48 protein-coding genes (1 of these 48 running past the window's edge) are annotated in these 57,671 nt (G+C 70.4%); 27 read left to right on the forward strand and 21 right to left on the reverse strand.

Annotated elements, in window-relative coordinates:
* Positions 1-111 precede the first annotated feature (111 nt).
* Entirely contained in the window at positions 112-1,947 is a 1,836-nt protein-coding gene (locus ACWCSV_RS20790; RefSeq protein WP_451144257.1) for a glycoside hydrolase family 3 N-terminal domain-containing protein, read from the reverse strand.
* A gap of 569 nt (positions 1,948-2,516) precedes the next feature.
* Between ACWCSV_RS20790 and ACWCSV_RS20795 the strand changes: the two genes are divergently transcribed.
* Together ACWCSV_RS20795 and ACWCSV_RS20800 are read left to right on the forward strand one after the other, a co-directional pair.
* Positions 2,517-3,674, forward strand: coding sequence for a glycosyltransferase family 2 protein (locus ACWCSV_RS20795; RefSeq protein WP_451144259.1), 1,158 nt, complete (start codon positions 2,517-2,519; stop codon positions 3,672-3,674).
* Between the two features lie 83 nt (positions 3,675-3,757).
* Complete coding sequence (locus ACWCSV_RS20800; protein ID WP_451144261.1) at positions 3,758-4,840, forward strand: SIS domain-containing protein; 1,083 nt, start codon at positions 3,758-3,760, stop codon at positions 4,838-4,840.
* 111 nt (positions 4,841-4,951) lie between these two features.
* On the opposite strand, the gene ACWCSV_RS20805 is transcribed toward ACWCSV_RS20800, so the two are convergent.
* The 3 genes from ACWCSV_RS20805 to ACWCSV_RS20815 form a co-directional block, all read right to left on the reverse strand.
* Positions 4,952-6,166 (reverse strand): cytochrome P450, encoded by a 1,215-nt coding sequence (locus ACWCSV_RS20805; RefSeq protein ID WP_451144263.1) that lies wholly within the window; start codon positions 6,164-6,166, stop codon positions 4,952-4,954.
* A 537-nt stretch (positions 6,167-6,703) separates the two neighbouring features.
* Positions 6,704-7,471 carry a class I SAM-dependent DNA methyltransferase gene (locus ACWCSV_RS20810; RefSeq protein WP_451144265.1) on the reverse strand — a complete coding sequence of 256 codons (768 nt, stop codon included), beginning with the start codon at positions 7,469-7,471 and terminating at the stop codon, positions 6,704-6,706.
* A 70-nt stretch (positions 7,472-7,541) separates the two neighbouring features.
* A complete protein-coding gene (locus ACWCSV_RS20815) occupies positions 7,542-8,483 on the reverse strand; it encodes an LLM class flavin-dependent oxidoreductase (protein ID WP_451144441.1) in 942 nt (313 codons plus the stop codon).
* Between the two features lie 321 nt (positions 8,484-8,804).
* On the opposite strand from ACWCSV_RS20815, the gene ACWCSV_RS20820 reads away from it, so the two are divergent.
* From ACWCSV_RS20820 to ACWCSV_RS20835, 4 genes are all read left to right on the forward strand, one after another.
* A complete protein-coding gene (locus ACWCSV_RS20820; protein ID WP_451144443.1) occupies positions 8,805-9,812 on the forward strand; it encodes an aldose epimerase family protein in 1,008 nt (335 codons plus the stop codon).
* Positions 9,813-9,907: 95 nt separating this feature from the next.
* Positions 9,908-10,426 carry a hypothetical protein gene (locus ACWCSV_RS20825; RefSeq protein ID WP_451144267.1) on the forward strand — a complete coding sequence of 173 codons (519 nt, stop codon included), beginning with the start codon at positions 9,908-9,910 and terminating at the stop codon, positions 10,424-10,426.
* Positions 10,423-11,634, forward strand: coding sequence for a 4Fe-4S cluster-binding domain-containing protein (locus ACWCSV_RS20830; protein WP_451144269.1), 1,212 nt, complete (start codon positions 10,423-10,425; stop codon positions 11,632-11,634). Before ACWCSV_RS20825 ends, ACWCSV_RS20830 begins: the two co-directional genes overlap by 4 nt.
* Positions 11,635-11,669: 35 nt before the next feature.
* The gene (locus ACWCSV_RS20835; RefSeq protein WP_451144271.1) at positions 11,670-12,962 is read left to right on the forward strand and encodes a nucleotide disphospho-sugar-binding domain-containing protein; all 1,293 of its coding nucleotides are present in this window, start codon (positions 11,670-11,672) and stop codon (positions 12,960-12,962) included.
* Between the two features lie 86 nt (positions 12,963-13,048).
* Here ACWCSV_RS20835 and ACWCSV_RS20840 read toward each other — a convergent pair whose 3' ends face one another.
* From ACWCSV_RS20840 to ACWCSV_RS20865, 6 genes are all read right to left on the reverse strand, one after another.
* On the reverse strand, positions 13,049-14,440 hold the full coding sequence (locus tag ACWCSV_RS20840) for an aldehyde dehydrogenase family protein (protein ID WP_451144273.1): 1,392 nt from the start codon (positions 14,438-14,440) through the stop codon (positions 13,049-13,051).
* Between the two features lie 7 nt (positions 14,441-14,447).
* On the reverse strand, positions 14,448-16,079 hold the full coding sequence (locus ACWCSV_RS20845) for a class I adenylate-forming enzyme family protein (protein ID WP_451144275.1): 1,632 nt from the start codon (positions 16,077-16,079) through the stop codon (positions 14,448-14,450).
* Positions 16,072-16,776, reverse strand: a complete 705-nt coding sequence (locus tag ACWCSV_RS20850) for a cupin domain-containing protein (RefSeq protein ID WP_451144277.1) — start codon at positions 16,774-16,776, stop codon at positions 16,072-16,074. The genes ACWCSV_RS20845 and ACWCSV_RS20850 overlap by 8 nt, the downstream gene beginning before the upstream one ends.
* A gap of 151 nt (positions 16,777-16,927) precedes the next feature.
* Positions 16,928-17,737 carry a BtpA/SgcQ family protein gene (locus ACWCSV_RS20855; RefSeq protein WP_451144279.1) on the reverse strand — a complete coding sequence of 270 codons (810 nt, stop codon included), beginning with the start codon at positions 17,735-17,737 and terminating at the stop codon, positions 16,928-16,930.
* Positions 17,730-19,304 carry a pyridoxal phosphate-dependent aminotransferase gene (locus ACWCSV_RS20860; protein ID WP_451144281.1) on the reverse strand — a complete coding sequence of 525 codons (1,575 nt, stop codon included), beginning with the start codon at positions 19,302-19,304 and terminating at the stop codon, positions 17,730-17,732. The genes ACWCSV_RS20855 and ACWCSV_RS20860 overlap by 8 nt, the downstream gene beginning before the upstream one ends.
* A 77-nt stretch (positions 19,305-19,381) precedes the next feature.
* Positions 19,382-20,251, reverse strand: a complete 870-nt coding sequence (locus ACWCSV_RS20865; RefSeq protein WP_451144283.1) for a TauD/TfdA family dioxygenase — start codon at positions 20,249-20,251, stop codon at positions 19,382-19,384.
* Positions 20,252-21,386: 1,135 nt separating this feature from the next.
* Between ACWCSV_RS20865 and ACWCSV_RS20870 the strand changes: the two genes are divergently transcribed.
* The 6 genes from ACWCSV_RS20870 to ACWCSV_RS20895 all read left to right on the forward strand — a co-directional run bounded on the left by ACWCSV_RS20870 (position 21,387) and on the right by ACWCSV_RS20895 (position 27,665).
* Positions 21,387-22,580, forward strand: coding sequence for a glycosyltransferase (locus ACWCSV_RS20870; RefSeq protein ID WP_451144285.1), 1,194 nt, complete (start codon positions 21,387-21,389; stop codon positions 22,578-22,580).
* A gap of 233 nt (positions 22,581-22,813) precedes the next feature.
* The gene (gene lysS, locus ACWCSV_RS20875) at positions 22,814-24,238 is read left to right on the forward strand and encodes a lysine--tRNA ligase (protein ID WP_451144287.1); all 1,425 of its coding nucleotides are present in this window, start codon (positions 22,814-22,816) and stop codon (positions 24,236-24,238) included.
* A 157-nt stretch (positions 24,239-24,395) separates the two neighbouring features.
* On the forward strand, positions 24,396-24,944 hold the full coding sequence (locus tag ACWCSV_RS20880) for an N-acetyltransferase family protein (RefSeq protein ID WP_451144289.1): 549 nt from the start codon (positions 24,396-24,398) through the stop codon (positions 24,942-24,944).
* Positions 24,945-24,981: 37 nt separating this feature from the next.
* The gene (locus ACWCSV_RS20885) at positions 24,982-26,034 is read left to right on the forward strand and encodes an ABC transporter ATP-binding protein (protein WP_451144291.1); all 1,053 of its coding nucleotides are present in this window, start codon (positions 24,982-24,984) and stop codon (positions 26,032-26,034) included.
* Positions 26,035-26,037: 3 nt separating this feature from the next.
* Positions 26,038-26,856, forward strand: a complete 819-nt coding sequence (locus tag ACWCSV_RS20890; protein WP_451144293.1) for an ABC transporter permease — start codon at positions 26,038-26,040, stop codon at positions 26,854-26,856.
* A 2-nt stretch (positions 26,857-26,858) separates the two neighbouring features.
* A complete protein-coding gene (locus ACWCSV_RS20895) occupies positions 26,859-27,665 on the forward strand; it encodes an ABC transporter permease (protein ID WP_451144295.1) in 807 nt (268 codons plus the stop codon).
* Between the two features lie 155 nt (positions 27,666-27,820).
* Here ACWCSV_RS20895 and ACWCSV_RS20900 read toward each other — a convergent pair whose 3' ends face one another.
* Positions 27,821-28,729, reverse strand: coding sequence for a LysR family transcriptional regulator (locus ACWCSV_RS20900; RefSeq protein WP_451144297.1), 909 nt, complete (start codon positions 28,727-28,729; stop codon positions 27,821-27,823).
* A 116-nt stretch (positions 28,730-28,845) separates the two neighbouring features.
* Here ACWCSV_RS20900 and ACWCSV_RS20905 point away from each other — a divergent pair, with 116 nt between their 5' ends.
* Positions 28,846-29,772, forward strand: coding sequence for an EamA family transporter (locus ACWCSV_RS20905; RefSeq protein ID WP_451144299.1), 927 nt, complete (start codon positions 28,846-28,848; stop codon positions 29,770-29,772).
* Positions 29,773-29,858: 86 nt separating this feature from the next.
* Here the strand turns inward: ACWCSV_RS20905 and ACWCSV_RS20910 are convergent, their stop codons facing one another.
* Entirely contained in the window at positions 29,859-30,647 is a 789-nt protein-coding gene (locus tag ACWCSV_RS20910; RefSeq protein ID WP_451144301.1) for a sugar phosphate isomerase/epimerase family protein, read from the reverse strand.
* Positions 30,648-30,804: 157 nt separating this feature from the next.
* Entirely contained in the window at positions 30,805-31,893 is a 1,089-nt protein-coding gene (locus tag ACWCSV_RS20915; protein WP_451144302.1) for a LacI family DNA-binding transcriptional regulator, read from the reverse strand.
* A 116-nt stretch (positions 31,894-32,009) separates the two neighbouring features.
* On the opposite strand from ACWCSV_RS20915, the gene ACWCSV_RS20920 reads away from it, so the two are divergent.
* The 5 genes from ACWCSV_RS20920 (at position 32,010) to ACWCSV_RS20940 (ending at position 37,778) form a co-directional block, all read left to right on the forward strand.
* On the forward strand, positions 32,010-33,161 hold the full coding sequence (locus ACWCSV_RS20920; protein WP_451144303.1) for a Gfo/Idh/MocA family protein: 1,152 nt from the start codon (positions 32,010-32,012) through the stop codon (positions 33,159-33,161).
* Positions 33,158-34,300 carry a dihydrodipicolinate synthase family protein gene (locus ACWCSV_RS20925; RefSeq protein WP_451144305.1) on the forward strand — a complete coding sequence of 381 codons (1,143 nt, stop codon included), beginning with the start codon at positions 33,158-33,160 and terminating at the stop codon, positions 34,298-34,300. Before ACWCSV_RS20920 ends, ACWCSV_RS20925 begins: the two co-directional genes overlap by 4 nt.
* Positions 34,297-35,136 carry a sugar phosphate isomerase/epimerase family protein gene (locus tag ACWCSV_RS20930; protein WP_451144307.1) on the forward strand — a complete coding sequence of 280 codons (840 nt, stop codon included), beginning with the start codon at positions 34,297-34,299 and terminating at the stop codon, positions 35,134-35,136. Before ACWCSV_RS20925 ends, ACWCSV_RS20930 begins: the two co-directional genes overlap by 4 nt.
* A 450-nt stretch (positions 35,137-35,586) precedes the next feature.
* Entirely contained in the window at positions 35,587-37,023 is a 1,437-nt protein-coding gene (locus tag ACWCSV_RS20935) for an AAA family ATPase (protein ID WP_451144309.1), read from the forward strand.
* Between the two features lie 5 nt (positions 37,024-37,028).
* Positions 37,029-37,778 carry an HNH endonuclease gene (locus ACWCSV_RS20940; protein ID WP_450771445.1) on the forward strand — a complete coding sequence of 250 codons (750 nt, stop codon included), beginning with the start codon at positions 37,029-37,031 and terminating at the stop codon, positions 37,776-37,778.
* A gap of 22 nt (positions 37,779-37,800) precedes the next feature.
* Here the strand turns inward: ACWCSV_RS20940 and ACWCSV_RS20945 are convergent, their stop codons facing one another.
* Positions 37,801-38,031 (reverse strand): DUF397 domain-containing protein, encoded by a 231-nt coding sequence (locus ACWCSV_RS20945; RefSeq protein ID WP_451144311.1) that lies wholly within the window; start codon positions 38,029-38,031, stop codon positions 37,801-37,803.
* Positions 38,003-38,842, reverse strand: coding sequence for a helix-turn-helix domain-containing protein (locus ACWCSV_RS20950; protein WP_451144313.1), 840 nt, complete (start codon positions 38,840-38,842; stop codon positions 38,003-38,005). Before ACWCSV_RS20950 ends, ACWCSV_RS20945 begins: the two co-directional genes overlap by 29 nt.
* A 146-nt stretch (positions 38,843-38,988) precedes the next feature.
* Here ACWCSV_RS20950 and ACWCSV_RS20955 point away from each other — a divergent pair, with 146 nt between their 5' ends.
* The gene (locus tag ACWCSV_RS20955; protein ID WP_451144315.1) at positions 38,989-39,234 is read left to right on the forward strand and encodes a hypothetical protein; all 246 of its coding nucleotides are present in this window, start codon (positions 38,989-38,991) and stop codon (positions 39,232-39,234) included.
* Positions 39,231-39,623: a hypothetical protein gene (locus ACWCSV_RS20960; RefSeq protein WP_451144317.1), complete on the forward strand. Its 393-nt coding sequence runs from the start codon at positions 39,231-39,233 to the stop codon at positions 39,621-39,623. The genes ACWCSV_RS20955 and ACWCSV_RS20960 overlap by 4 nt, the downstream gene beginning before the upstream one ends.
* 83 nt (positions 39,624-39,706) lie before the next feature.
* Here ACWCSV_RS20960 and ACWCSV_RS20965 read toward each other — a convergent pair whose 3' ends face one another.
* Together ACWCSV_RS20965 and ACWCSV_RS20970 are read right to left on the reverse strand one after the other, a co-directional pair.
* The gene (locus tag ACWCSV_RS20965) at positions 39,707-40,384 is read right to left on the reverse strand and encodes a hypothetical protein (protein ID WP_451144319.1); all 678 of its coding nucleotides are present in this window, start codon (positions 40,382-40,384) and stop codon (positions 39,707-39,709) included.
* Positions 40,385-40,593: 209 nt separating this feature from the next.
* Positions 40,594-40,986: a DUF6281 family protein gene (locus tag ACWCSV_RS20970; protein ID WP_451144321.1), complete on the reverse strand. Its 393-nt coding sequence runs from the start codon at positions 40,984-40,986 to the stop codon at positions 40,594-40,596.
* 322 nt (positions 40,987-41,308) lie between these two features.
* Here ACWCSV_RS20970 and ACWCSV_RS20975 point away from each other — a divergent pair, with 322 nt between their 5' ends.
* On the forward strand, positions 41,309-41,641 hold the full coding sequence (locus ACWCSV_RS20975) for a hypothetical protein (protein WP_451144323.1): 333 nt from the start codon (positions 41,309-41,311) through the stop codon (positions 41,639-41,641).
* A 142-nt stretch (positions 41,642-41,783) separates the two neighbouring features.
* Here ACWCSV_RS20975 and ACWCSV_RS20980 read toward each other — a convergent pair whose 3' ends face one another.
* The 3 genes from ACWCSV_RS20980 to ACWCSV_RS20990 form a co-directional block, all read right to left on the reverse strand.
* Positions 41,784-42,137 (reverse strand): hypothetical protein, encoded by a 354-nt coding sequence (locus tag ACWCSV_RS20980; RefSeq protein ID WP_451144324.1) that lies wholly within the window; start codon positions 42,135-42,137, stop codon positions 41,784-41,786.
* 477 nt (positions 42,138-42,614) lie between these two features.
* Positions 42,615-43,265 (reverse strand): response regulator, encoded by a 651-nt coding sequence (locus ACWCSV_RS20985; RefSeq protein ID WP_451144326.1) that lies wholly within the window; start codon positions 43,263-43,265, stop codon positions 42,615-42,617.
* Complete coding sequence (locus tag ACWCSV_RS20990; RefSeq protein ID WP_451144328.1) at positions 43,262-44,407, reverse strand: sensor histidine kinase; 1,146 nt, start codon at positions 44,405-44,407, stop codon at positions 43,262-43,264. Before ACWCSV_RS20990 ends, ACWCSV_RS20985 begins: the two co-directional genes overlap by 4 nt.
* A 132-nt stretch (positions 44,408-44,539) precedes the next feature.
* Between ACWCSV_RS20990 and ACWCSV_RS20995 the strand changes: the two genes are divergently transcribed.
* The 6 genes from ACWCSV_RS20995 to ACWCSV_RS21020 all read left to right on the forward strand — a co-directional run bounded on the left by ACWCSV_RS20995 (position 44,540) and on the right by ACWCSV_RS21020 (position 54,753).
* Complete coding sequence (locus ACWCSV_RS20995; protein WP_451144330.1) at positions 44,540-45,268, forward strand: class I SAM-dependent methyltransferase; 729 nt, start codon at positions 44,540-44,542, stop codon at positions 45,266-45,268.
* Positions 45,265-45,909 (forward strand): DedA family protein, encoded by a 645-nt coding sequence (locus ACWCSV_RS21000; RefSeq protein WP_451144332.1) that lies wholly within the window; start codon positions 45,265-45,267, stop codon positions 45,907-45,909. Before ACWCSV_RS20995 ends, ACWCSV_RS21000 begins: the two co-directional genes overlap by 4 nt.
* 403 nt (positions 45,910-46,312) lie before the next feature.
* On the forward strand, positions 46,313-47,401 hold the full coding sequence (locus ACWCSV_RS21005; RefSeq protein WP_451144334.1) for a PP2C family protein-serine/threonine phosphatase: 1,089 nt from the start codon (positions 46,313-46,315) through the stop codon (positions 47,399-47,401).
* A gap of 991 nt (positions 47,402-48,392) precedes the next feature.
* Positions 48,393-50,870, forward strand: a complete 2,478-nt coding sequence (locus tag ACWCSV_RS21010) for a hypothetical protein (RefSeq protein WP_451144336.1) — start codon at positions 48,393-48,395, stop codon at positions 50,868-50,870.
* A gap of 116 nt (positions 50,871-50,986) precedes the next feature.
* The gene (recD2, locus tag ACWCSV_RS21015; RefSeq protein WP_451144338.1) at positions 50,987-53,230 is read left to right on the forward strand and encodes an SF1B family DNA helicase RecD2; all 2,244 of its coding nucleotides are present in this window, start codon (positions 50,987-50,989) and stop codon (positions 53,228-53,230) included.
* Between the two features lie 224 nt (positions 53,231-53,454).
* Positions 53,455-54,753, forward strand: coding sequence for a citrate synthase (locus ACWCSV_RS21020; protein WP_328721589.1), 1,299 nt, complete (start codon positions 53,455-53,457; stop codon positions 54,751-54,753).
* Positions 54,754-55,384: 631 nt separating this feature from the next.
* Here the strand turns inward: ACWCSV_RS21020 and ACWCSV_RS21025 are convergent.
* Positions 55,385-57,671, reverse strand: partial view of a heavy metal translocating P-type ATPase gene (locus ACWCSV_RS21025; RefSeq protein ID WP_451144341.1) — the 3' portion only. 50 nt of this gene lie beyond the right edge of the window; only the last 2,287 of its 2,337 coding nucleotides appear in the window; the start codon falls outside the window, past its right edge; its stop codon occupies positions 55,385-55,387.

A 57,671-nucleotide genomic window follows, 5' to 3' on the forward strand; every position in this document is an offset into this window, starting at 1 on the left:
ACCACCCCCCACCCCCGCCGCCCCCCCCCGCGCCCCCCGCCGCTTCCACAGCGGGCGCGCGCCGGGCGCGTTTCCGGGACGGGGCCCGGCCGGTGCCCAGTGCTCCGGTGCTCAGTACTCCAGGCCGTAGCCCACCGGGTACAGCACCTGCGACGGGTCGTCCGCGCGCGGCACCGGGACGGGCAACCGGCCGCCCGGTTCGGCGTGACCCGCGATCACCCGGGCGGCGGCGCGCAGTTCGACGTCGGTCCAGGAGTACGCCGCGAGGCTCGCTGCGTACCCCGTACCCGCCAACTGCGCGATGTCGTACGGGTTGCGGATCGCCACCGTGACGACCGGAACCCCGGTCGCGGCGAGGGCGCTCACCAGGGTGCGCTGGGAACTGGTCGCCGTCACGTTGTACGTACCGACCACCACCGCGTCCTTGCCCGCCGCTGCCGCCACCGCCTCGGCGATCTTCGCCGCGGCCGGCGCCGTACCGGTGGACAGAGCCGTCGCCGTGTGGCCGAGCGCGGTGAACTCCGCGGCCAGCGTGGTCGTCGGCGGGCCGGTCGTACCGGACGGGGAGGCCGGGTCCGCGCCCACCACCAGGATGCTGCGGTGGGTGCGCCGGGAGAGCGGCAGCAGGCCGGTGGGGTTGGCGAGGAGCGTGGTGGTGTGCTCGGCGATCCGGTCGGCGGCGGCCAGGTGAGCCCGGGTGCCGACGACCTTGTCCACCTGCGAGTCCTCGACGAACGGGTCCTGGAAGAGGCCGAGTTTCGCCTTCAGCCGCAGAATCCGCAGAACCGATTCGTCAATGCGGTCCTCGGTGAGTTCACCGTTCCGTACGGCGGTCAGTACCGCGTTCCACGCGACGTCCAGGGTAGGCGGGTTGAGCAGCTGGTCGACGCCCGCCTTCAGCGCGAGCACCGGGACGCGGTCGTCGCCGTACTTGGTGCGCACTCCCTCCATGCCGAGGGCGTCCGTCACCACCACCCCGTCGTAGCCGAGTTCCTCGCGCAGGATGCCCGTCAGGATGGGCCGGGACAGGGTCGCCGGGTCCTCGGACGGGTCGAGCGCGGGGACCACGATGTGCGCGCTCATGATCGAGTCGATGCCCGCCGCCACGGCCGCCCGGAACGGCGGGGCGTCCAGCTCCGCCCACTGCTCGCGGGTGTGGGTGATGACCGGCAGCCCGGTGTGGCTGTCGGTACTGGTGTCGCCGTGGCCCGGGAAGTGCTTGGCCGTCGAGGCGATCCCGGCGCCCTGGTACCCCTTCACCTGCGCGGCGACCAGCCCCGCCACGGAGTCCGGGTCGGAGCCGAAGGAGCGTACGCCGATGACCGGGTTGGCCGGATTGACGTTGACGTCGGCGTCGGGCGCGTAGTTCTGGTTGATGCCGAGGGCGGCCAGCTCGGTGCCCGCGATCCGGGCCGCCCGGCGGGCGTCGGCGCGCGAACCGCCCGCGCCCAGCGCCATCGCGCCCGGCAGCAGGGTGGCCGGTTCGCCGACCCGGCAGACGATCCCGTGCTCCTGGTCGGTGGAGACCAGCAGCGGCACCCTCGACGGACCGGCGAGCCCGGCCCGCTGGATGCCGTTGGAGAGCGCGGCGATCTGGTGCGGGTCACGGGTGTTGTGCGCCCAGGTGAAGTAGATGATCCCGCCCACGTGGTACTTGGCGATCATCTCGGCGGCCGTACGGACTCCGATCTCGGCCAGGTTGGCGTCGATGTCCGCCTGGTCCGGCTCGGTGGCGGAGTGGCCGTACACCCGCATCACGAAGAGCTGGCCGACCTTCTCCTCTAGGGACATCCCGGCGACGATCCGCCGGAGCCGGTCCGCGGGGACGTGGCGGGAGTCCGTCCGGTCCGTCGCGGCGGCCGGAATCGCGACGGTGCCGGTGGCCGCTGCCGCCGCGCCTGCCGCCGCCGCGGCGAGCAGGGTGCGTCTGGAGGTGCGGTGGTGCACGTGAGCCCCTTCCGGTACTGAAAGAAACTTCCAAGAAGGTACGGATATATGGAAAGTAACTTCCGGTCAAGGGTCCTCGCCCGGCCGCGCTGCCACCGCCTCCGGAGAATTACGGGCAAACCCGCCCAGTGGGTGGGCCGAACGGTGAGTCGGCCGGCCGCTTTCCCGCTGCCGGACTTCCGCCGCCGGGGCGACCGTGGCCGGGGGCCACCGAAGGGTGAGGCGGGCGCCCGCACGGTCGGCCGGGAGCGGCCCGAGGAGGGTGCCGCCGCCTTTCCGGGCAGACCAGGGATTACGGGGCGGTCCTCAGGGCGGTGAATTCCCGGGGCGGGCATATCGTGTTCTCGGGGTGCGGAATGCGGCCGGAACGTCCCCATGCATCCGGACTTGCGGTGCGGGAGATGTCCGGACTGTGCGTGTCGTCGGAGCCGTACCAGGCGCGGGCCGATTTCCCCGCTCCGGTGACAGACCGCACATCCGCATGTACGCTGACCGGCTGAGGCGTGCCACGCTATCGAATGTACAACTTTCCGCATGACGGGGTGAGTCACGTGCATGTCAGTGTTGTTATGCCGTCCTACAACTCTCGAAATGCTCTGAGGGTGTGCCTGAATTCCCTCGACCGCCAAGTACTCCCTCCTGGCCATTCCTTCGACGTGATCGTCGTCGACGACGGGTCCACCGACGGCACCGGTGCGATGGTGGAAGAACTCGACCCCTCTTTCCAGCTGCACTACCACTATCTTCCGCGAACCGACCGGTCGGGGCGTTCGGCGGCTCGGAACCATGGCATCCAGAGGGCGACCGGCGAGATCATCGCGTTCATCGACGCTGATCAGATCGTCGCGCCCACCTGCGTCGCCGAGCACCTCCGCTACCACGAACTGCGCGATGACCTGGTTGTCCTGGGTCCGCGCGGCGATCTCGGGGGTCTTCCGGACCGTGCGGGTGAGCCGGACGCAGAGCTCGACTTCGAGGCGCTTCCGGTAGTGGAGGAGGATTCCCGGCAGATTCTGCTGGACGAGCTGTCGGACAATCTCAACAACCTCGCCACGTGCTGGCACTACTTCTTCAGCTGCAATGCCTCCGTACGCCGCGAGCACGTGCTGGCGGTCGGCGGGTTCGACGAGAACTTCAAGGGCTGGGGGCTTGAGGATTCGGAGTTGGGTTACCGTCTCCGTCAGCGGGGCCTGGCCTTCGCCTACAACAGGGACGCCGTACTCCATCATCAGCGCGGCCGAGCCATCGAGCAGGAGATGTACGACGATTGGCGTCGTAATCTCGCCTATTTCGCGGCCCGTCACGAAAGCTCCGAAGTGTCGGCCCAGTGGGTTCTCGACCGTTCGTTCAACCCGGAATTGAAGGACGCCGGAATTCCCAGAGCGGAAGAACTGGGATGGCTGGAATGTGCTCTGCGTTTCGAGTACGCGGTCCGCGCGCTGCACGGGCGTCTCCCGCGGGTCCCGGACTATCGTCTGGTCGAAGTCGACAGGAGCAATGTGGACACCGTCCGCGCCTCGCTGGAGGAGTGGGCCTCGGACACCGATCTGCTCGTCATCGACCACACGGGAGACAGTGAGCTCGTCGCCACGGCCCAATGCGTCCGCACGTCGCGCGAGTTCCTCTACTTCCGGCAGCCCTCGGCACGGGCTCGGGAACGGATTCTGGCCCGGCACGCGACCGACGTCCATGCGGATCTCCCTTCGTCGAAGGGACCGGCGGCCTGATCCGCCCCGGGCGGGCCGGCAACCCCTCGCCCCGCGGCAACGCACAGCTCCAGCCCGGAACACACCGAGGAGACCTGATCGACATGACCGCACTCGACCCCGAGGTGATGACCGGACAGGTCGGCCGTCTCGCCGCCGATCTGCGAGCAGGGGTGGAGTCTCTGGGGCGCCAGGCGGACTCGGTGGTCGGGGCGGGCGGCCTTGCGCGGACCTCGCCCACCGTCCACCTCGTGGGAGACGGGGACTCGTACCACGCGGCCTGCGCGATGGCTCCGGCCTTCCGGTCGTTCGCCCATGTCACCGCCACCGCGGCGATGGCTCTGGACTTCACCGAGTACCAGGTGCCCTGGCTCGCAGCGGACGGCCGTGACCGGCCGGTGGTCGTCGGCATCTCGGCGTCGGGAGCGACGCCGAGGGTCGTTCAGGCACTCATCGGGGCCCGCGAGAAGAGCGCGCTGACGGTGGCACTCACCTGTGCCCCGGACAGCCCGCTGGCCCGTGCCGCCCATCACGCGCTGATCCCGGAACTCCGCGACAACGAGAGGTCGCCCGGCATACGCACCTTCCAGGCCAGCTTGCTGGGCCTTCTGCAACTGGCCCTGCGTATCGCGGAGGCCCGGGGCCACCAGACCCACGGCGGCACCGGGACACTCGACGCGGAACTCGTCGCACTCGCCGACGGAGTGGACGCCACGGCCGCCGCCCTGGACCCGTTGTGCCGCGAGATCGCGCCGGTCGTGGCCGGATCTCCGGTGATCCTGATGACGGGCAGCGGGCCGTCCTACGGCACCGCGCAGTTCTGCGCGGCCAAATTCATCGAGGCGTCCGGTGTCTTCGCCCGCGGACAGGACCTGGAGGAGTGGTTCCACGTCGAGCGGTTCGCCCGTCCCCACGACATGCCGGTCTTCGTCGTCGCACCGCCGGGGCGCTCGTCCTGGCGGGCGGCGGAGGTGGCGGAGCGGGCTCGGCGGATCGGCCGCCGGGTGTTCGTGGTGACGCACCCGGACGACACCGCCCGCGTCTTCAAGGATGACGGCGTCCTCCTGCCGGTGCCGGTGCGGGTCAGGGAGGAGTTCAGCCCCCTGCTCTACCACCTTTTCGCGGACCTTCTCGCCTGCCGGACCGCGCAGCTGCTCGACCGGACCCCGTTCACCCAGGGCGGCTGAGAGGACGGGACCGGGCCCGGCAGGGGGAGCGGCGGCGGGCGCCGCCCCGGCGCACCCGTGCCGACGGCACCGGAGCGCCGGGATTTCGGTGGGCCCGGGTTTCGGTGGGCCTCAGTTGCCGCTCAGGCTCACCCGCAGCGACTTCAGGCCGCGCAGCGAGGGATTGGGACGGTATTCGAGCGGGTCGCCGGTCAGCTCCATCTCAGGAAACTTCCACAGCAGGTTCTCGAACGCCACCTCTCCTTGAATGAGGGCGAGTTGTGCCGCGATGCAACTGTGCGGCCCCCGGCCGAAGGACAAATGGGGTCGCTCCTTCCGCGCGATGTCCAGGCGCCGGGGCTCCGAGAAGACCTCGGCGTCGCGATTGGCCGCGCCGATCATCAGCATCACGACGTCGCCCGTGTCGATCAGGACGTCGCCGCAGCGGGTCGGTGCCGCAGCCGTACGCGCCTCGATCTGCAACGGACTGTCGTAACGCAGGAACTCCCTGATGGCGCTCCCCAGAAGCGATGGGTCCTCCTTCAGCCGGCGCGCCTCGCCGGGATGCTGGAGGAGCGCCAGCAAGCCGTTGCCGATCATATTCGTCGTGGTCTCCCGTCCGGTGCGGATCAGCATCACGCAGGTGGCGACGATCTCGGCCGTGCTCATGAAGTCGCCGTCCTTCTGGGCCGACGTCATCTCGCTCATGAAGTCGCCTGTGGGCCGGGCCCGTCGTTCCTCCGCCATCGCGCCCACGTAGTCGCAGAGAGCGTCGAGGCCGGACACGTCGCGGGCGGGCCGTGCGACGTGCGTCGACCAGTCCGGGCCCTTGTTGTAGGCCTCCTCGACCCCGGCGGTCCAGGCGAGGAAGGCCTTCCGGTCGGACTGTGGCACGCCCATCAGCTCCGCCATCACCAAAGTGGGCAGTTGGTAGGCGAGTTGGGTGATGACGTCCACTTCGGACGCGTCGCGGACGGGGTCGAGCAGCTCGGAGACGATCGTCTCCACGCGGGGGCGCATGGCGACCGTGCGTTCGGCGGAGAACGCCTGGCGGGTGAGGCGCCTCAGCCGGGTGTGTTCCGGGTGGTCCATCCGCAGGAACCAGTTCTCCGCGTGCTCGCGAAGCCGGCGTTCGGCCGCCCGCTCCGACTCCCGTACCAACTCCAGGTCTATCTCGGGTCGCTTCGACGAGAGAGCGGGATCGTGCAGCAGAGCGGTGACGTCGTGGTATTTGGTGAAACACCATCCCAGACGTGTGTGCGCCGGTGGAAGCCTCTGTAGCGCTTCGTATGTCGGATACGGATTGGCGACGGTCAGAGGATCATGAAAGTCAACGCTGGAAAGCATTAGTCCGTCTTCCCTGTTCGTCGGTGTCCGGCCGGTGTGCCCGGAATTCCGAGATTCGTGTGCCGGTGCGTCCCGTCCGGTCGTCCTCCGTTGTCGCGGACGGCGCCCCCACTGCGCCACGCACCATCTTGACCTGCGGAAACAGTCTGATCGGGTGGAGTGCCGATGCGTGGCGCGGTGGTGCGGTGGTTCTCCACGGACATCCACGAACCACGTGAATGTGACCGGTCGGAGGTAGATGTCTTCCGCATTCGTGCCGCGGCGCATTCGCGGCCAATTCGCGGCGGCATGGGAAAGGCGCGGAAGACGTCACTGTCGCTCTGCGGTGGCCCCGCTCACGTTACCCATGGGGTGTGCGCGTGCTCAAGGTGTCCGCACCGGGGAGATCGGGTTGCGGCCGTTCCTTTCCGCGACCGCCTCTCCGTCGTGGGCTGGTCCGGGGCACGCCCGGCGTGCGGCCCCGCCGACTACGTGTTGTGGGGCGGTCGTTGCCCCAGGGTTGTCCCGGACGGGACCCGGCCCGGCTCCACCCGCACGTCAGACCTTGACCGCCCGGTAGATCGTCCGGCAGGGGACGGAGGAGCGGGAGCAGGATCCGGACTCGCACTTGGTGTACGAGGGCTCGATGTCGTGGTCCGCGAGCTCCAGGCCGGACGCCGTCAGCGCGGCAGCGATCTCGTCCCGGTCGTAGTGGCGGCTGCGCAGCGTCTGGTCGATCCTGAGAAGGGTTCCGCCCTGGTCGATCACGCCGGATATGCGGAGCATGCCGTACCTGTTCTCCGTGTCCCAGACGCCGCGCTTGGCGATCATGGCCTCGGGCTCGTCGGTCAGTGTCACGTTGTTCCAGTGCCGCAGGTGCGGGGTCTCGAAGACGTCGAAGACGAACTGCCCGCCGTCCACGAGGCAGGCGCTCACGCGGGAGAAGCACGCCTCCAGCTCGGCGGTCGAGTCGAGGTGGTTCAGGGCCCCGTCCAGGCAGATCGCGGCGTCCACCGCGCCCGGGAGCGAGAAGTCGCGCGCGTCGGCCGTGATCAGGGTGAGGGCTCCGCTGTCGATGTAACTACCCAGCTTCTGCCGGGAGATGGCCAGCATGCCCTCCGAACGATCGACCCCGACGACGTCCCAGCCGGCCTTGCAGAACACCTCCGCAGTGATCCCCGTGCCGCAACAGAGATCGAGCACGGTGCCGGCGCCGCTGTCCGTCGTGCCGCCCAGGCAGTCGGCGAGCCGAGGGGAGTAGGTGCGGACCCAGCCCGTGAAGTAGCGCTCGAAGAAGGCTGCGAACTCGTCCGTGTAGTACGTCATGACTGGCCTTTCGGTCGACTGCGGGCAAGGACCGGGTGGACCCGGCATCGGATGGTGCGGAGGGCCGCGGTCATGCCCTGGACGGGGAGTCCGCGGCGGCGCGCAGTGCGGGGACGACCTCGGCTGCGAAGAGCCGCATGGTCTCCCAGTCCAGCGGGGGACGGCAGCCGAGCAGAAAGTCCCGCACTCCGAGGCGCACATAGGGGAGCAGGGTGGCGACGCATCGCTCCGGTGTGCCGAACACGAGGTACTCCTCCAGGTCGCTCGACCCGGAGGGCAGTAGGGCGAGCCGTTCGGCCCTGCGCCGCTCGACCTGCCGCTCGTCGGCCGCGAGCACGCATCGGAAGGTGATCGAGAAGCGGATGTCGCCGATGTCGCGGCCGGCCTCCGAGCAGTGCCGGGCCAGCGCGCCGAGCTTGCGTTCGTACGTGGGGAGATCGCAGGCCGAGGTGTTCCAGACGTCGGCATGGCGGGCGACGACGCCCAGTGTGCGCTTCTCGCCTCCGCCGCCGATCACGAGGGGCAGATGCCGTTGGACCGGCTTGGGTTCGAGGCAGGCGTCCCGGAGCTGGAAGTGCTTGCCCTCGAAGTTCGTGCGCTCGCGCGTCCACAGGCTGCGCATGATCCGGCAGGACTCCTCCAGCATGTCCAGCCGGGCGCGGGTGTCCGGTAAGCCGATCCCGTACTGCTCGTGGCCGAGGTCGGGGCCGCCCGCTCCGACTCCGAACTCCAGTCGGCCTCCCGAGACACGGTCGATGGTCGCGGCGATCGACGCGGCCAGTGCGGGATGCCGCCAGGTCATCGACGAGACCAGCATGGCGCACCGGACCCGAGTGGTCCTGGCAGCCAGCGCCGAAAGCAGCGTGGGTCCGTCCATGCACGGTCCGTCGGGGCCGCCCAGAGGGGGGCGGTAGTGGTCGAAGAGGGAAACCCAGTCAAAACCCCAGCTTTCCGCTCGCTGCCACAGCTCAAGGCACTCGTCAAAGTCGCGGTACTGCTGTCCCGAATGCACGCCAAACCTGATCAAAAATTACTCCTCATGCTCGAACTGCACCATGACGGACGAAAGTTCGGGCAATCCGGCCCGCGTTCGGACGCACTCTTGCGTCATCGTAGACGAAGGTGCTCCAATGAGAAATCGGTTGAGCTGGGCAATGGCTTAACCCGCCCCAGTAATTCCTGGTGGGTGTGCGACGACGACCACGGCACCCCGCCACGTCGTCTTCACGTCCGCACGCATCGCTACACGGAAGCTCCGCTGCCTTGCGACGCACCGATCCGATGCCGCACACTGATCCACCATCAATGGTGGGACTCCTTTGGGGGGCCGCTTTTGGGTATCTCTCGTCATTCGGTCGGCGTCACTTCTGGGCATGCCGGACAGAAACCCGCCGAAGTTCACGCCTACACCCTGGAATCTGGCGATGTGGCCCTCACCGCCTGGACCTACGGAGCCTCACTGGTAGAAGTCCTGGTTCCGGACCGCAGAGGGAACAAGGAGAACGTCATCCTGCGACTTCCTTCGCTGTCGGCCTACGAGGACCCGACGGCGAAGGCCTATGTGGGTGCCACGGTGGGTCGGTACTGCCGATGCATATCGCAGGGGCGTTTCGAGATGGACGGCGTCGAGCACGAACTGGACCGCAATGACGGCGACCATCATCTGCACGGAGGCTCCCTGGGATTCGACACCTACGTGTGGGAGGCCGATGCCGAAACGACGTCGACGGGGCCCGTCCTCTCGATGCGGCTGGAGAGTCCCGACGGGGACCAGGGCTATCCCGGTGCGCTGACGGCACGGGTCCGCTACGAAGTGGACACGGAAGGGAGAATCACCTTCGACTTCTCCGCCCGTACGACGGCCGCCACCGTGGTCGGTCTCACCAACCACGCGTTCTGGAATCTCGGCGGGAGGGGGGCCAGGGTGGACGATCACCGTCTGTGCGTCAATTCCCACCGGCTCGTGGCGTTCGACGCGGGGCTCATGCCGCTCCCCGGCCCGCCCCGCGACATCCGGGGCACCGCCCTCGACTACCGGCGGTCCAGGCCGATCGGCGCCGGGCGGATCGACAACTGCTTCGTGCTCGACGATGCGGACTGGGCGGCCGAACTCACCCACGAGGGCAGCGGCCGCAGGATGCGGGTGAGTACCGACCAGCCGGCCGTCGGCGTGTACTCCGCCGACCACTACCGCTCGCCCCGTGCGGGACTGTGCCTGGAGACGGGCCCGCTGCCCGACGCGCCCAACCGGCCCGACTTCCCCTCCGCGCGCCTCGATCCGGGGGAGACCTACCACCACCGGACCACCCACGAGTTCTCCCTTCTACGAGATCGGGGCTGATCAGTCATGAGGCTGCGTCCTTCGACCGCCGGTGGCGCGCCCGCCGCCGCTGCCCGGAACGCCCACCCGACCCCTGCCGTTCGCTGAGCGCGCGGATGAGCGACGTATGGGAGACCGCGACGGACCCCGCGGAGGTGCACGCGCTGCTCACGGCCTGCGACGCGGCCGAGGCCCGCCGGTCCGGCACCGCCGCCCCCGCCCGGCGCGAGCTGACGACCGAGCGGCTGGTGCGGGAAGGCGCGGTACACCTGCTGCGCGGGGAGACCGGAGCGGCCGGCGCGATGTTCACCCTCACCTCCGCCCCGAGATTCCAGGAACCCACGGACTACCCCCACGCCTCCCGGCCCACGTACCTGAGCAGGCTCGCCGTCGCGCCGGCCCTGTCGGCGACGGGCACCCTGGTCGGCGTCCGCGCCGTCAGGAAGGCGGTGGAACTGGCCACGGCTCTCGGTGCCGACGCTCTGCGGTCGGAGGCGAACCCCGATCTCGTCCGCACCAGGGCGCTGCTGGACCAGCTCGGTTTCGTGCAACACGGCCCGGTGCACCGAGCGGAGACCGGCCGGCGCTATGTCCATCTACAGAAGACGCTGCGGTCAGGAGAGCCATCCCGATGAATTCCTACACCCCCCCCACTTTTCTCGGTTCCGTGCGCAGCGCCGGAACCCCCGTCGTACTCTTCGGTGCCGGTGACATCGGTATCGCGGCCCAGTACGTCCTGGGAGAACTCGGAATACGGGTGACCTGTTTCGCGGACGGTCGGCACAGTAAACAGGGGAGTGTCGTCGGAGGTCTGGAAGTACGGTCCCCAGAACAGTTGGGAGATCTTCCGCAGGACACGGTGATCTTTCTCTGCGGAAACTACCTGACGTCGATGTCCGCTCGGGTGCGTGAACTCGGTTTCCGGGACATCCACGACTGCGTCGGGTTGCTCGATGGGTTCGACTTCTCGGACGCGGACCTCGGCATGGATCCTCTGTTCGTCCGGCGGGAGATCGACCTGCACAAGCGGGAGACGTTGAAGACCCGGGACCGGGCCGAGGACACCCTGATCCTGAAATACCTCGACGTCGTGGTGACCGAGGCCTGCTCCATGAAATGCCAGGACTGCTCCAACCTGATGCAGTACTACTCCAAGCCGAAACACAGCGATCTGGATCTGCTGGAACGCGCCGTGGACCAGATCATGGCGAGCATCGACGGGCTCTACGAGTTCCGCGTTCTCGGCGGCGAACCCTTCGTCAACCCCAAGGTCCACCGTGTCATCGACAAGCTCGACACGTACGGGCAGGTCGAGAAGATCATCATCTACACCAACGCGACCATAGTGCCGCGAGGGGCGAACCTGGAAAGTCTGAAGAACAGCAAGGTCGTCGTGTACGTCACCAACTACGGCGTCCATTCGAAGAAGTTCGACGAACTCATCCGGACCTTCGACGAGCACGGAATAAGCTATTTGACCAAAATACCGGTCTGGACCGACTCCGGTCGGATAGTCCATGTCGAGCGCAGCGTGGAAGAACTCGACGACTTGTTCCGCAACTGCTCGGTGAACGACATCCTCACTCTCCTCAACGGCAAGCTCTACCGGTGCCCCTTTTCGGCGAACGGAACCAATCTCGGCGCGATCCCGGAAGACCCCGCCGACGTCGTGGACCTCACGTCGGACGAGCCGGTGCCACGACTGCGCGAGCAGCTGCGTCGGCTCTACGGCCGCTCGACCCATCTGGCCGCCTGCGCGTTCTGCAACGGCCGCGACTACCGGACGCCGAGGATCGAAGCGGCTCTTCAGACCCGTCGGCCGCTTCCCCTCACCGTCATATGAGGGTCGCGGTCTTTCCGATCGACGCGGTCGGACACGTGAACCCCCTGCTGGCCGTCGTCGAGAAGCTGGTGGCCCACACCGGTGTCGAGGAGGTCGGGAGCTTCGGCCCGCCGTCCCTCGCCGCGCTGTTCACCGCCGCGGGGGCCCGGTACACGACCATCGTGGGCGACCCCGCGCGAGAGACACCGCCCGGGCTGTCCGATCTCGCGTACAAGAGCTTCGTACGGCCGATGTCGTCCACCTCCGCGTACATGACCGAGGCGGCGGACTTCGGCCCCGACGTGGTGCTGTACGACGTCTTCTCCCTGCACGGGGCCCTCGCGGGCAGGGTCCTGGGCGTCCCCTCCGTCTCGTTGGTCACCTGCCCCGGATACGGCTCCCTCGGCGAGGACTTCGTCGTCGCTCACGGCCGTGGGCATCCGGCGCTCGACGTGGCCAACGCGCACTACCGCGCCGCGTACGGGGTCGATCTGCTCGGTGAGGGTTCACTTCCGGTGCTGTTCCCTTCCGACGACCTCTCGGTCGTCACCATGATCAGGCCGCTGTCCCGCCCGCCGGACCCGACCGCCCCCAGGCTGAACGCCCTGCTGTCCGGGTACGAGTCGACGTGCCGGTACGTCGGCCCCTGCGTGGGGGCCAACCGGTACGAGCCCGGGTCCTCCCCACCGCGGGGCGGGGAGGAGGGAGACACCCGGGACTTCCCGTTCGAGGTGCTGGCGGAGGCACGGCGGGCCGGCCGCCCCGTCCTGCTGTTCTCGTTGGGCACCGTGCTGACGGACTTCCGGTTCCGTTCTCCGGTGGGCGGTGCCCCGACGGGACGCGAGTTCCTCCTCACGATGCTCGGACACCTGGTCCGAGGCTTCGCGGACGGCGGCCAACTCGTGGTGGTGGCGACCGGGTCGGAGCTGCCCAACGGGGAACAGCCCGACTGGCCGGACAACTTCATCGTCAGAGACTTCCTGCCGCAGAGAGAGATTCTCGGGGGGTACGCCGACGTCTTCCTCACGCACCACGGCATGAACTCGCTGACCGAGAGCGTGCTGGCGGGCGTCCCCATGGTCGCGCTGCCCGGTGTGGGCGACCAGATCGCCGCAGCGCAGATGGCGACCGCTCGGCAGGCATCGGTGGCGCCCTGGGACCTCCGCGACCCCTACACCACGGTCACCACCGGACTCCTGGTGCAGGCGGTGAAACAGGCTCTGAACGATCCGGTGCACCGTGCCGCATGCGCCGGGCTGCGCGAGCGGATGCTGTCCGCGGGCGGGGCGGAGCTGGCGGCGCGCCTGGTGGCAGGGGTCGGGAACGGCGGTGCGGGGACCGTCGGCTGAGGGGCGGCCGGCCCCTCGCCGGACCGGCCGGCACGTGGTCCGGCCGGCGCCGGCCCGGGGCAGGCCCCGGGCCCGGACTCCGGGGTTCAGGGCTGCTCCACACGGACCGTCACACACTTCGGCCGCTGGTACTCGGCCAGTGCCAGGGTGCTCAGGTCGGTACCGTTGCCCGAACCCCGGCGCCCGCCGTGCGGCAGCTCGGGGGTCTGGTCCAGATGGCAGTTGACCCACACCTCGCCACAGTCCAGCTCGCCCGCCAGCCTCAGCGCGAGTCCCGCGTCCGTGCTCCAGACACTGCCGGCGAGAGCTTCCGGCCGGCTGTTGGCCAAGCGGACGGCGTGGTCGAGGTCGCGGGCGCGCTGGACGGTGAGCACAGGGCCGAAGACCTCGTCCACCACGGCCGGGGCGTCGTCCTCCAGGTCGGCCAACACCTCGGTGGGCCGCCAGTACCCGCCCTCCTCGCCCGCACGGGGCTTCAGCGGGCCGGTGTGCCGGACCCCCGCGTCCGTGGCGGCCAGGATGCGGTCGTACCGCGCCGTCTGGTCCGGATTGTTCAGTGGACCCAACCCCTCTCCCGCCACGTGTTCCCCCATCGCCTGCGCGAGACGTTCCACGGTTTCAGCATGGTTCTCCGCCAGTGTGATCACCCGGGCGGGTGCGGCGCAGCTCTGTCCGGCGTTGAACACAGACGCCTCGGCGAGCGCGGTGAAGGTGTGGGCCGGAGCGTCCGGAAGCACCAGGGCCGGGCAGTTGCCCCCCAGCTCCAGGCTGACGCGCCGGAGCCCCGCCCGTCGGACCACGTCCTCACCCCCGGCCCGGCTGCCGGTGAAGGCGATGCCGTCCACCGGGCTGTCCACGAGCAGCCGTCCCGTCTCCCTGTCCCCGGTGAGCACACCCACCACGTGCTCCCCCAGCAGCTCGGCTGCGTCGGCCGCCAGCAGGACGACCGTGTCCGGGGTGGTCTCGGCCGGTTTGAGGACCACTGAGTTGCCGCCCGCCAGTGCGGGGGCCATCCGCCACATGGCCATCATCAACGGGTAGTTCCACGGGACGACGGCGGCGACGACGCCGAGCGGTTCCCAGCGCACCCAGCTCTCCCGGCCCGCCATCCGGCGGCCGGCGGCCGGCGAGGACTCCGTGCGGGCGGCACCGGCGTAGAAGCGCAGGACGTCCGCGCTCCCGACGGTCTCGCCCAGGGCCTCCGCCCAGGGTTTCCCCGTGCCGGCGCGCAGGGAGTGGGCGTACTCCTCCCTGCGGTCCTCGATGCGGTCCGCCAGTCGCAGCAGGGACCGGGACCGTTCGGCCGGCGTGCGCGCCGCCCAGCCCCGGTACGCCGCGCGGGCGGCAGCGACCACCTCGGCGACTTCCGGCTCGCGGGCGACGGCGACGTGTGTGCGGAACAGGCCAGTGCGGGGGTCGGACAGGGTACTGCGCTCGCCCGAAGTGGGCTTTTCACCGGATGCGTTCGGCAGGTACACGGTGGTTTCACTCCTGCGGTGAGGACGAGGGGGCGGTACGTGCGGAAGGGGTGAGCAGCTCTCCGAGAGCGGGCCGCAGGATCTTCCCGGTGGCCGTTCTCGGTACCTGGTCGACCCGGACGACACGGCTGGGGAGGACGGCCTCGGCGAAGTGGCGGCGCAGGTGGGCCAGTACCTCGGAGTCGGACAGATCCGGCGGGGCGGAGACGGCCGCCGCGACGGTCTCGCCCAGGAGGCGGTCCGGCAGCGCGGCGCAGGCCGCGTCCCGTACGCCCGGAAGGGCGCGCAGGGCCCGTTCCATCTCCTCCAGGGAGACGGTCTCGCCGCGTATCTTGGCGGTGTTCTTGATCCGGCCCGTGAGGACGTACAGCGGCTGACCGGTCGACTCGTCCGTCGTCGCGCGGCCGAGGTCCTGCGAGTGGAACCAGCCGCCGCGGAAGGCATCGGCGGTCGCGGCCGCGTTGTTGGCGTATCGGGACATGACGTTGTGGCCGCGCACACAGAGCTCGCCCACCTGGCCCGCGGCCGCCCGGCTTCCGTCCGGTAGCAGTACCGCGACTTCGTTGCCGTGCACCGCGGTACCGATCGAGGGAATGTCGGTGTCCAGCATCAGCCGCCGATAGGCGGCGTCGGACAGTCCGGTCGGCAGGGTCGTGGAGAAGTTCGTCGTCTCGGTGAGGCCGTATCCCTGAAGCACCCGCGCTCCGAGCCTGTCGTGCACAGCCCGTGCCGTCTCTGTCGACAAGGGGGCGGCGGCGGACACGAAGTAGGCGAACTCCCGAGGGAGTTCGGGACGACGCCAGGACGCGGCAAGTGCGTCCAGGACGCTGGGTACGACACTCGCCACCCGCGGCCGGAAACGAGTCAGCAGGGACGGGTAGCCGAAGGGACTGAACCGTTCGGCGAGGATGCCGTGCGCGCCGGCGGCCAGTGTGGCGAAGAGCGTGAGGTGAACGCCGTTGACGTGGTGGATCGGCAGGCAGCCCAGGAAGCGGTTGCCGGGACCCAGGCGGTGATGGCGCACCATGGCCTCCGCGTTGGCGACGCAGTTGGCGTGGGTCTGGGCGACGAGCTTGGAGGCGGCGGTCGAACCGCTCGTCCCGAAGTACAGGGCGTCGGCGTCTGCCGGTACGGGTGCCGGGACGGGCGGCGCCCCCCGCGGCGGGTCCGGCAGCGTCCGGGGGTCGGGCAGGGCGGTGCCGACGGGCAGGGCGGCGTCCGCCACGGCCGGTCCCCGCAGCACCACCTCGACGCCCAGCGCTTCCGTCTGTTCGCGCAGACGGGCCACGGGATCGGCGGGGTTGAGGAACAGCACCGGGTGGCGCGCCCTCATCGCCCCGTAGATCGCGACCACCGACGGGATGTCGTTGACCGGCAACAGGCCGACCGGGGCGCCGTCCGGGAGGCCGAGTCCGGTGAGCCACTCGGCGATGCGCCGGCTGTCGCGGTCCAGGGCGCGGTAGTCGAGGGTTTCGGGCGGCCCCTCGCCCACGACGGTGAGGTACGGGGCGTCCCCCCTTGCCGCGGCCTGGCGGTCGACATGGTCGAGCATGGAGCTGATGGCCGGGGTGCCCGGGAGGAAGGGTGCCCCCAGGTAGCGGTGGGCGGGGACGGAATCCACCGCTGACCGGTCAGCCATGGGGCCGCTTCAGGGTGCGTACCGTCGCGGCGATGGTCCGGGCGGTGCGGAAGGTGTCCGGCGTGATCAGGTCGGCCGGGAGCTCGATCCCCAGGGCCGCTTCGAGGTGGACGAGCAGTTCCACGCTGCGCAGCGAGTCGAAGCCGAGTTCGATGAGCGGCACATCGGCCTCGGCGGGACCGCACGCGGTGTGCGGATCGGCCAGCCTGCCCCGTACGAGACCGAGGACGAGGAGAAGTTCGTCGTCCCCGGGCGCACCGGCGGCCCGTGGCACCGGTTCCTCGACCAACGTCATGCGCTCGGCGGACTCCAGGGGCATGTGGGGAACGCCGAAGGCGAGTATCTCCAGCGATTCGTGCACCTGCGGGTCGGTCCGGACGCCGTGCGCGTAGTCGGCCGGAACGAAGACGGTGTCGCCCCGCCCCATCTCGTAGTCCACGCCGTCGATGTGGATGAAGCCGCGGGAGCGGAGCACGTACAGGATGTGGGCACCGGGGTGCGTGTGGAGTTCGAAGCGGGATCCGGACTCCATGATGAGACGGTCCACGCCTATCGGGGTGTCGTCGGCGATCAGCTCGCCCGCCCCGACCGTGCCGAGGATTCCGGGGAGGATCTGGTGCCGTGAGTCCACCAGTTTCACCTCGGGGGAGGTGAGGACGTTGCGGATGTGCTTGCCGGCATCGAAGGCGATGTCCATCGTTGCTGTCCCTTCGTCGAGTACGGACGGGGGCGGAACGGTCGGGGCGTACTCCTCGGGTGGTGCCGAGGCGGGCGGAGCGGTCCGCCGTCGAGGGGGGTGGTGGCCGCGGTGGGGCGGTCGGCGCGTGGCGCGGTCCGGTGGGCGTGGATCATTCGAGGGAGCGGGCGATGCCGACGTAGTCCCGCACCAGGTCCACGTCGATACGGCCGCCCCAGCCACCCCGCTCCAAGCAGGTGCCGACGAACGCCCCGTCCGCCGCCGCGAGCAGCCGACGGGCGTTCTCGTGGTGGGTGTGACCGGCCAGCACGACCGGCAGGCCGGGGGCGGCGGACCGCACCGAGGCGATCATCTCCAGGGTCAGCGATTCCTCGGGGTCTCCGAGGCAGACCGCGTCGGCGCCCACACCCCGGGCGACCCTCGCGACCTCTCCGGTGGTCTTTCCGCCGCCGAACCAGCGGAAGTGTGTCGAGTCCACATCGGCGACGATCCCGATGTCCTGCGCGGAGATCCGCCGCCGGTACTCGGCTGTGCGCAGCGGATCGGCGGTCACCATCCCGTGGGGCGTCAGGGTCATGCCGACCAGGGCGCCCGCGCGGACGAAGGAGCCGCCGCCGATCTTCGCCACGGCCAAGGAGGCGCTCAGGGCGTTCCGCATGATCTGTACCCCGATCCGGAAGTCCGGGCTGCGGCCGGTCGCCCGCGCGATGGCATCGGTGATCAGCCCGATGGCCACGGCCCTGGCCGGATCACAGTCGTCCCCGGTGCCGTAGAGCCGGTCCACCGTCTGCACGAGACAGCCGTTCGCACCGCCCTCCTGGAGCGCCAGCGCCGAGGCCACCGCGATGTCCAGCGTCTTCCGGAAGGTGCCCTCCTCGTGGAGGGGGGTACCCGGCAGCGGCTGGAGGTGGATCATGCCGATCACCGTCTTGCGCCCGGGGCCGATCCAGAACTCAGACATGGGCGGGCCGTGATTCACCGATGGCCGAGCCGAGGCGGTGGAACGCCGGCTCCAGGTCCTCCCACGGGCGAGCCGTCGTGACGCGGGCGATCGCGCTGTCGAACCAGAAGTTGAGGATGCCCGGATAGACGGATACCCCCGCTGTGCGCAGCAGTTCGCGGAAACAGAGGTAGGAGTCGTCCCACTGTCCGAAGCGGACCATGGTGTTGATCGAGTACTCAGGGCGCGTCACGTGGGAGAACGCGGAGAGGCGCGTGCCCGACGCGTCCCGCAGCAGCCGCAGCGCCGCCTCCCGGTCCCCACGGTCCTGCCGGTAGCTGTCGTACGCGGCCTGGAGCTGATCGCGGCGCAGGGCGTACGAGGTCTCGAACTCGCCCAGCTCCTCGGCACCCACGCGGTCGACGCCGGTGATCATCCAGCGCTCCATTCGCGCCAGTACCTCGATCGTGGTGTAGAGGAAGGACGGTGGGCCACCGAAGCTGGTGGACGCGTACTCGTAGTAGTCGGCGATGAACGACTTGTCGGCGACGATCCAGCCCGCCTTGATACCCGGTGCGGACCAGTTCTTCGAGAGGCTGGAGATCCTGACGACATGGGGGGCCGCCCGTTGGCTGGACATGGTGCGGGGCTCGCCCAGCCATTCGTGGCACTCGTCCAGCAGAATGAGTGTCGAGGGCGAGGCCGCGCGGATCAGCCGGGCCAGTTCTGCCTCGTCGACGGCCGCACCGGTGGGATTGGCGGCGGTCTGGAGCAGCACGAGGGGGGTACGGGGGGTCAGGGCGTCGATCAGCGCGTCGACGGACATCACCCCGTTCTCCGTGCCGAGCGGCACCAGCTTCACCGCTGCTCGGCGCGCGACGGACTCCACCAGCGGCGGGTAGTTGGGGATGGCGCAGAGGGCCGGCTCGCCGCCGACATGGCGGCCCGTCAGGATGAAGTCCGCCATGGAACTGACCGCTGAGGTGCCTCCCATGGTGAGTGCCACGTTGTCCGCCGTGTACGTGGCCCCGTGGATGCGCGCGCTCTCGTAGGCCGCGACGGCCTGGCGCGGAGGGAACCGGCCGCACGAGTCGGAGTAGCCGTACCAGTCGCGGTCCAGCGCGTAACGCATGGTCTCCTTCAGGGCCTCGGGCAGACCCCAGCTGATCTCGTCCACCGAACCGCCGGACAGGATGTGGCGGACGTCCTTGCGCAGGTCCCCGTAAAGGTCCTCGCGGAAGTAGAAGTTGAAGAGCTCCTTGACGAGCCGGACCGTGGCCCGGGACGAGAGCACCTCCTCGGCCCCGATTCCGCGGCGGGCGGTGGAGGACCGCCACAGTTCGGCCTGCCAGGCGCGCGTGGAGTGGTGGCCCAGTTCGTGCTCGACCCTGCCGAGCCACAGATCGCGCAGTTCCGTCACGTCCTCGGGGTTGACCGCGCGCCTGAACACCTCAAGGGTCCGCTGATCCACCACGGGGACGAGCGGACCACTGTCGGGAGGGAGCGCGTGCGTTCCCGCGGGCGCCGTGCGGGCGGCTTCGGGCAGTTCGATCCGCCGGGTCGGCGGTGCGGTGGCGAAGAGGTTCATCACGTCTCCCAGACATGCTCGTGTGCGGGGGCGTCGGCAGGTCGCTTCGCTGGTGCCGGAGGTGCCGGAGGGCGGCCTCAGCGGATCCGGAGCCGCCGGAGATGCCGGAGGCGGCCCGCCGACGCGGCCCGGCCCGCGGTACGGCCGTGGAAATAGCGGGTGTTGTCGATGACGACGAGCAGGCCCCGGGTCCACGTGACGCCGTAGCAGTGCCGCGGCGCGTACATGCGCTCCAGGAGATGCCGCAACGCCTGGTTCACGGTCTCCTCGTCGGCGTGCTCGTCGTCGCAGCTCCACCGCAGCGGAACTCCGTGGAAGTCGCGGAAGGAGTAGACGGTCCGTCCGTCCCGCTCGCGGGCGACCGTGGGCACACCGGGAGCGCCGGCGTAGCGGGTCGTCCGCAGCAGGCGGTCGACCTGCGGGGAGAGGTCCCCGCCCACGGCGTCCATGGGTACGAGCGCGGTCACGGCCTGGCTGCTGTCGCCCGGCTCGACACACATCAGCACGACGTAGCGGGGCTGATCGGCCGTCGCGCGACCGCTGCCCTCACTGTGCAGCGTGAGCGCGGTGCTGGCGAAGGGCTGCAGAGCCACTTCCCTGGTGTGCCCGGCGTCCGCCACGAGGTTGAGCACCACTCCCTCGTCCACGTAGGGCAGCACGGCGGGATCGGTCTCCGGGACGGGCGTTCCCAGCAGGGCACCGAGCCGGCGGAAGTCCGGGGTGGACAGGGGCTCGTCCAGTTCGGCGAGGGCGAGACCGTGTTCGCGGAGGGAGGACATCAGCTGTCGGGCCGCGGAATCCGGGACACCCGCGGAGCCCGGAAAACCGGCGGGCGGGACGAGGGGGACGATGTCCGGTTTCTTCAGGACCGAATCCGCCGAAAGGAGTTCGTCACGCAGGCGGCAATGTGGGTCTCCTGACCGTTCGGTAAAGGTTCCCAAGAGCACGTTCTGCCTCCGACGATTCTGTGTTCGACACAGTCGATGAAACCCATTGCCAGGACCTGCCCCGCAATCCGCGATGGATCGGTGTGCGGGGTCGGATGTGGTGCACCGCGCGGCGGAGGAATGTCCGCATACTGGATGTAGAGGACGTTCGGACGAGTGCGGCGAGGTGTCGTAGCTGTCGTCGCGTACACACAGGGATTACGGGACGGCCCTCGGCCCTATTACTGGGGTGAAAATGGCATACGTGGAGCGGGAGACGGCGAGCGACGGAACCGATGTGCATTGATGCGTGGTGCTGGGTTCGTCGGCTCCACAGGCTAACCCCAGATTTCGCCCAATGCCTAGGCCGTGTCGGTGATCTCCGGGGGCGCATACTGGTCATTGGTAACAACCCGCGCGATAAACAGTTCATCTGTGGCCATCCGGGACTTCCGTGTGTAGACCTCCGAACTGCCCATCGTCCGCATGAAGGGGATATTCGACGGTTCTGCGACACGACCTCGTGAGGGCTCCGGGCGGCTGCGGTGTCGGATGTTCCGCTTGTGGTGGGCGTAAGCGTTGGATGGCTCAAATTCGGCGGTGCACCCTCAATCGACTGGCTGCCGGCGGGGAGAAATAGTGGTCAATATTATGGTTTGCGCCCGAAGGTCGAGCTGTGCCGGGTATCGATTTCCAGCCAATATCAAATGCGCCGTTACGTTCTTGAAATAGTCGGTGAGTCGCTGGTACCTTGGCGGCTGTCCCTGGCGAAGAATTCAGCAGCCTTCGAACCGAAACGTCATGAATAGTGATCCCGCAACGGGATGTGAACCGCCGGACAGCAGGAGTGCAGCCGATTCGTCCGCCGGCGTGAAGCGGTGAACGGTGGCGTCGGCAACCGCCACGAAATACCTTGTCTCCGGCCGCTCCGCGTCCTCCGATGTGCCACCCGCGCCGGCCCGCCGCCGGGCGGTGTTCCCGAACTTTCGGCGAGTGGATTTTCCCTCGCTTTCCTGTGGGTCGAATCGGCCGCCGTGTGTCCGTCAGGTGTCACGAGGCGGCTTTCATGCGTCATGTCCCTCCGGAATGTATACGGAGCCGACCTCCTGTGAGGTTCCGGATGTGCGCCGGACCGATCGTCGAGTGGAGTACGTCCATGAAGCAAGCCGACTTCCACCTGCCCGAATTGACGCTCTGCCTCATAGTCAAGGACGAGGAGGCGTTTCTCCCGCAGTGCCTGGCGGCCACGGTTCCGCACTGCGCCGACGTGGTGATCGTCGACACGGGCTCGAGCGACCGTTCTCTTGAGATCGCCGGGAAGTACACCGACAAAGTCTTCCGGACGACCATGGACCAGGGGTACTCGGCGGCCCGCAACATCGCGCTCGACCACGTGCGGACCCCCTGGGTGCTCTTCCTCGATGCCGACGAGGTGTTCATCGAGGACGAGTGGCGCCGTATAGCCGAGGAGATCCGGGGCGCCGACGAGCGGGACATGGCCTTCCGCGTCATGCGGTTCAATCTCACCCCGCTCGGGGGAGTGGCCAGCGACCGCACGGTGCGCATCTTCCGCAACCACCCCGAGATCCGCTACCGCCGGCGAGTGGGTGAGTCGGTCGAGGAGGCGGTGGAGGACCGCGGCGGACGGATCGTCAACTCGGGCCTCATGCTGAATCACTTCGGCGGAGTCCGGCCTGTCGGGCAGCGGGCCGCGAAGACGTACCGGTACATCGAACTGACCAAGCAGCAGATCCACGAGTATCCGGGCAACGGCATGTGGGTCGCCTACGTGGGGTTCCTGCTGCGGTTGGTCGGAGAGATCGACGAGGCCCTGCCGTGGTCGACCAGGGCGGTCGAGCTGGAGCCCTCCTCGCCCCGTGCCTGGTCGCACCACGGACATGTGCTTCGCGCGGCGGGCCGGACGGAGGACTCCCTGCGGGCCTTCGAAACGGCGGCCGCGCTCGAACCCGGCGAGGCCACCTTCCGGAACATGGTCGGCGTCATGAACCTGGCCTCCGGCCGGCTCGACCAGGCCGACGCGGACTTCGTCGAGGCACTCCGCCTGGAGCCGAGCCTGCTGCACGCCGAGATCAACCGGGGCCTGGTGCTTCAGGCGCGTGAGGACTATCCGGGTGCCGCCGAGATCTTCGGCCGCGTCGCCGACCGCAACCCCGGTCTGCTCCTCCAGGACTGGCGCGCACGCGTGGAAGTGGACCATTTCACCTACTTGTTCAATGAGACCGCACCCCATTTCGCCGGTCTCGCCTACCACTTGGGCTACTGCCGGCTCATGGCCGAGACTCCCGGAGCGCGGGAGATCCGCTATCCCGTGGATGGGTACTCCGGCTGAGGCGCTGCCGCGGGGGCCCGCTCCGGGGCGTTCGTTCCGGCTGGGCCGGGCGCCCCGGGACGACGCCCGTTTCCGCCGCGACCAGGCATCTTGGCCGCTCATCCCACGTATTTCACAAGGCAGTTGTAGCCGCTCGACGCCCGGACGGACGCATCGATCCTGCTACAATTTCAGGTCACATCTGCCGTGTCCCCCAAGGGGGACGCTGCCGAGCAAGGAGCTGAACTCGTCCCATGAGCACGCCCTCTTCTGTGCCCCCCTTCACGCCTGCCGCCAGTTACCGGACGGACGCCGTCGCCGCCGACGTCAAGGAGGCCGTCGACGGAGTCAAAGCGCGGCTGGCGGGACGAGTGGTGCTGTGGCGGCGGTTCGGCGGCCTCGTTTTCGGCCACATCCTGGACCGCAGTGGCCGGGTCCAGATCTCGCTGCGCCGGGACGAGCTCGACCCCGAGACCTTCGCGGCGTGGTCCACCGAGGTGAAGATGGGCGACTTCGTCGGAGTCTCCGGCCAGAAGTACACCTCCAACAAGGGCGAGCCGACGCTCGGCGTGTCCGAGCTGGTCGTCCTCAACCGGTCGCAGCGGCAACTCCCCGACAAGTGGGCCGGAATCACGCACGCCGAGGTGCGCTACCGCCGTCGCTACCTCGACCTGCTGGCCAATCAGGTATCCAGTGACCGCTTCCGTGCGCGCTCACGGATCGTCTCCGGAATCCGGCGCTACCTCGACGGCCTGGGCTTCCTCGAAGTCGAGACGCCGATCCTCCAGGAAGCGGCGTCCGGTGCTGCGGCCCGCCCGTTCGTCACGCACCACAACTCCCTCGACGAGGACTTCTACCTGCGCATCGCTCCGGAGACGTACCTCAAGCGGGTCGTGGCCGGCGGCATGGAACGCGTCTACGAAATGGGCAAGCTCTTCCGCAACGAGGGCACGGACCCCTCGCACCTCCAGGAGTTCACCAGCCTGGAGTGGTACGCAGGTTACTGGGACTACCGCGACAACATGCGGGTCGTCCGTGACCTCGTCCTGACGGTCATGCAGGAGGCGCTCGGCACCACCGTCGTCACCTACCAGGGCGTGGAACTGGACTTCGGTGCCGAGTGGCCGGAGATCGACTTCCGTGAAGCCGTCAAGGAGCGTACGGGGATCGACCTGACGGTCGTCCAGGACCTCCCGACTCTCCGGGACGAGGTCAAGGCCGCCTACCCCGATTCGGACATCGCGGAGGCGCCCTCCTACGCCGCCATGGTCGACGTCCTGTACAAGCGCACGGTCCGTCCGCACCTCATCCAGCCGTGTTTCCTGCTCCACCACCCGGTCGAGCTGGCGCCGCTCGCCCGCCGCAGCGACGAGGACCCCACCCGGCTGGACATGTTCCAGGTGGTCGTCCACACGTGGGAGCTGATCAAGGCGTACTCGGAGCTGGTCGATCCCACCGAGCAGCGCAAGCGCCTCACCGAGCAGTTGGAGATGCGTGACGCGGGCGACGAGGAAACGATGATGCTGGAGGAGGACTTCATCGAGGCGATGGAGTACGGCATGCCTCCCATGTCCGGTCTCGGGCTCGGCGTCGACCGGCTGATCGCCCTGCTCACCGACGCCCCCAACCTCCGGGACGTGGTGCTCTTCCCGTCCATGCGGCGGGACAACAACGACTGACGGGGACGGGCTCCCCCGGGCGGGGGCCCCTCGGGGGACGGCGGGGAACCCGGGGTGTCCGCGCCGGGCGGTCGCCCGCCCTCCAGCCGCGACCCACCCGGGGACTTCGGCGATTCCGGTTGCCGATACCGATCTTCGCGGTGCACTGTCTTGGGTTGTGCTCGAATTTCAGGCTCTGGGACCGGACGACTGGCGGACGTGGAGGGAACTGCGGCATGCCGCGCTCTCCGAGGCGCCCCACGCCTTTGGCTCGACCCTGGTGGAGTGGCAGGGGCTAGGAGACCGGGAGGAACGCTGGCGGGCCCGCCTGGACATCCCGGACTCGCACAACGTCGTCGCCCACCTCGACGGCCGGCCGGCCGGGATGGTGAGCGGCGTGCCCGCCGACGAGGCCGACGTCTTCGAATTGATCTCGATGTGGGTGGCCCCTGCCGCCCGGGGGCGGGGTGTGGGCGGCGGGCTGATCCACGAAGTGGTGCGGTGGGCCGCCCTCCGCCACGCGCACACGCTCCGGTTGTCGGTACGGCCGGGCAACCGCGATGCTCTCGCGCTGTACGGACGTCACGGCTTCGGGAGCGGCCGGGGCAGGGGCGGCCCCACGGAACGTCTCCCGGCAGGCCCGCTGGGCGAGGAGAGCGAGCTGCGCCTGTCCAAGCCCCTGGGCGCGGACCCCGGGGGCGCGGCGGGCACCTGCGGTTCCTGCTGACCAGGGCGCTGCGTACATCGAAGCGAGGGGAGATGCCATGACCGAGACACCGGTGATCGAGGCTCTCGGGCTGTCGAGACTCTTTCACACGACGGTGCGCCGTCCCGGCCCGATGGGCGCGCTGCGATCCCTGGTGAATCCCCGACGCATCGTGAAGACGGCGGTCGAGGACGTCTCTTTCAGCGTCGGCGAGGGGGAGTTGCTGGCGCTTCTCGGCCCCAACGGCGCCGGGAAGTCGACGACCATCAAGATGCTGACCGGCATCCTCACGCCGAGCGCGGGCGAGGCGAGGGTGGCGGGTGTGGTTCCGTACCGGGAGCGTGAGCGCAACGCGCACAACATCGGAGCGGTTTTCGGCCACCGCAGTCAGCTCTGGTGGGACCTCCCCGTCCGGGAGTCCTTCTCCATCCTGAGGGACATCTACGGGGTCACCGACAGTGAACACCGGGCGCGGATAGCGGAGTTCGACACTCTGCTCGAACTGTCGTCCTTCTGGGACACTCGTGTCCGGCACCTCTCCCTGGGGCAGCGTGTCCGCTGCGACCTCGCCGCCGCGCTGCTGCACGACCCGCCGGTGGTGTTCCTCGACGAACCGACCATCGGAATGGACGTCGTGGTGAAGGAGCAGGTGCGTGGCTTCCTGCGGCACCAGGTCGAGCAGCGCGGACGCACCGTGCTGCTCACGACCCACGACATGACCGAGGTGGCCCGTCTCGCCGAGCGGGTGGTGCTGATCAACCACGGGCGGGTCGTGCTGGACGGTTCGCTGGACGAGATGCGGCGGCGGTTCGGCAGCACTTGGCAGGTACGCATCACTCTGGCCGATCCTGTCGTGCCCGTCGAACCCATGCCCGGGACAGCCGTGCTGAGCCGCCAGGGCGGCCACGTCGTGTTCGGGCCCGACGGTCCACGGCCACCGACCGTGCACGAGGCGCTGAAGTGGATCGTCGGTCGCCACGAGGTCTCCGGCATCACCATGGAGGAGACCGATCTGGAGGACGTCATGCGGGCCGCCTACCTGAGAGCGGCCGACTCCGCCGGCCCGGTGGGAGCCGTCCCGTCGCCCGCCCACGTGGTGCGGGGCAACTGAGCCATGGCCGCCACCACGCTCGGCGGGGCCCTGCGCATAGCCCGGACCGCGTCGCTCGGAGAGCTGCTGAGCCCGCCCCGGATCACCGCGAGCCTGTTCCGCCTCACCGTCCATCTCGTGCTGGTCACCTCGCTCTGGCGCGGCCTGTACGCGGACCTCGGCACGGGGACGAGAGGCGGACTGACACGGGAACAGGCGGTCGGCTACGCGGTCTTGGCCGTGCTCGCGGGCCCCCTGCGGGGCCTGGACCGCTACGCCGCCCGGGACACGGTGTCCCAGCACGTGCACTACGGCACCATCGTCTACTGGTTCCTGCGCCCCCTCCCGCCCCGCCGCTACTACGCGCTGCGCGCGCTCGGGGACCAGGGCTACGGAGCGGTGTGGTTCCTGGCCGGTCTCGCGGTGTGCGCCGCCGCGGGTGTGGTGGGGCTTCCGTCCTCGTGGACCGTCGCCGCGGTCGCGGCCCTCAGCATGGTGCTCGGGCAGTGGGTGTTCCACCACGTCATGCTCCTGATCGACCTGCTCTGTTTCTGGACGCTGCGTAACAGCTCCGCGATGCTGATCCTGCAGTTCGCCCAGAACTTGCTGTCCGGGGTCTACGCCCCCCTGTGGTTCTTCCCCGGCTGGTTCCAGGAAGTGAGCGCCCTCCTGCCGTTCCGGGCGACGCTCTCCGTGCCGCTCTCGATCTACGTGGGGCGGACACCGCTCTCCGAGGCGCCGTACCAACTCGCCTTCCAGGCGCTCTGGGTGATCCTGCTCTCCCTGCTGACCCGATTCCTGTGGCAGCGCGCCGGACGCCGAGTCCTCTCCCAGGGAGGTTGATCATGCCCAAGTCACCCCTCGCGGTCGCGTGGAACATCACCAGGCTCAACTTCCGGGCTCAGCTCGAATACCGCGCGGAGTTCCTGATGACGATCGCCATCGGGGTGATCTGGCAGGTGTCGGTCATCGTCTTCGCGACGGTGCTGCTGGCCCAGTTCTCGGGAATGGGCGGCTGGGCGGCCTCGGACGTGCTGCTCATCGCCGCGATGCGCATGCTGTCCCACGGGCTGTTCGTGCTCTTCTTCGGCCGGGTGCTCGTCCTGGCGTCCCGCGTACAGGAAGGCTTCATCGACGTCTGTCTGCTGCGCCCGATGCCGGTCTACCGGCAGATCCAGTTGCATTCCTTTCCCACGAACGCCATCGGTGACCTCGCCGTGGGAATCGGCCTGTTCGCCGGTGCGCTGGCCCGCAGCACCCCGGAGTGGACGGCCGGGCGGATCGCGTTCCTCGTGGCGGGGGTACTGGGCGGAATGCTGATGGAGGCCGCCCTGTACACCGCCGTGCTGAGCGCGGCGCTGCACTTCCCGGCGGCGTCGTACTGGGGCCACTGGCTGGACGAGCTGCTGGGGACCTTCGGCAACTACCCGCTCGGCATCCTCCCCAAGGCGGCGTCCCTCACCCTGACCTTCGCGCTGCCGCTGGCCTTCATCGCGTACTTTCCGGCCGGAGTGGTGACGGGGAACGGGGCCACGCTGGGCGTGCCCCTGTGGGTGGCGGCGGCGTCCCCACTCGTCGGCCTGGCCGGATTCCTCGCGTCCCGGCTGCTCTTCCTCAGGAGCCTCGGCCGGTACACCGGCGTCAACGGCTGAGACTCCGCCCCGCCGACGACACCCTCGCGGCCGTCCGTCGCCCCCCGGCCGTCCGCCGGCCACACGGCCACCTGCCGTCCGTCCGGTCCCCCCTGCCACCCGGGAGAGGGGCGGCGGCGGTGGCGGGGTTCCGGGCAGGTGACGGCGCAGGGGCCTCAGGTCAGCCCGATCGCCCGCCCGTGCGCCCCCAGCTCCGCCACCGCCGCCGTGATCGCCGGGCGCCTGGCCGCCCCCGCCCGCCAGAGCGCGTACAGCCTGCGTACCGGTACGGGGTCGAGCCGCACCGCCACCACGCCCTCCGGCAGCGGCCCCCGCCCCAGGCGCGGGATCATCGCCACCCCGAGCCCGGCGCCGACCAGGGCGAGCTGGGTGTGGTTCTCCTCCGCCAGGTGCCGGATGTCGGGCTCGTACCCCGCCGCCCGCAGCGTCCGGACCAGCCAGTCGTGACAGACCGTGCCGGGCGGCTGGCAGATCCACCGCTCCCGCGCCAGCTCCTCCCGGAGCACCGCGTCCCGCCCCGCCAGCACGTGCCCCTCGGGCACCAGCAGATCGCACCGGTCGTCGCCGATCACCGCCTGCTCCAGCCCGTCCGGCGCCGGCAGCGGCGCGATGTCCCAGTCGTGCGCCACGGCCAGATCGATCACGCCCTTGGCCACCAGGTCCACCGACAGATGCGGGTCCACCTCCGTCAGCCGGGCCTCCAGCGCGGGGTGGTCGCGCTCCAGGCCGGCCAGCACGCCCGGCAGCAGCCCGCGCGCGGCGGAGGCGAAGGCGCCGATCGACAACTGCCCTGTCGGCAGCCCCCGGCGCTCCTCCAGCGTCGTCTGCGTCCGCTCCATGATGGCCAGCAACTCCTGCGCGGCGGAAGCGAGATGGAGCGCCTCCTCGGTCAGGGCGATACCGCGCCCGCGCCGCTCCAGCAGGGTCGTCCGGGTCTCCCGCTCCAACTTGGTGATCTGCTGCGAGATCGCGGACGGGGTGTAGCCGAGCGCCGAGGCGGCACCCGCGACGGAGCCGTGCACCGAGACGGCGTGCAGCGCGCGCAGCCGGGCGAGATCGAGCATCGGGGACCTCCGGAGGAGAACGCGTGATTCAGTGACTGATTGTTCAGCAATGCTCAAGTTCACCATGAAGAAAGCCGCGCTGGTGCTAAAGAGTGCGGACGGGCGATGCTCGGCCCATGCGTCCCTCCCACATCGCCCTGGCCGTCCTCGTGACGGCCCTCTGGGGTGTCAACTTCGTGGTCATCGAGCTCGGCCTCGACCACTTCCCGCCCCTGCTCTTCTCCGCGCTGCGCTTCCTGATCGCCGCGCTGCCCGCCGTCTTCTTCGTCGGGCCGCCCAAGGTCGCCTGGAAGTGGACCGTGGGCGTCGGCCTCGCGCTCGGCGTGGCCAAGTTCGGGCTGCTCTTCGTCGGCATGGACCAGGGGATGGGCGCCGGGCTCTCCTCGCTCGTCCTGCAGGTACAGGCCGTCTTCACCGCGCTCTTCGCCGCGCTCGCCCTCGGCGAGCGGCCGGGCCGGGTGCGGGTGGCGGGGATGGCGGTGGCGCTCGCGGGGATCGGGGTGGCCGCCGCGGACGAGGGGGCGAGCGGCCCGGTGCTCGCGTTCGTGCTGGTGATCGCGGCGGCGGCGTTCTGGGGCGTCTCGAACGTCCTCACCCGCAAGGCCGCCCCGCCCGACTCCCTCAACTTCATGGTCTGGGTCTCGACCGTGCCCGTGCTGCCCCTCCTCGGCCTCTCGCTGCTCTTCGAGGGCTGGGACCGGGACACCGACGCGCTCGCCGCGATGGACTGGACCGGTGCGGGGACCGTCGTCTACGTCGCCTGGATCTCCACCGTCTTCGGCTTCGGCGCCTGGGGTTACCTGCTCCGCCACCACCCGGCGTCCTCGGTCGCGCCCTTCACCCTCCTCGTCCCGGTCTTCGGGATGTCCTCGGCGGCGCTGCTGCTCGACGAGTCGGTGAGCCCGCTGCGGTGGTGCGCGGCGGCGCTGCTGGTCGGCGGGGTGGCGGTGACCTCGCTGGGCGGGCGGTGGCGGAAGCCCGCGACCGGAGTACCGCAGGCCGCCGCGCCCGAGGCGCGGGAGGTGCGGGAGGCGCGGGCCTGAACGTCCCGCGCCCGTACGTCCCGGGGCAGTATGTCCCGCGCCCGTACGACCCGCGCCCGTACGACCCGCGCCCGTACGTCCCGGGGCTACTGCTTGGGCGCGCCCGCCCGCAGCAGGAACTCCCGCCCGGCGGACAGCAGTCCGGGCAGCTCCGGGATGCCCTGGTACCAGCGCTTCTCGTACTCCCAGCAGACCCAGGTGTCCGGCGCCAGGGTGTCCAGGCACTCCACCAGTGGCAGCACGCCCTCGCCGAGGGCCAGCGGGGTGGTGTCCTCGGCCGAAGCGATGTCCTTGACCTGTACGTACCCGAGGTAAGGGGCCAGCACCAGCTGGCTGTCGACCGGGTTCTCGCCCGACAGCCAGGTGTGCATCACGTCCCAGATCACCCCGACGTTCGGATGCCCCACCGTCCCCGTGACCCGGGCCGCCTCGGCTCCGGCCCGGTGCGAGTCGTGGGTCTCCAGCAGGATCGTGACGCCCCGGTCGGCGGCGTGCGGGGCGGCGGCCCCGAGCCTCCGGGCGGCCGCCGCGTCGGCGGCCTCCGGGTTCTGGTCGCCGCCGCCCGGGAACACCCGGACGTACGGCGCCCCGAGGTCGTGGGCGAGCTCCACCAGTTCGGCGACCTGCGCCACGATCGCGTCGTCGTCCCCCTCGGCCGCGACCCGGACGTACCCGGCCACGGTGAGGATCTCCACGCCGGCCTTCTCGAACTCCGTGACCACCTTGGCGCGTTCGAGCTGCGAGAGCCCCGGGTTCACCGGTTCCTCGGGGTGGGCGCGCAGCTCCACCCCCTGGTAGCCGTGCTCGACGGCCAGCCGGACGACCTCGTCGATGGGCGTCCCCGGCACTCCGAGGGTCGAGAAAGCGAGCTTCACGTGCGTGTTCCTTCCGTCGGTCCGTACTGCCGCGTCATCGGTCCCGCGCGATCCACGCGATCCCCCGGACGCTACGCGTACCCCTGCCCACCGCCCGGAACCAGATGCGTGAGCCACCGTACAGACAGCGCTTTCTACGGGGTGGTGGCGGCACCGCTCAGAGCGGCCGGTCCCCGCGCGGCGGCGCCGTCGACCCGCGCACCATCAGCTCCGCCGCGATCGTCGCGATGCCGCCGGGCGGCGGGGTCTCCGTGCCCATCGCCAGGCGTCCCGCCCGCGCCCCCGCCTCGTACAGCGGCAGCCGGACCGTGGTCAGGGCCGGGACGGCGTCCACGGAGAACGGCAGGTCGTCGAAGCCGGCCACCGAGACGTCCTCGGGGATGCGCAGCCCCTGTTCGCGTACGGCGGCGCTCGCGCCCAGGGCGACGGAGTCGTTGGCGCCGACGACGGCGGTCACCCCCGGTTCGCGGCGCAGGAGTTCGAGGGTGGCCTCGTAGCCGGAGCGGCGGTCGTACGGGCCGTGCACGGTGAGCCGGTCGTCCCCGTCGGAGCCTTCCGCCGGCAGCCCCGCCGCGCGCATCGCGGCGCGGTGGCCCTCCAGGCGCTCGCGGGTGGTGGTGCGTTCCAGGGGGCCCGCGACGTAACCGATCCGGCGGTGGCCCAGCGAGATCAGGTGCTCGGTGAGGCGTCGGCCGCCGCCCCGGTTGTCGAAGGTGAGGGCCGCGGTGACCGCGTCGTTCTCGGGCAGCGGGGGCCGCCCGCAGAACACGATCCGGGTGCCCGCGTCGGCGAGCCGCCCCAGCTTCGCGGCCATCGCCGCCTGGTGTGCCGGGTCCTCCAGCGCGCCGCCGGTCAGCACGACGGCCGCGGCGCGCTGGCGCTGGAGGAGGGTGAGGTAGGTGAGTTCGCGCTCGGGGGAGCCGCCCGTGTTGCAGACGACGGCGAGCTTCTCGCCGCCCGCCCGGGAGGTGCCGTCGCCGGGGACGCCGATCTCCGACTGAGCCGCGCCCGCCATGATGCCGAAGAACGGGTCGGCGATGTCGTTGACCAGGATGCCGACCAGGTCGGAGGTGGCGGCGGCGAGCGAGCTTGCCGGGCCGTTGAGCACGTAGTCCAGGTCGTCCACGGCGCGCAGCACGCGTTCGCGGGTGGTGGCGGCGACGGGGTAATTGCCGTTGAGCACGCGGGAGACGGTGGCCGGGGACACCCGGGCGCGTGCCGCGACGTCCGCCAGGGTGACTGTCATCGTTTCTCGTTCTCCTCGGAGGTTGGTCGCGGCGCCCCTCTTGTCCGGGCCGCTGTCGGCAGGCTAGCTTCATACACGATAGAAAGCGCTTGCTACGGCCGATGGAGGGAACTTTCGTGACTCGCAGGACTGTGCGCATCGCCATGAACGGCGTGACGGGTCGTATGGGATACCGGCAGCACCTGGTGCGCTCGATCCTCGCGATCCGCGAGCAGGGCGGCCTCGACCTCGGCAACGGCGACGTGCTGTGGCCCGAGCCCGTCCTCGTCGGCCGCCGCGCCCACGCGCTGGAGGAGCTGGCCGCCCGGCACGGACTCACCGAGTGGTCGACCGACCTGGATGCCGTCCTCGCCGACGACACCATCGACATCTACTTCGACGCCCAGGTCACCCAGGCGCGCGTCGAGGCGATCAAGAAGGCCGTCGCCGCCGGAAAGCACATCTACACCGAGAAGCCCACCGCCACCGACGTGGCGGGCGCCCTCGACCTCGCCCGCCTCGCCCGCGACGCCGGCATCAAGCACGGCGTGGTCCAGGACAAGATCTTCCTGCCGGGTCTGCTCAAGCTGAAGCGCCTCATCGACGGCGGCTTCTTCGGCGAGATCCTCTCCGTGCGCGGCGAGTTCGGCTACTGGGTCTTCGAGGGCGACTGGCAGGAGGCCCAGCGCCCCTCGTGGAACTACCGCTCCGAGGACGGCGGCGGCATCGTCGTGGACATGTTCCCGCACTGGGAGTACGTCCTCCACGAGCTCTTCGGCAAGGTCAACACCGTGCAGGCGCACGTCCAGACGCACATCCCGCAGCGCTGGGACGAGCGGGGCAAGCCCTACGCCGCGACCGCCGACGACGCCGCGTACGGCATCTTCCAGCTGGAGGGCGGCGCCGTCGCCCAGATCAACTCCTCCTGGACCGTGCGCGTCAACCGTGACGAGCTGGTCGAGTTCCAGGTCGACGGCACCCACGGCTCCGCCGTCGCGGGCCTGCGCAACTGCCGCGTCCAGCACCGTTCGGCCACCCCGAAGCCGGTCTGGAACCCGGACCTCCCCGTCACCGAGTCCTTCCGGGACCAGTGGCAGGAGGTCCCCGACAACGGCACCTTCGACAACGGCTTCAAGGCGCAGTGGGAGCTCTTCCTGCGCCACGTCGTCCTGGACGAGGCGTACTCCTGGGACCTGATGGCCGGTGCCCGGGGCGTGCAGCTCGCCGAGCTGGGCCTGAAGTCGGCCGCCGAGGGCCGTCGCTTCGACGTGCCGGAGCTGTCGCTGTGACGATCCACCTCCCGCACGGGGCGTACGAGCCCCGCACCACGCCCCTGGACCTGGCCCCCGGCGGCTCCCCGCTCGCCTCGCGCACGGTCTTCTCCGCCGCCCACGTCGTCGCCGACCCGCTCGCCGACGTGAGCCCGGACGGGCCCGCCGCGATCGACTGGGACGCCACCCTCGCCTTCCGCCGCCACCTCTGGTCGCACGGGCTCGGGGTCGCCGAGGCGATGGACACCGCCCAGCGCGGCATGGGCCTGGACTGGGCCGGTGGCGCCGAACTGATCCGCCGTTCCTCCGCCGAGGCCAAGGCCGTCGGCGGCCGGATCGCCTGCGGGGTCGGCACCGACCAGCTGACCGGCTTGGCGACCCTCGCCGAGGTGCGCGCCGCCTACGAGGAGCAGCTCGCCCTCGTCGAGGAGAGCGGCGCCCAGGCCATCCTGATGGCCTCCCGCGCGCTCGCCGCGGTGGCCGAGGGCCCCGAGGACTACGCGGAGACGTACGCCCACCTGCTGCGCCAGGCCACCGAACCGGTCGTCCTGCACTGGCTGGGCCCGATGTTCGACCCGGCCCTGGAGGGGTACTGGGGCTCGTCCGACCTGGACGCGGCCACCGACACCTTCCTCAAGATCATCGCCGAGCACCCGGACAAGGTCGACGGCATCAAGATCTCGCTGCTCGACGCGGCCCGCGAGATCGACGTGCGCCGCAGGCTGCCCAGCGGCGTCCGCTGCTACACCGGCGACGACTTCAACTACCCCGAGCTCATCGCGGGCGACGAACGCGGCTTCAGCCACGCCCTGCTCGGCATCTTCGACCCGCTCGGCCCGCTCGCCGCGCACGCCGTACGGGTCCTGGACACCGGCGACACCCAGGGCTTCCGGGACCTGCTGGACCCGACGGTCGAGCTCTCCCGCCACCTCTTCCAGGCGCCCACCCGCTTCTACAAGACGGGCGTGGTCTTCCTCGCCTGGCTGGCCGGGCACCAGGAGCACTTCACGATGGTCGGCGGCCTCCAGTCGGCCCGTTCACTGCCGCACCTGGCCAAGGCGTACGAACTCGCCGACCGCCTCGGCCTGTTCCCCGACCCCGAGCTGGCCGAGAGCCGGATGCGGGCCCTGCTGACCGTCCAGGGAGGAACCCGATGAGCACCCCGAGCAATGCAGGCCGTCTCTCCATCAACCAGGAGACCATCAAGCAGTGGTCCCTGGAAGAACTCGCCGAGGGCTGTACGAAGGCGGGCGTCGGCCAGGTCGGCCTCTGGCGCGAACCGGTGCAGAAGTACGGCGTCGAGCGCGCCGGCCGGCTCTTCGCCGACGCGGGCCTCACCGTCACCAGCCTCTGCCGGGGTGGCTTCCTCACCGCCATCGACCCGGCGACCCGGGCCCGCGCCCTGGACGACAACCGCGCCGCGATCGACGAGGCTGCGGGCGTCTCCACGGACACTCTGGTCCTCGTCTCGGGCGGCCTGCCCGAGGGCAGCAAGGACCTCGCGGGCGCCCGCGAACGCATCGCCGACGCCCTTGCCGAGCTGGCCCCGTACGCGGCCGAGCGCGGCATCCGCCTCGCCATCGAGCCGCTGCACCCGATGTTCGCGTCGGACCGGTGCGTGGTCTCGACCCTCTCCCAGGCGCTGGACATCGCCGAGCGCTTCCCGGCCGAGCAGGTCGGCGTGGTGGTCGACGCCTACCACGTCTGGTGGGACGACCAGGCGCCCGCGCAGATCGCCCGCGCCGGGGCCGCCGGCCGTATCCACTCCTTCCAGCTGGCGGACTGGATCACCCCGCTCCCCGAGGGTGTCCTGCTGGGCCGGGGTCAGCTCGGCGACGGCAGCGTGGACTTCCGCGCCCTGCGCACCCTGGTGGAGGCGACGGGCTTCGACGGCCCCATCGAGGTGGAGATCTTCAACGAGGGTCTCTGGGCCCGCGACGGCGGCGAAGTCCTCGCCGAGGTGGTCTCCCGCTTCCAGGAACACGCCTGCTGAGAGCGCTTCCAGAGGTCCTGGCAAAGGAATGGTCAAGGCGTACAACCCTTGGCATCCCTGCCCGGTCACACTCTGCGTCGGGACTTCCGGGGGAGGGGTCCGGGGGGAACGGGAAGGCCCGACGGGGGGAAAGCGAGAGGGGTCCGGCCGCGAGGCCGGGCCCGTTTCGCTTTTCTGGGGCGAGGGCGGGCGCCTGCCCGCCCGGCCCTCCAGCCGCCTCACGCGTTTCACCCTCCGGTGCCGCTGACCGCGTCTCAGTTTCCGGCCGCAGATGGCTACGCCCCCGCCCCCCATCCCTCGTAAACTCGGACATCCGCCACCGCGTCCGTGCGCGTGCCCGCACCGCGTCCGCGACGGGGCCGACCCCGGTCCACCCCTCCGACTCCGCCCGCGCCGGCCTCTCCTTGCCCGACACGGACTCCCGCGCCCCGGAAGGAACCGTCAGCAGCCATGTACGTCTCCCGCGTCACCATCGAGAACATCAAGTCGTTCAACGGACCGCGAAAAGTCGACCTGACCCTGACCCGCCCGGACGGCTCGCACGCGGGCTGGACGGTCCTCGCCGGCCGCAACGGCGCCGGGAAGACCACCCTGCTGCGCGCCCTGGCGCTCGCGCTGAGCGGCCCGGTGGCCGCCCGGGGGCTCGTCCAGGGCTTCGAGAACTGGGTCACGCGCGGCGCGGAGTCGGGCAGTGCCTCGGCGGAGATCGTCCGCGACAAGGACTTCGACAAGTTCACCGCCTCGGGCCGCACCCAGAACAAGTTCGGTACGGGCCTGCGCTGGACGCCCCCCGGCGAATCGGCGGCCGGGCGCAAGAGCGCGCAGCCCGCGCTGGGCGAGATCCGCAGCAACTCCCGTACCCAGAGCGCCAGCGCCGCCCAGCGCGGACCGTGGGCCGACAACCCGGTGGGCTGGTTCTGCGCCGCGTACGGCCCGTTCCGGCGGATGGCCGGCGGCTCGGGCGACGTACAGCGCCTGATGCTGGCCTCGGGTCCGGTGGCCCGGCAGGCGAGCCTCTTCCACGAGGACGCCTCGCTGGCGGAGGGCGTGGCCTGGCTGATCGAACAGCATCTGCGCGCCCTCGAAGGCCGGGAGGGCGCACTCGCCCTCAAGGAGGCCGCCCTCTCCGTCCTCGGCGACGGACTCCTGCCGGACGGCTACCGCATCAAGGACGTCGACTCCGAGGGCCTCTGGGTGACCAGGGGCGGACACCGCTTCCCGCTGCGGGAGATGAGCGACGGGTTCCGTACCGTCGCCGCCCTCGTCGTCGACCTGCTGAAGCAGATCCACGACGCCTTCGGGGACCACGCGCTGGGCCGGGGCGGCGAGGGCGAGGGCCCGAGCCCGCTCCAGGTCCCCGGGGTCGTGATCATCGACGAGATCGACGCCCACCTCCACGTCTCCTGGCAGCGCCGCATCGGCCCCTGGCTGACCACGCACTTCCCCAACATCCAGTTCATCGTCACCACCCACAGCCCCTACATCTGCCAGGCCGCCGACCCCGGCGGCCTGATCCGCCTGCCCGGCGTCGACGAGGACGCCGCCCCCGAGGTCGTCCCCTCCGACCTGTACGAACGCGTCGTCTACGGCAGCGGCGACGACGCCGTCCTCTCCGACCTCTTCGGCCTCGACACCCCGTACTCGGAGCGCGCCGAGTACGCCCGCGCCGAGTTCGTCGCCCTGGAGTCCAAGGTGTACGAGGGCGACACCTCGCCCGAGACCGTCGCCCGGTACAAGGAGCTGAAGAGCCTGCTGTCCAGCTCCCCGACCGCCCGCGCCCACGAGGTCTCCGCCCGGCTGTACCGGATCGCCGACCAGGTCCACGACATCACCGACGGGTACGAGGACGAGACCGCCGGGAACCGAGAGGCCGGCGAGGCCAAGTGATCCGGATGACCCGCCCCGAACTGCCCCTGGACACCCAGGAACACTTAGCGACGTACACCCGGCAGATCGCCGACGCGGCGGCCTCCGACCGCAAGGCGACCGCCATCGGCCTCTGGGGCCGCTTCGCCGTACGCAGACGGGTACGCCCCGGCGTCCTCGCCGCCCTCACCGACATGGCCCCCGGCCACCAGCGCTGCATGTACTGCGGCGACAGCCAGGGCACCGACATCGACCACTTCGAGCCGAAGAGCCAGGCCCCGCTGCGCACCTTCGACTGGACCAACTACCTGCTGGCCTGCTCCTACTGCAACAGCAACCAGAAGCGCGACCTCTTCCCGCGCGACGCGAGCACCGGCCGCGCACTCCTCCTCGACCCCACCCTGGACGACCCCCTGAACCACCTGCGCCTGGTGCTGCCGCTCTGTACGTACCGGGGTCTCAGCGCCCAGGGCGACGCCTGCATAGACGTGTTCGGCCTCAACCGGCGCGGCGTCCTCGTCGCCGGGCGCCGTACCGCCTACGCCACGGCCAAGCAGTCCGTCGAGCTCTGGCGCATAGCCACCGACCGGGGCCAGCACACCAAGGCCGACGAGGTCGCCCGCGTCGCCTGGGACCGCCCGCTCGCCGACGTACTCGCCGCGATGTTCCACCAGTCCGCGCACCCGGCGGCCGACCTGCTCTTCGACGGCGAGGAGGAGACCCTGGCGCTGCTGCGGGACCCGGAGTTACGGGCGAGCTTTCTGGCGCGGGCGTGAGACGTACGGGTAACGGGCCCAGTCAGTCGACGAGTTCACCGCTCTTGACGGCGGCGACGAACGAGGACCAACCGGCGGGGGAGAAGACGAGCGCGGGGCCGTTGGCGGCCTTGCTGTCGCGGACGGGGACGGTGGGGTGGCCGGTTGCTACTTCGAGGCAGTCGCTGGCGCCGCCACCTCCGCCGCTGTAAGTGGACTTGTACCAACCAGTGATCTTCTCGATGTCAGTGATCCTGTTCTTCGTGGTGTGCATGCTCGTACTCCCTTGCGATCCTTCTGACGAGGGCTACTGATTTCTGGCATGACGCCGCCTCACTCAAGGCAAGTGTGTACGCCCTCTGGCACGCCTCAACCTCAGCGGGTTGGTCCATCAGATGGCCGGTAAGGATTCCCTCTACGTAGGCGATCGGACTCGCATCGGCGAAGTCCATCAGGTAGAGCATGCTCTCCAGCAGAGCGTGGGCCCCCGACGCGAAAGTCAGTACGTGCAGTCGCAGGCGACCGGCCTCGGCCATGTCCGCCACCTTGTGCAACTGCTCCGCCATGACGCCTGGCCCGCCAGTGGTGCGCCGGAGGGCCGCCTCGTCCAGCAGCGTCCACGCTACCGGAGTCGATGATTCAGTGAGCAACCGACCGCGCTCCATGCGCTTGACAACGTACTCGTCAAGTGGATCGGCACAGTGGTTGGGTCGGTACGCCTGGAACACCGCAAGTGCGTATGCCTCTGTCTGAAGCAGACCAGGAATGAGGAGGGAGCCGTAGTTGCGGATTTGAATGGCCTCGCGCTCCAGCTCGATCACCGCTTGGAAGTACTGCGCGAATCGGGCGTCCAGGTCCTCCAGCCAACGGAAGAAGAAGCCGTCCGTCTTTAAGACAAGGTCGATCCGCTGGGCGTCATCCGGGTTCGGTAGCCGTCGGCCCGCTTCCCAATGACTGACCAGAGTTGATGAGCAGAGCAATTGGGCGGCCAATCCCCCCTGTGTCAGGCCGGCGGCCAACCGTCGTAGGCGCAGCTCTGCCCCGTACCTCTCCCTCAAAGTCCGAGGCTTTTGCTCCACAACCATGCGGCACCAACTCCCCTGTTCCTGACGGGTGGGCTGTCAAGCCCAAACCCCTGGCAGCGTAGCCAGCGGCCGCCTCACTCTGTGATGGATTCACCACGGAACGCACCCGTTCGTGGGTGCCGTCGTCAGAAGGAGAACGCGCAGAGATGAAGGACCTCGTCCGCCGGTTCACCGGCTCGCTGAGGCGGCTGGTGCGCCCCGCCCGGTCAGCCCGCCCCGCCCCGGACCCCCGCCCGCACCCTTGCGGCCCCACCACCCGCCGTACCGGCGAACGCCCCCTGCGCGGCGAGGACACGCAGCTGATCCGGCCCTACCTCCTGGCGCACGAATGGCGTGCCGAGCCGATCGCGGCGACCGCCCGCCCCGCCCCCGTGACGGAGGTCGCGGCATGATCGAGGAGCATCGCGCACACAGTACGTTCCGGCTGCTGCCGTGGACGGGGGACGGGGGCAAGCAGTGCTGGGTGATGGGGGACGGTACGGGTTACGTCTCGCGGATGGCGGACAACATCGAGAGCGTCCAGCTCGGTATGGCGGGCGACCTGCTCGACCACGCCGCCGCGTTGCTGGATGACCGGCGGGTCACGGGGGCGGAGTACCGGTTCCTCGCCAACCGGTTGAGCGAGGCGCTCCGGGACGTCAAACGCATCGCGGAGAGCCGGGGTGCGCGGCTGGGTGTCGAGAGTGAGGACGACGACCTCGACTACGGCGATGACGATGACGATGACGACATCCCTGACACTGCGGAGGTCGTCGAAGGCGTCGACGCCGGCTCCCGGTGAGCTCCTGCGGTGCCAACCGCGTTCACCGCTCATACCGGGACCCACCCACGCCGAGGCGTCTTCGCCCACGGCGCGGACCACCGTCACGACTGCTCCGGCGGCTCTTCCGTCGTGACGGTGAACGGGCCGTCGGCGCGGGCCACGCACTTGGTGACATTCGTTGCCTCGCCCGCCGCGAGACCCGACACGCAGAGCTGTCCGCCGCTCTCCCGCAGGTCGAGGTAGAAGCGGGTGGTCCTGCCGTCCTGGCTGAGGGCGTGGATGCGCGCGTCGACGTAGCCGAGGCGGTTCAAGGCATCCCGGACCTTGGCGGGGGTGGGTTCCGTGATCGTGTACAGCGCCTGGTGGACCGCCTGTTCGTGGCGACCGGCCGTGCACCAGTCGCGAGCGGACAACTCCGCCTCGGGCCCCGTGGGGGCGCCGGGCTCGATCGCGTCGGTCGGGGGAGTCTCCCCAGGGGCGAGACTCGGCGCCGCCTTCGGAACGGGAAGCCTCTCGGCAGCGGGTACCGGCGGGGTCCCGTCGGCCGGAGGACACCCCTGCGCGTACGCATCGATCATCGCCGCGAACGCCGCCTGTCCGGCAGGCGGTTGGGTAGGGGACGGGTGAGCGGAGACGATGCTGCTTGCCGACTCGGCCGGCGCGGCGCTGCCACTCGGCTCGGTTCCGCAGCCGGTGAGTGCCAGAGCGGCGAGAGCGAAAGCCGCGAGACCGCGCCGGCGAGGGGTGAACGCGCGGATGGAGGCGCGGGTGTGTGTCATGCGCCGAGTCTCCGGTCGCCCCCGCGCGCCCGGCTTGAGTACGTGTACTCACCCGCATGGGTGATCGACTTCAGCCGGTGGCCCCTTCCCTTCCCAGCCCCGACAGGCAAGCTGCGAGAAGCCGTTGCGCGGATGTCCGGTCCGGTGGGGCCCGGTACGGCGTCGGCTTCCGAGCTGTACCGGGCCCCGCGCTCCGGATCATGTGCGGATCAGGAGCCGTCCACCAGCTTCTGCACCTCGGGCGGGAGCTCCGTCCCGGAACTCACGGCGAAGAACCTGCTCGTCTCCGGGGTGTCCCCGACGGCGATGGCGACCTCGGTGGAGATGCCGTCGACTTCATAGGCGTTCGTCCCCGTGTCGACCGGCTCCTCGCCCTTGCCCGGTCCGCCGGTGTCGTCGCAGGGTGTCGACGTGACGACGCCGAGCTTCTTCCCGACGGAGAACTCCACGTTCGCCACGTCCCGGTACGGACTGCCCTGGTAGGTGTACTCGGCGACGCACTGCGCCGCCCCGCCGCCACCACTCCCGCCCGCACACGCGGCCACCGACGTCACCATGACCGCCGCCGTCAGCAGGCCGGCTGACCGCCTGGTCCAACTCATGAGTGTCCCCCCCCTCAGTAAGCGCGGCGAGGGCAATGGCTCCCCCTCGCCGTGTGACCCCGCCGTCTCCCGGCACGGGAATGGGACCCGTACGGAGCGGTGAGGCCGTCGACTTCCGCGGTTCGACGTGGGCGACGTAGATCGGGTTCCGTTCTCGCGCCTTGTTTCTTCCCGGGATGTGATCCTGCGGCCCGGGGCGACCGGCAAGGATCAACTGGGGCGCGAGGATGGCTCGCTGTGCGCCGAGCCCGCGTGCGGGCGCATCCGCTGTACGGGGCGCCGGTCATCCGGTGGCTCGGCGCGGTCGACCGAAGGGAACGCGGTGGGTGCCGAGATGGAACTGCACGCGACCAGACCCGTTCTGAAGTGGCGCCGGTCCAGGGAGACTTTGATCCGTGGTTCCTACGAGCACGGCGACAGCCTGGCCGACGTGCTGCACGGTCTGCGAAAGAACCAGGGCAACCTTGGGCAGGTGGATCCGTACGGCGACACGTTGTTCAACGAGCAACAGGCGCAGGCGGCCCTGCGGGAGGTGCCCGACCTGCTGGAGCGGTGCTCGACACCGTCCCGGACGGCGGCCGTCCGCGACCTCGAAGCTCTGCTGCGGTCCTGCTCGGAGACCCCGGGCAGCTATCTCTGGTTCGTCGGCGACTGATCCTCGCTCGTTCCGCGGAGTACGGGGGTGAGCCCGTAGGGCTGGACGCCACCGCCACCGGAGTCGACGTGGGCGCCCTGGGCGGACAGCCCTCCGGCGCCGACACCGGTCACCGTCCGACGCGACTCCGGGCTCCCTTTGCTCACCACTTGTCGCCGACGCGCACCTTGTTCCACTTGCTCTTCGATATGCACAACTCGTGCGCGTCGTTGTCCAGTTCGATCTGGTAGCACTCGTCCTTGTGGTGCGCGACGCGCTTGGTGGCGCCGGTCTTCACCTGGTGGCAGGACTTCTTGGTCTTGCCCTTCTTCGTGGTCGAGGAACACTCGCTGCGGGTGACCGCCTCGTTGGTGTACGTGGTGGTGCCGCGCTTGTACTCCTTCTCCGTGATCGTCCCGTGCACCGGGTCCGCGCCGCAGGCGGTCAGGAGCAGTACGGCGACGGACGCGGCGGCCAGGGCGGCGATACGGCGGCCGGACGGACGGAGAGCGGGCATGACGGGTCCTCTGCGGCAAGGAATGGTGCCGGGCCGCACGGAGGAGACGGCGACGGCGTGGATGCGTTCCGCAGCATAGTGACGCGCCGGACGTACGTTCGGTTCTCGGCGGGCGGGGCAGGGGCGGCCGCTGAGCGCGGTTCCCCTCGCCCATGGACCTGCCGCGGCGAAGCCTGAGCGTTCTCGTCGAACGTCGAGTGCGGTCAGGGCTGTGTGGCCGGCGGTCCTGGCCTTCGCGCACCCGACCGCCCTCGCCGACTGGTGCGGTCGGCCTCCTCCTCGGCCTCCTCGACGCGGCACTGCGCCCCCTCGGCGCCGCCGCGGCCTGCGGTCTCGTCCTGCTCCACCTGGGCTGTCCCGGCTGTCCCGGTTCTCGTACCAGTGGGCGGCGCAGCGTACAGCCGCCCCGCTGCGGGGTTCGGGGGGCAGCTCCGACGGGCTCGTACGTACCTGCTGGTGATGACGCCGGGCGGACACTCAGGGGGTCAGGCCGGCGTCCCGGGCCAGGAGTGCGGCTTGGACGCGGTTGGTGACGCCCAGGGTGGCCAGGATGCGGCTGACGTGGGATTTGACGGTGCTCTCCTGCATGCCGAGTGCCATAGCGATGTCGGCGTTGGTGTCTCCTTCGGCGAGCAGGGCCAGGACGTCCTTTTCGCGGGGGGTGAGGGTGCCGATGCGATTCCGGGCCTCGATTGCCCGGGGGCGGCCGGTGTGGTGGTAGCGGTCGATGAGTCGGCGGGCGGCGGTGGGGTGGAGGAGGGCGGAACCGGCAGCGACGAGGTGGACGGCACGGAGGATTTCGGCGGGGTCGGTGTCCTTGAGGAGGAAGCCGTCGGCGCCTGCGGCCAGTGCGTCGTAGACGTACTCGTCGAGGTCGAAGGTGGTCAGGGTGATGACCTTCGGCGGGTGGGGCAGGGCACGCAGCCGCCGAGTGGCGACGATGCCGTCCATGCGGGGCATGCGGACGTCGACCAGGGCGACGTCGATGCGGTGGGCGGTGGCCTGCTCGACGGCGTGCAGCCCGTCGGCGGCCTGGGCGACGACCTCGATGTCCTCGTCGCTGTCGAGGAGGTCGGTCAGTCCTAGGCGGACGAGAGCGTCGTCGTCGACGACCATGGCGCGGATCACGTGCGGGGACCGTTCTGTTCGGTGGCGGGATGGGGGATGCGGGCGGCCAGTCGCCAGGTGCCGGCGCCGCCGGGCCCGGCGTTCAGGTGTCCGCCCAGTGTTTCGACGCGCTCGCGCAGACCGATGAGGCCGAATCCCGAAGGAACCGCCCGAGCGCCGCGGAGAGGGGTGCCGGGAGGGTTGGTGACCTCGATGAGGGTGGCGGGTGGCCCGTAGTCGATGCGGACGCGGACGGGCGCGCCGGGGGCGTGCTTGCGGGCGTTGGTCAGTGCTTCCTGGACCAGCCGGTAGACGGCCAGTCGGTGCGCCGCGGGAGCCTGCTCCGGAATGCCTTCGACGATCGTGTCGATGGCCTGTCCGGCGGCCCGTGCCTGCCCGATCATCTCTTCGACGTCGCGCAGCGCCGGTGCGGGCCGGTCGGTGGCCGGGGGGTTTTCGGTGCGCAGGGCGCCGAGCACGTCGCGCAGGTCGGTCAGCGCGTCGGTGGAAGCGGTGCGCAGCAGGCTGAGACGTTCTACGACGGGATGTGGCAGGACGTCTCTTTTCGTGGCCAGGACGCCCGTGTGCAGGGCGATCAGGCTGAGCCGGTGGGCGAGTACGTCGTGCATTTCCGCGGCGATCGCGGAGCGCTCGGCCATGCGGGCGGCCTGCTCGCGTAGCTCCCGTTCGGTCCGCAGATGCTCCACCTGGGCATTCAACGCCTCGACCAGGCGACGCCGGTTTCCCATCCACAGCCCGCCCACCACCGCGAGCAGCACGAAGAGCACCGAACCGTAGGGCTGCGGGCTCCACAAGGACGCCACCGGGTGCAGGACGGCGTTGCCGGTGAGCGCTACGCCGGCGCAGACCACGGCTGCCAGGATGCGCCGACGGGCGGCGAGGTCGAACAGGGCCAGCAGGAGCAGCGGGAGCATGGGCCACCCCCACACGCCGGCCGCCGCCGTCGTAAGAGCCGGGGCGAGCCACCAGGGGCCGCGTCGCAGCAGCAGCACGATCCCGCATGCGAGCACCACCGCCGTGCGGACGGCACCGTACTGGCCGCCGGCACTCGATGCCGTGTTCTGGACAGCGGCCAGCGTCAGCAACACCACCAGGCCACAGCGTCCGTACACGGCCCATCGGTGGCTCTTCTCCCGTTTCACCTGTGCAGCGTAGGCAGGCGGCCGTCTGCTTCACGGCCATCATTCGTCCCTGGCCTCCCCCTACTTTCGTAGGAGGAGGCGGGAGCACAAGGGATGATCCGCAGGAGAGCGGCCGTCTCTAGCGTCGAAGCCATGGACGACTGGACCGCCTCACACGATCGTGTCCTCGCGCGGCGCAACGCCGAGGGCTGGATGTTCCTCCTCGAAGCAGCCCGCGACCTCCGTACCACCGGAGCCATCGCACCCAGCGGCAGAGCGCTCGCCCGCCTGCTCACCGACCCGGTCCAGGAGCACGGAACGCGGCCTCTGAACGTCCTGGAGGCCGGCGCGGGCACCGGCTCCGTCACCCGCACCCTGATCTCCCGCCTCTCCCCGGGCAGCCGGCTGGACATCGTCGAGGCCAACGCACGCTTCGCCTCCCGGCTGCGGCAGCTCGTCCACACCCATCCGCAACTGGCCGGCGGGAGCGAACGGGCCCGCGTCCACCACACCCTCGTCGAACAGCTCGACACCCACCGCCCCTACGACGTCATCGTCTCCGGTCTCCCGTTCACCAACTTCGCCCCCGACCAGGTCGAGACGATCATGGACCGGTACATGAATCTGCTCCACCCGGGCGGCACCCTCACCTACTTCGCCTACCGCGGCACCCGCTGGGCCCGCGCCCTGACCGCCTCCCGCGCCCAGGCCCGCCGCCACCGCGCCGTCGAAGAGGTCCTCGCGGGCTACCAGCGCCGGTACGCCACCGGCCGCTGGACCGTATGGGGCAACCTGCCCCCGGCCAACGTCTGGCAGCTGCGCCGCCCCGCCCGCTCGTCCGCCCCGGCAACGCCGGACATCAGGGCCGGCGTCGCTTCGTGACCACGCTGACCGGACTGATCGGCCACGTGCCCGCTCCGGCCGCCTACGCGATCCTGGCCGCCGCGGTGCTCGCCGAGTCCGTGCTGCTGCTCGGCGCGTTCATCCCGACCCTCACCCTCCTGCTGGCCGCGGGCGCCCTCGCCCGCGAAGGCGACCTGAGCCTCGTTCCGGTCATCGCCACCGCCGCGGGCGCGGTCGTGGCCGGGGACGCGTTCGGCCACCGCACCGGACGTCTGCTCGGCAGTCGCCTGTGCGCCGGCCGCCTCGGCCGTCGTATCCCCAGCGCCGCCTGGCAGCGAACCGAAGAGCTCATGGCCCGACGCGGCGGTCAGGCCGTGTTCCTGTCCCGCTTCGTCCCCGTCGTGCGCACCCTGACTCCGCACCTGGCCGGGGCGACCCACCTGCCCTACCGGCGCGTCGCCCCCTACAGCCTGCTCGCCGCACCGTTGTGGGCCGGTGTCGAGGCCACCACCGGATACATCGCGGCCACCTCCCTCCGGCACGTCATCACCTACGGCGGCCCGGCCCTCGCCGCCGGCGCCGCAGTGATCACTGCCGCGGTCCTGGGCGGCAGCAGAATCCGCAGCCGAGCACGTTCCGCCGACCGTGGGAGGCACTCCACCCCGGCCCTGCGCACCTAAAGATCCGCTGGGCCCTGTCCGGGCGTCACGGGACAGCCCTCGGCGCGCATGGTCCTGCCCGTCAGGCGGCCGTGGCTGCCGCTTCGTCGACGGCGATCGCCCTCGCCGGCTGGTTCGGATCGGCCGTTGTCCGGCGGGACCCTGTCAAGGCCCGGCCTCAGGGCGGGGCATGGCGTTCCGCCGGTCCGCTCGTCGCTCGGAGGCGTCACGTCGTGGAGGGCGGTGGCGGGGCCCCGGGCCCGCCGCGGTCACCCCGCCCGCAAAGGGGCCGCCGCCCCGCCCGTCCCTGCGTGCGAGCCGGGGGAGGGCGGTGTAGAGAGGAGTCATGTCACAGCGCCGCGGAGGACCTCGTCGGGAGGTGCGAGGCCGGGAGGTGCGAGGCCGGCAGGTGCGAGGCCGGGAGGTGCGCGGGAGCCGGAGCCGGTTCCTGATCGCCGTCCCGATCCTCTGGATCGTCGTGGTGTCGGTGATCGATTCCCTCGCCCCGTCCGACATCCACCTGGGGCCGCTGCTCGTCGCGGCTCCGGCGATCACGGCGTCGTTCGCCGGGCCCTGGACAGTGGGGCTGATCGCCGCGCTGGCGGTGATCTCACAGACGGTCATCGGGCTGGTGCGCGATCCCGACGAACTGCTCTCCGCCAACCACGAGGCCCAGGTCGTCTCCCTGGTGCTGGTCGGTGTGCTGCTGGTGATCTTCTGCGTACTGAGGGAGCGCCGGGCGAAAGAACTGGCGCAGGTACGGTACGTCTCCGAGTCCGCCCAGCGCGTGGTCCTGCCGCCGCTGCCCGCGAGGCTCGGACCGCTGCGCGTCGCCTCGCTCTACCTCGCCGCCGAGGCCGAGGCGCAGATCGGCGGGGACCTGTACGCGGTGGCGCGTACCGCCTCCGGCACCCGGCTGATCGTCGGAGACGTACGCGGCAAGGGGATGACCGCGGTGAACGACGCCGCCCTGCTCCTCGGCGCGTTCCGCGTCGCGGCCCACCGCCGGTCGAGCCTGGCCGAGCTGGTGAGCTACCTCGACCGGAGCGTGTGCTGGGACCTCATGGAGCCGGGTGAGACCAGCCGTTACGGAGAAACGTTCATCACCGCCACCGTCCTGGACATCCCCGACCGGGACGGCCGGGTCGAGATGGTGGCCTGCGGGCATCCGCCGCCGGTCGTCCTGCGCGACGGACGGCCGACGACGATGGACGTCCTCCACCCCGCGCCTCCGCTGGGCCTGGGGGAACTGGTGCACCCGAGGTACCACGTCGACAGCTTCCCGTTCGAGCCCGGAAGCCTTCTGCTGCTGTACACCGACGGCGTCACCGAGGCCCGCGACGCCACCGGCGCCTTCTACCCACTCGCCGAGCGCGTCACCGGCTGGGCCGAGCGCGACGCGGAGGCCTTCCTCGGCCGCCTCCGACGCGACCTGATGGCCTGGGTCGGCGGGCAGCTCGGCGACGACGCCGCCATGATCGTCATCGAGCGTCCCGCCGCGCCCCTGGCGTGACCCGGGCCTGCTCCCGGATCACTCGCAGCGCCCGCACGGGAATCCGTGCCGTACGGCGGACGAGGAGTCGGCCAGCCCCGGTACGGGCGCCCACCGACCGCGGTGCGCGCGGTCGAGTGGCGGACCGTACGGCGACTGCCAGGCCGGACGTCCGGTCCGTTCCGAACCTGCCGTGCGGCGTCGCTCGCGTCGGTTCGCGAGGGGTGCTGCCGCCCGGCGGAGCCCGGCGCCGAGCAACGGGCTCGGAAGCCCGAAGCGCGGCACGGCCGTCCTCGTCGGGGCGGCGAGTCCGGCGGTGGCCCCGTATCCGGTGCCCGGCGCGGCGCAACATCCGTCACCACGACGGAACTCGGCCGGCGGGCGATCGGCCACCAGAGAGGTGGCGCGTGGCCACGCGGTGGGCGTGCAGGTGGTGAGCAGGCGGACGGCGGGCACGACGACCCAGTTCCTGGACATGGAGATACACCGATTTCAGTGAGAGAACCGCAGCGAGAAGGAGCCCGGCGCACGGGAGCGACGGGCGAAGGAACAGCGCTCGGGGTGTCTCACTTCGTGTACATCGGCGTGTCCTCAGACGGGTGACCACGGGTGGAGCGGGGCGGGAGCACGGTAACGGCGCACGGAGATACGGTTCCACCGGTTTTCGGGCGGTGGTGGTGGCGGCGGGGCGGGGCAGGGCGCGGCGGGGGCCCGGTGCCTCGGTGTGGACGGGGCGGCAGACGCCGGCGACAGCGGCTCCCCAAACGAGCCCGCGTGCGCCTCCCGGGTGCGGGTCCGGGTCCCGTCATCAGCGCTCCGGGGTTTCGCCTCCCGTGCGACGGTTCGGCAGTGCGTGTAAATCGCACGTAAACATGTCCGGTTGATCGGTAAGAAACAAAAATGACATTCCGCTGATCAGAAGCGATGGTGATCTTCGTGTGTGCCGGCGGTGAGCCGGAGCAGGCGCCCTCCCCCAGGGGTGGCGCCGACCATGCACGAGAGGAACCGCCGCATGTCCATATCCCGTTCCCGGCGCCCGGGGCCGCGCCGGACGGTGGGCCCGGTGCAGGCCACCGTCGCCGCCCTCGCCCTCGCTCTGACCCTCCCCATGACCGGTACCGCCTTCGCCGCCCCGGCATCCTCGAAGACGGACCCGGAGCCGGCGGCCACCACCGCCACCGGGTCGGCCGACGACCGCAGTTGGTCGGTCACGCGCTCGGCCGACGGCTACCACGTCACCCTGAAGCTCGACGAGCCCCTGCCCGTCCGCGACGCGCTCCCCGAGATCGCCGTCGACGGCGCCTCCCTCGGATACGCCCGGCAGACCACCGACGGACACACCCTCTCCCTGGTCACCACCGACCTGCGCGCCGCCCACCCGGACGACGTCCGCGTCGCCTGGAACGGCGCCACCGACACGGTCACCAAGGCCCAGCACGCCCCCCGGGGCACCGGCCGGCACGGCAGGCCCACCGCCACCGCCGCCTCGCTCACCGAGGCCGCCACCGCGAAGGGCCGCTACCACGTGGCCCGCGCCGACTACGACTTCGGCGACACCGCCGTCACCCTCGGCGGGCTGAGCGACCGCGGCGCCGAACTCCGCGCCGCCGTCTGGGTACCGACCGACGCCAAGGGTGAACGCCCCGTCGTGCTCTTCCTGCACGGCCGCCACTCAGCCTGCTGGAACGCCGGCACCGCCAAGACCAACAACAGCGCCTGGCCCTGCCCCGAGGGATACGCGCCCATCCCCAGCTACCTCGGCTACAACGCCACCGCCGAGGTCCTCGCCTCCCAGGGATACGCGGTCGTCTCCGTCAGCGCGGACGGCATCAACGCCCAGGACGCCTCCTTCACCGACGACGCCGGAACCCTCGCCCGGGGGCAGCTCGTCCTCGACCACCTCGACCTGCTCGCCCGCGCCGACAAGGGCACCGCGCCCGGCATGAGCCACCTGCTGAAGGGCCGTCTGGACCTCTCCAGCGTCGGCCTGATGGGCCACTCGCGCGGCGGCGAAGGCGTCGTCAAGGCCGCCCTGCTCAACGCGGGCCGCGCCCACCCCTACGGCATCGACGCCGTACTCCCGCTCGCCCCGATCGACTTCGGCCGCGAGACCCTGCCGGACGTGCCGATGGCCGTCGTCCTGCCGTACTGCGACGGGGACGTCTCCAACCAGCAGGGCCAGCACTTCTACGACGACAGCCGCTACACCGGCGCCGACGACGACGTACTGCGCTCCTCCCTGATGGTGATGGGCGCGGACCACAACTTCTTCAACACCGAGTGGACCCCCGGCGTCGCCGTCGCCCCCGCGAGCGACGACTGGTCCGCCTCCGCCGACGCGGTGTGCGGCAGTGCCTCGCCCACCACCACCCGGCTGACCGCCGCCGAGCAGTCCGAAGCCGGTACGGCCCTCATGTCCGGGTTCTTCCAGCTCACCCTCGGCGGCCAGGACCGCTTCCTCCCCCTCTTCGACGGCAGCCTCGGCACCTCGGCCACCGTCGGTGCGGCCACCGTGTACAGCGAGGCCCAGGCCCCCGGCCGCAGCCGCTCCGACATCGCCCCGCTGACCGGCCCGGCGTCCAACGTCACCGTCACCGGCGGCGCCACCGGCACCTACTGCGCGGGCTTCACCGGCCGCCCGACCATCAGCGCCCTCGGCGCCTGCACCAGCTCCACCGGCACCTCCCGCTTCCCGTCCTGGACCCCCGCCAACTACGCGGGCAACGTCGAAGCCACCCCGCTGCTCCACCTCACCTGGCCGGACAGCACGGGCACCTCCGCCCAAGCCGTCATCGAGGTACCCAAGGGCTCCCGTGACGTGCGGCGCTACGAGAACCTCGCCTTCCGGGCCGCCGTGGACGAGAACGGACCCGACACCGACCTGACCGTCCGGCTCACCGACGGACGCGGCCGCACCGCAGCCGTGGCCCTCTCCTCGCTCAGCGACGCGCTGACGGCCTACCCGTCCTCCGGCACCAGCACCCTGCTCCCCAAGACCTGGCTCCAGACGGTGAACTGGCCGCTGGCGAAGGTGCGCGGCGTGGACCTCTCGGACATCCGCCGCATCACCCTGACCGCCCCCGCGACCGCCGGCGGGGTCTACCTCTCCGACGTGGCCTTCCAGACCGTCGAGGCGGGCCACGGCGGCCCGAGCGAACTGCCGCAGGTCTCCGTCTCCGGCGCCACGGCCGCCGAGAACGCCGGCACGGTCCCCGTCACGGTCACCCTCTCCCGCCCCTCCCGTACCCCGGTGACGGTCAACCTCCAGACCGTGGCCGGCACCGGCACGCAACTCACCACCGCCGCCCGGAGGATCACCTTCCCGGCGCGCGCCACCTCGGCCACGGTCCAGCTGCCCGTCGTGGACGACAGCGCGGCCCAGCCCGCCGCCGACACGGTCTACAAGATCTACGTCTCGGCGCCCGTCGGCGCGGTGATCGGACAGAACTACGCCCGCGTCACCGTCCACGACGACGAGTCCGCCGCCTGACCCACCCCTGAAGGCGGACGACAACGGCCCGGCCGGGACACCCTCCCCGGCCGGGCCGTCGTCACGGCCCCCGCTCCCCGTACAGCGGTGTCGGCGCCACCCGATACCGTCGATCCATGCCCAACGCGCCCACCCCGCCCCCCAGCCTGGCAGTCCTCGAAGGGGTCCTGGAGCGGATCACCTACGCCAACGAGGAGAACGGGTACACCGTCGCCCGGGTCGACACCGGGCGCGGTGGCGACCTGCTCACCGTGGTGGGCTCGTTGCTCGGCGCGCAGCCGGGGGAGTCGCTCCGGATGGAGGGCCGTTGGGCCTCCCACCAGCAGTACGGCAAGCAGTTCGTCGTGGAGAACTACACGACGGTGCTCCCCGCGACCATCCAGGGCATCCGCCGCTACCTCGGCTCCGGGCTGATCAAGGGCATCGGCCCGGTCATGGCCGACCGGATCACCACCCACTTCGGCACCGACACCCTCGACATCATCGAGAACGCGCCCAAGCGGCTCGTCGAGGTCCCCGGGCTCGGCCCGAAACGCACCAAGAAGATCGCCGACGCCTGGGAGGAGCAGAAGGCGATCAAGGAAGTCATGATCTTCCTCCAGTCGGTCGGCGTCTCGACCTCGATCGCGGTGCGGATCTACAAGAAGTACGAGGACGCCTCGATCTCCGTCGTGAAGAACCAGCCCTACCGGCTGGCCGCCGACGTCTGGGGCATCGGCTTCCTGACCGCCGACCGGATCGCGCAGGCGGTCGGCATCCCGCACGACAGCCCGGAACGCGTGCGCGCCGGACTTCAGTACGCCCTCTCCCAGTCCTCCGACCAGGGCCACTGCTACCTCCCCGAGGAACGGCTGATCGCGGACGGCGTGAAGCTGCTCCAGGTCGACACCGGCCTTGTCATCGAGTGCCTCGCCGAACTCGCCGCCGACCCGGAGGGCGTCGTACGCGAGAAGGTGCCCTCGCCGGAGGGCGGCGAGCCGGTCACGGCGGTCTACCTCGTGCCCTTCCACCGGGCGGAGCTCTCCCTCGCCGGGCAGGTGCGCCGGCTGCTGCGGACACCGGAGGACCGGATGCCCGCCTTCCAGGACGTGGACTGGGAGAAGGCGCTGGAGTGGCTGGCCCGGCGGACCGGCGCCACCCTCGCCCCCGAGCAGGAGGCGGCGGTGCGCCTCGCGCTGAGCCGGAAGGTGGCCGTGCTCACCGGCGGACCGGGGTGCGGGAAGTCGTTCACCGTACGCTCCGTGGTCGAGCTGGCCCGTGCGAAGAAGGCGAAGGTCGTGCTGGCCGCCCCCACCGGGCGGGCCGCGAAGCGCCTCTCCGAGCTGACCGGCGCCGAGGCCTCCACCGTGCACCGGCTCCTCGAACTGAAACCGGGCGGGGACGCCGCGTACGACAAGGACCGGCCGCTCGACGCCGATCTGGTCGTCGTGGACGAGGCGTCCATGCTCGATCTGCTGCTCGCCAACAAGCTCGTGAAGGCGGTGGCACCCGGTGCCCACCTCCTCCTCGTCGGCGACGTGGACCAGCTGCCGTCGGTCGGCGCCGGCGAGGTGCTGCGGGACCTGCTCGCCGAGGGCGGGCCCGTACCGGCCGTCCGGCTGACCCGGATCTTCCGCCAGGCCCAGCAGTCCGGCGTGGTCACCAACGCCCACCGCATCAACTCCGGACAGCCCCCGCTCACCCAGGGACTCGACGACTTCTTCCTCTTCGTGGAGGACGAGACGGAGGACGCGGGTGTGCTCGCCGTGGACGTGGCGGCCCGCCGCATCCCGAAGAAGTTCGGCCTCGACCCGCGCCGCGACATCCAGGTGCTCACTCCGATGCACCGGGGCCCGGCCGGTGCCGGGCACCTCAACGGCCTGCTCCAGCAGGTCATCACCCCGGGCCGCCCCGAACTGCCGGAGAAGCGGTTCGGCGGCCGGGTCTTCCGGGTCGGCGACAAGGTCACCCAGATCCGCAACAACTACGAGAAGGGCGAGAACGGCGTCTTCAACGGCACCGTCGGCGTCGTGACCTCGCTCGACAACGACGAGCAGCGGCTGACCGTGCGCACCGACGAGGACGAGGAGATCGGCTACGACTTCGACGAGCTGGACGAACTGGCCCACGCCTACGCCATGACGATCCACCGCTCCCAGGGCAGCGAGTACCCGGCCGTCGTCGTCCCCGTCACCACCAGTGCCTGGATGATGCTCCAGCGCAATCTCCTCTACACGGCCGTGACCCGGGCCAAGAGGCTCGTCGTCCTGGTCGGCTCCCGCAAGGCGATCGGGCAGGCCGTCCGCACGGTTTCCGCCGGGAGGCGCTGTACGGCGCTGGATTTCCGGCTCAGGGGAGGGGCGGGGGGAGACTCACCGTAAAAAATGATCGATCAAATCGGTGGGAAACATCACCCAGGGCTTCCGGAACCATCGGGGAGGGGGCAGGATGACTAAGTTGGCGGCACTCAGTGCCGCCATTAGGTCCAATGGACGACCCCGAGTGCACTCTCCTGAGCCAAATGGGGGAGGGTGGAGACAGTCAGGGCACAGGGCACCTAGTCAGGGCACCTCGAAGAAGAGGCACTACGTCGGTGAGGGATGACGTGAGCGAGCACACCAACAACGCTGTAGTACTGCGGTACGGCGATGACGAGTACACCTACCCGGTGATCGACAGCACCGTCGGCGACAAGGGCTTCGACATCGGGAAGCTGCGGGCCAACACCGGCCTCGTGACGCTGGACAGCGGGTACGGCAACACGGCCGCCTATAAATCCGGCATCACCTACCTCGACGGTGAGCAGGGCATCCTCCGCTACCGCGGGTACCCGATCGAGCAGCTCGCCGAGAGCTCGACCTTCCTTGAGGTCGCGTACACGCTGATCAACGGTGAGCTTCCGAAGGTCGACGAGCTGTCGACCTTCAAGAACGAGATCACCCAGCACACCCTGCTGCACGAGGACGTCAAGCGGTTCTTCGACGGCTTCCCGCGCGACGCCCACCCGATGGCCATGCTGTCCTCGGTCGTCAGCGCGCTGTCCACCTTCTACCAGGACAGCCACAACCCGTTCGACGAGGAGCAGCGTCACCTCTCGACGATCCGCCTGCTGGCGAAGCTCCCGACCATCGCGGCGTACGCGTACAAGAAGTCGATCGGTCACCCGTTCGTCTACCCGCGCAACGACCTCGGCTACGTCGAGAACTTCCTGCGCATGACCTTCTCGGTCCCGGCCCAGGAGTACGAGCTGGACCCGGTCGTCGTCTCGGCGCTGGACAAGCTGCTCATCCTGCACGCGGACCACGAGCAGAACTGTTCGACCTCCACCGTGCGCCTGGTCGGCTCCTCGCAGGCGAACATGTTCGCCTCGATCTCCGCCGGCATCTCCGCCCTGTGGGGCCCGCTGCACGGCGGCGCCAACCAGTCCGTGCTGGAGATGCTGGAAGGCATCCAGGCCAACGGCGGCGACGTCGACGCCTTCATCCGCAAGGTGAAGAACAAGGAGGACGGCGTCCGCCTGATGGGCTTCGGCCACCGGGTGTACAAGTCCTTCGACCCGCGCGCCAAGATCATCAAGGCTGCCGCGCACGACGTCCTGTCGGCCCTCGGCAAGTCCGACGAGCTGCTCGACATCGCGCTCAAGCTGGAGGAGCACGCGCTCTCCGACGAGTACTTCGTCTCGCGCAACCTCTACCCCAACGTGGACTTCTACACCGGTCTGATCTACCGGGCCATGGGCTTCCCGACCGAGATGTTCACCGTGCTCTTCGCGCTCGGCCGCCTCCCCGGCTGGATCGCCCAGTGGCACGAGATGATCAAGGAGCCGGGATCCCGCATCGGCCGCCCGCGCCAGATCTACACGGGCGAGGTCCTCCGCGACTTCGTCCCGGTCGAGGGCCGCTGACGCACCCCGTCCGGCGCCTTCGGGCGCCCGGGTGGACCGGTACGGCGCGACGACCGCATGAGCCGCGTGGCGCCGTACCCGTAGGGCCGCTCGCCGTAGTCGCTCTGCCCGCGTCGCCCGTAGGACCCGTAGTACCTGCTGTCCCGCAGTGCCCGCACTGATCGAAGTACCCGCACCACGCACCCCGGCCTCCTCGGCCGACTGCCTTCGCCCCGCGTGCCGCGCTCGCCCAGAGCGCGGTGTCCGGGGCGATTCGGCGTTGTGGGGCCGCAGCCGTGCGGGATCCCTCGATGTGGCCGGAAAAAGCAGGAAGCGCCCCACCGTCGATCCCCCCACGGGTCGACGAACAGGGCGCTTCCCATATCCCGGAGCGGATTCCCCCCACGGGATCCGGCCGGGCGTCCTCAGGGAGTCTGCACTCCCTTGTCCTGCTGCGGTCCGCCGGGGTACGTACGGGAGGGCCGCTCAAAGCTCCCCGATGCACGTGCCCCGGCCAACGCTTGCCATGAAGCGTCCCCCAAGACACTTCATCGGACGTCCCCCAAGACATCCTTGGCATCGCACTCTAAGACTCACGAACCCATTGAATGGTTACCCTCAAATCGATGTGATCTAGATCTCTTTGTGGAAATTACGTGAAGGAGCGCAGGCGCAGGCTGTTCGTCACGACGAATACGGAGGAGAACGCCATGGCGGCTCCCGCGATCATCGGGTTGAGCAGGCCGAACGCAGCAAGCGGCAGGGCCGCCACGTTGTACCCGAAGGCCCAGACGAGGTTGCCTCTGATGGTGGACAGCGTACGCCGCGAGAGGCGGATCGCGGCCCCTGTCACCTTGAGATCTCCACGTACCAGTGTGAGATCGCTCGCCTCGATCGCCGCGTCCGTCCCCGTACCCATCGCCAGCCCCAGATCCGCGGTGGCGAGAGCGGCGGCGTCGTTCACGCCGTCACCGACCATCGCGACCGACCTGCCCTCCGCCTGGAGCCTGCGCACGACCTCCACCTTCTCCTGGGGCAGCACCTCGGCATAGACCTCGTCGATCCCGACGGCGCGCGCCACGGTTTCGGCCACGGCTCGGTTGTCACCGGTCAGCAGCACCGGGCGCAGGCCCAGCCGGCGCAGCTCCGCGACCGCCTCGGCGCTGCTCTCCTTCACGGTGTCCGCGACCTCCAGGACCGCGCGGGCCTCCCCGTCCCAGCCGACCACGACGGCCGTGACCCCGACGGCCCCGGCGAGCGCCGACTCCAGTACCGGCGGCAGGGCGATCCCGGCCTCCGCCAGGAGCGTGGGCCGGCCGACGAGGACCGTGTGTCCGTCCACCGTGCCGCGCACGCCGAGCCCGGCGACGTTCCCGAAGCCGGTCGCGGCCGGCAGCGCCCCCAGGCGCTCGGCCGCCGCGGCGGCCACCGCACGGGCGACCGGGTGTTCCGAGGCGTGCTCCAGCGCCCCGGCCAGCCGCAGCGCCTCGTCCTCGGCCGTCCCGGGCGCGGTGTGCACGGCCCGGAGCGCCATCCGGCCGGTGGTGACGGTGCCGGTCTTGTCGAGCACGATCGTGTCGATGCGCCGGGTCGTCTCCAGGACCTCGGGGCCCTTGATCAGGATGCCCAGCTGGGCGCCGCGCCCCGTACCGACCATCAGGGCGGTGGGAGTGGCGAGCCCCAGGGCGCAGGGGCAGGCGATGATCAGTACGGCGACCGCCGCCGTGAACGCGGCCGTGACGTCGTTCGTCACCAGCAGCCAGGTGACCAGCGTGGCCACCGCGATCAGCAGCACCACCGGTACGAAGACCGCCGACACCCGGTCGGCGAGCCGCTGCACCTCCGCCTTGCCGTTCTGGGCGTCCTCCACGAGCCGGGCCATCCGGGCGAGCTGGGTGTCGCCCCCGACCCGGGTCGCCTCCACGACGAGCCGGCCCGAGACGTTCACGGTGGCTCCGGTGACGGTGGCTCCGGGGCCCACGTCGACCGGCACGGACTCGCCGGTGAGCATCGAGGCGTCCACCGCGGACTCGCCCTCGGCCACCGTGCCGTCCGTGGCGATCTTCTCACCGGGCCGCACCACGAAACGGTCGCCCACCGCGAGCCGGGCGACCGGGACGCGTACCTCCGTGCCGTCGCTCCTCAGGACCGCCACGTCCCGCGCCCCGAGGTGCATCAGCGCACGCAGCGCGGAACCCGCCTTCCGCTTGGACCGGGCCTCCAGATAGCGGCCGAGCAGGATGAAGCTCACCACCCCGGCCGCGACCTCCAGATAGAGCGCGGAGGACGCGTCGGCCCGGGAGGCGACCAGATCGAAGCCGTGCCGCATGCCCGGCATCCCGGCGTCGCCGAAGAAGAGCGCCCACAGCGACCAGCCGAACGCCGCCAGCGTGCCGACCGAGACCAGCGTGTCCATGGTGGCGGCGCCGTGCCGGAGGTTGGTCCAGGTGGCGCGGTGGAACGGCAGCCCGCCCCAGACGACCACCGGAGCGGCGAGCGTCAGCGAGAGCCACTGCCAGTTGTCGAACTGGAGCGCCGGGATCATCGCGAGGAGGACCACCGGCACGGAGAGCAGCACCGACACGATCAGGCGCTGCCGGAGCGCGGCGGGGGGGCCGTCCTTCTCGTCCTCCGTCCCGTTACCGGCGGCCTCGGCCCCCGCCCCGGCTGCCTCGCCGGATATGGCGGCGGACGCCGCGGACTCCGGCTCCTCCGGCGGCGGTGGGGGCGGGGGTGGGGTGGCGGTGTAGCCGGTCCGCTCGACGGTCGCGACGAGATCCGCGAGATCCGTGCCGGGACCGAAGGAGACGTGGGCCTTCTCGGTCGCGTAGTTCACCGTGGCGGTCACGCCGTCCATCCGGTTCAGCTTCTTCTCGACCCGCGCCGCGCAGGAGGCGCAGGTCATGCCGCCGATCATCAGCTCGGTCTCGGAGACTTCC

The sequence above is a fragment of the Streptomyces sp. NPDC001770 genome (assembly GCF_053596135.1).

Coding starts and splice junctions, on each gene's coding strand:
- ACWCSV_RS20850 (WP_451144277.1), bottom strand. CDS start 16,776: ATGGACATCGCCTTCGATGCCGGCAAGCACATCCGCAACGTCCTCACC.
- ACWCSV_RS20805 (WP_451144263.1), bottom strand. CDS start 6,166: ATGCTTTCCAGCGTTGACTTTCATGATCCTCTGACCGTCGCCAATCCG.
- lysS (WP_451144287.1), top strand. CDS start 22,814: ATGAGCACGCCCTCTTCTGTGCCCCCCTTCACGCCTGCCGCCAGTTAC.
- recD2 (WP_451144338.1), top strand. CDS start 50,987: ATGCCCAACGCGCCCACCCCGCCCCCCAGCCTGGCAGTCCTCGAAGGG.
- ACWCSV_RS20900 (WP_451144297.1), bottom strand. CDS start 28,729: ATGCTCGATCTCGCCCGGCTGCGCGCGCTGCACGCCGTCTCGGTGCAC.
- ACWCSV_RS20845 (WP_451144275.1), bottom strand. CDS start 16,079: ATGGCTGACCGGTCAGCGGTGGATTCCGTCCCCGCCCACCGCTACCTG.
- ACWCSV_RS20890 (WP_451144293.1), top strand. CDS start 26,038: ATGGCCGCCACCACGCTCGGCGGGGCCCTGCGCATAGCCCGGACCGCG.
- ACWCSV_RS21010 (WP_451144336.1), top strand. CDS start 48,393: ATGTCCATATCCCGTTCCCGGCGCCCGGGGCCGCGCCGGACGGTGGGC.
- ACWCSV_RS20885 (WP_451144291.1), top strand. CDS start 24,982: ATGACCGAGACACCGGTGATCGAGGCTCTCGGGCTGTCGAGACTCTTT.
- ACWCSV_RS20970 (WP_451144321.1), bottom strand. CDS start 40,986: ATGAGTTGGACCAGGCGGTCAGCCGGCCTGCTGACGGCGGCGGTCATG.
- ACWCSV_RS20895 (WP_451144295.1), top strand. CDS start 26,859: ATGCCCAAGTCACCCCTCGCGGTCGCGTGGAACATCACCAGGCTCAAC.
- ACWCSV_RS20915 (WP_451144302.1), bottom strand. CDS start 31,893: ATGACAGTCACCCTGGCGGACGTCGCGGCACGCGCCCGGGTGTCCCCG.
- ACWCSV_RS20945 (WP_451144311.1), bottom strand. CDS start 38,031: ATGCACACCACGAAGAACAGGATCACTGACATCGAGAAGATCACTGGT.
- ACWCSV_RS20795 (WP_451144259.1), top strand. CDS start 2,517: ATGCCGTCCTACAACTCTCGAAATGCTCTGAGGGTGTGCCTGAATTCC.
- ACWCSV_RS20960 (WP_451144317.1), top strand. CDS start 39,231: ATGATCGAGGAGCATCGCGCACACAGTACGTTCCGGCTGCTGCCGTGG.
- ACWCSV_RS20965 (WP_451144319.1), bottom strand. CDS start 40,384: ATGACACACACCCGCGCCTCCATCCGCGCGTTCACCCCTCGCCGGCGC.
- ACWCSV_RS20860 (WP_451144281.1), bottom strand. CDS start 19,304: ATGAACCTCTTCGCCACCGCACCGCCGACCCGGCGGATCGAACTGCCC.
- ACWCSV_RS20930 (WP_451144307.1), top strand. CDS start 34,297: ATGAGCACCCCGAGCAATGCAGGCCGTCTCTCCATCAACCAGGAGACC.
- ACWCSV_RS20855 (WP_451144279.1), bottom strand. CDS start 17,737: ATGTCTGAGTTCTGGATCGGCCCCGGGCGCAAGACGGTGATCGGCATG.
- ACWCSV_RS20870 (WP_451144285.1), top strand. CDS start 21,387: ATGAAGCAAGCCGACTTCCACCTGCCCGAATTGACGCTCTGCCTCATA.
- ACWCSV_RS20955 (WP_451144315.1), top strand. CDS start 38,989: ATGAAGGACCTCGTCCGCCGGTTCACCGGCTCGCTGAGGCGGCTGGTG.
- ACWCSV_RS20800 (WP_451144261.1), top strand. CDS start 3,758: ATGACCGCACTCGACCCCGAGGTGATGACCGGACAGGTCGGCCGTCTC.
- ACWCSV_RS20995 (WP_451144330.1), top strand. CDS start 44,540: ATGGACGACTGGACCGCCTCACACGATCGTGTCCTCGCGCGGCGCAAC.
- ACWCSV_RS20810 (WP_451144265.1), bottom strand. CDS start 7,471: ATGACGTACTACACGGACGAGTTCGCAGCCTTCTTCGAGCGCTACTTC.
- ACWCSV_RS20940 (WP_450771445.1), top strand. CDS start 37,029: ATGACCCGCCCCGAACTGCCCCTGGACACCCAGGAACACTTAGCGACG.
- ACWCSV_RS20905 (WP_451144299.1), top strand. CDS start 28,846: ATGCGTCCCTCCCACATCGCCCTGGCCGTCCTCGTGACGGCCCTCTGG.
- ACWCSV_RS20830 (WP_451144269.1), top strand. CDS start 10,423: ATGAATTCCTACACCCCCCCCACTTTTCTCGGTTCCGTGCGCAGCGCC.
- ACWCSV_RS20950 (WP_451144313.1), bottom strand. CDS start 38,842: ATGGTTGTGGAGCAAAAGCCTCGGACTTTGAGGGAGAGGTACGGGGCA.
- ACWCSV_RS20980 (WP_451144324.1), bottom strand. CDS start 42,137: ATGCCCGCTCTCCGTCCGTCCGGCCGCCGTATCGCCGCCCTGGCCGCC.
- ACWCSV_RS20935 (WP_451144309.1), top strand. CDS start 35,587: ATGTACGTCTCCCGCGTCACCATCGAGAACATCAAGTCGTTCAACGGA.
- ACWCSV_RS20825 (WP_451144267.1), top strand. CDS start 9,908: ATGAGCGACGTATGGGAGACCGCGACGGACCCCGCGGAGGTGCACGCG.